Here is a 55,858-nt window from a genome sequence, read left to right as displayed (position 1 = left end):
CCGGCGCAGGGCGACCGCGGCGGCCTGCCGGGTGGGGGCGAGCAGCGCCGGGCGGGCGCGTTCGACCTGCACCGGTGCGTCCGGTCTGGCCGAGTTGACGTGCCGGTTCATGGCGTCGAGCGCGGTGACGTATCCGGTGGGAAGTTCCATGGTCAACTCCTCGGGACAGGTCCGGTGGAGGCCCGGACGACGAGCTCGGTGGGCAACAAGACATGGCCGGCCGCAGCGTCCGCTGGCGGTTCGAGCAGGAGTTCGGCGGCGATCCGGCCCTTCTCCTCGGCGGGCTGGCGGACCGTGGTGAGGCCGGCCGCGGCGGCCTCGGGGACGTCGTCGAAGCCGGTCACCGAGACGGTCGGACGATCATGGGCCGGCCGCGCGGCCAGGGCGTCCAGCACGCCGAGCGCGAGGACGTCGGAGCCGGCCAGCACGGCGGTCGGCGGTGCGGGCTTGTCGAACAGACCGGCGATGGCCGCGGCTGCCGCCGGGCGACTGTTGCCGGGGACGTTGACCAGAGTCAGCTCGGCCCAGCCGACGCCGACCTCGGCGAAGGCGTCGGCGAACCCGGTGAGCCGGCCGCGGGTGGTCGGATGCGGCACCTGGTCGACCCCGGCCAGGGTCAGCGGGCCGGACGGCGCGTCGGGCAGCACGGAGTCGGCGAGCAGCGCCACCCGACGGTGACCGAGGCCGGCGACGTGCACGCCGGCACTGTGCGCGGCGGCCCGCTCGTCGATGCCGACGAACCGTTCGTCGGCGCCGGCGTTGTCGCGGGGGGCCGTGCTGACGAACGGCAACCCGCGTTGGCGGATGACGTCCAACGCCCATTCCTCGTCGGCGACGCAGTAGACGCAGAACCCGTCGACCGCGGCGTTCTCCACCGCCCGTCGGGCGTCGGGCACGGCCGGCGGCAGCGGCACCAGCAGCATGCTCGTGCCGTGTCGCGCGGCGGCTCCGCCGATCCCGGCGAGGAAGCGGACCGCGAACGGGTCGGTGAAGGCGTACGACAGCTGGGAGGTGAACAGCACACCGATCGACCCGACGAAGCCCCGGCGCAGGGAACGCGCGGTGGGGTTGGGACCGGGGTAGCCGAGTTGCCGGGCGGCGTCCAGGATCCGCTCGCGCAGGGTGGCGGAGAGCTGGTCGGGGCGGCTGTAGGCGTTGGACACGGTGCTGCGGGAGACGCCGACGGCATCGGCCACGGCTTGCAGTGTTGGCTTCACCGGCACCTCTCTGTATCGATCCAGTCTGTATCGATACAGAGACTAGCTCGGCCCGTCGCCGTAGGTCAATACGTGAATCCAACCCGGAACTCGGCGACGCCTCGGAACACCGGCATCACCCGCCGTCGACGGCGGCCAACCGGGACGGCACAGCGAGCTGGCCGGCATGGCGGGCGGGGCACGTCAGCAGGCCCGTGCCGATCCGGCACTGTCACCCGACCGGATCAGGGCAGGCGGGCGACCCCGCCGTACATGCCCACCTCGGCGGTCGAGGGACGCGGCTGCCCGTCGCTCGGCACCCGCCACTCGGCGACCGACGTGATGCCCGGCTCGACCAGGTCGAGATCGCTGAAGAAGCGGCTGAACTCGGCACGGCTGCGCAGGTTGATCAGCCCGTGCGGGCCGCCACCGCGGGCCTTGGCCCTGAAGTCCGCGGCGACCGCAGCCGGAAGGTGGTCGTCGGTGCCGTGCGAGGCGACCAGGTAACTGCCGGCCGGCAGCACGTCGAGCAGCTGCCGCACCAGCGCGTACGGGTTGTCGTCGTCGGACAGGAAGTGCAGCACCGCCACAAGCATGAGCGCGACAGGCTGCGACAGGTCGATGGTGCGGCTCAACTCCGGGTGCGCGAGGATCCGCTGCGGGTCCCGCAGGTCGGCGTCGATGTAGGCGGTGGCACCCGCCGCCGAACTGCTCAACAGCGCGCGGGCGTGGGCCAGCACGATCGGGTCGTTGTCCACGTAGACCACCCGGGACTCCGGAGCGATGGCCTGGGCGACCTCGTGGGTGTTGTCGGCGGTCGGGATGCCGGTGCCGATGTCCAGGAACTGCCGGATCCCGGCCGTACCGGCCAGGTAGCCCACCGCACGTTGCAGGAAGCGACGGTTTTCCAGGGCGGCGATGCGGACGCTGGGGAAGGCGGCAGTTATCGCGTCGCCGGACTCCCGATCAGCCTGGAAGTTGTCCTTGCCGCCCAGCCAGTAGTTGTAGCGGCGGGCCGGGTGCGCCACCGAGGTGTCGATCCGGTCGCTCGGCGAGCCAGCCGTGGTGCCCGCAGCATCGGTGGTCAAGGCAGCTCCCGCAATGACATGTGTCCACTGTCGCCGTTCGTGGACCATGCTAGTGCCAGCGAGGCGGGGCCGTGGCCCTCACCCGACGATCACGCGGGATAGAGGTCGTCCAACAGCCGGCCGAGGATCTCCGCCGTACGCTCGGGTGGCTCGGCCTCGACACAGAGCCGCTCCATGGCCACCGCGTAGTAGTCCAGGTCGTCGCGCTTGTCGAGGTAGATCGCGCTGGTGAGCTGTTCGATGTAGACGATGTCGGGCAGCTCCTGGTCACCGAAGCGCAGGATGGTGAAGGCGCCCCCGGCGGCGGCGTGGCCCCCGGCGGCGAACGGGATGACCTGGAGCCGGATGGTCGGTGACTTGGTCGCCTCGATGAGTGCGGTGAGTTGGCCACGCATCACGTCCGGGCCACCGATCGGTCGACGCAACGCCGCCTCGTCCACCACGGCCCAGAGCTGCGGCGGACTCTCCCGGTACAGCAACTGCTGACGCTGCATCCGCAGGGCGACGCGTCGGTCGATCTCGCCCGGACCGGCAGTGCCGTGCCCGAGCAGCACCACCGCCCTGGCGTACTCCCGGGTCTGCAGCAGGCCGGGCACGAATTGCACCTCGTAGCTGCGGATCAGCGCGGCTGCGGCCTCCAGGCCGAGGTACGACTGGAACCAGCTCGGCAACACGTCACCGTAGCGGTGCCACCAGCCGGGACTGTTGGCGTCTCGGGCGAGCTTGAGCAGGGCGTCACGCTCGTGTTCCGCAGTGACGCCGTAGAGGGTGAGCAGGTCGGCGACGTCGCGCTCCTTGAAACCGACCCGGCCCAGCTCCATCCGGCTGATTTTGGATTCGGAGGAGCGGATCTCCCAGCCGGCGCCCTCGCGGGTCACCCCGCTGGACTCCCGCAGACGGCGCAACTGGGCGCCGAGCAGCATCCGGAGCACCGTCGGCCCGGTTGTCGGGCCACCCTCGGCGGGAACCATCGTCACGTGCGGACCTCCGGACACCTACCCGTGATGGTCGGGCACCCCGGCCCGACCGACGTGTAAGCATGCCATGAACCGACAGTGAGGTGTACTCCTCCGGACCGGTGATTCGGTCCCGTCGCCGGGACACTCCGACTGACGAACGGGTCAGTTGATGAGGTGGTCGAAGTCGCCGTCGCGGGCACCGAGCACGAAGGCGGTGATCTCGTCCACCGTGTAGATCAGTGCCGGCCCCTCCGGGTGCCGTGAGTTGCGGACCGCGATGCCCGCTCCTCCGGGCAGTTCGGCGAGTTCGACACAGTTGCCGCTGGGGTTGCTGCGGCGGCTCTTCTGCCAGCTCAACGGAGGCAACTGGTGGATCGGTACGCCATTGGGTGGCTGCTGCATGGAGACGTCTTTCTGCTCACGAGCCCGCCGGTGGCCGTGGGAGGAGCGGTGACGGCGAGGAGGGTGCCATATCGACATTGGACGGTCATGCACGTGCATCTGCTATTGCATCTGCACCGGACGGCGAGCATGATAACGCACGTGATCGGTGGCCATCCGTTCACTTTGAGTTACCCCCACAGGGGCAACCATCAGGCAAAACGTGGCCCCGACGCGGCACGCCACGTTGACCCAGGCTGGAGGCGGTCGAGGCGATGGGAGGGTTCGTGCCGGATCCGATGAGTGTCGCGTCCGGCATCTGTGCCGCCGGTGCACTGCTCTCCTCCTGGCAACTGCGCCGACGGGCGCTGCGCGCCGAGGCCGAGATCGGGCACCTGCACGCCGAGTTGGCCGCCGAGCGACACGCCGCGAGCCACGATCCGCTCACCGGGCTGCCCAATCGCCGCGCCTTCTACCGCCTGGCGGCCGCCCTGCTCACCGACGCCGCCGGCGAGCCGTTGATCGCCGTGGTGCTCGACCTGGACGACTTCAAGCAGATCAACGACCGGTACGGGCACGCCGCCGGCGACCAGGTGTTGATCAGTGTGGCGGAGCGGCTCGCCGGCTTCGCCGGGGACAACCTCGTCGCCCGTCTCGGCGGCGACGAGTTCGCCGGGCTGCTCTCCACCCCCACAGTGGACCGGCGCTGGATCGAGCACGCCACCCGTCGCCTCAGCGAGACCGTCGCCGCGCCGATCCGGCTGAGCGGATGCAGCGTCCGGGTCACCGCGTCCGTCGGGCTCGCCCCGGTGACCGGTCCGGCCCAGCTCACCGACGCGCTCAGCAGGGCCGACGCGGCCATGTACCAGGCGAAGAGCCTCGGCGGCGACCGGTCGCCCCGGCAACTTGTCGACATCGCCCGCCTGGTCGAGCGCTGACCGCGCACCCCGCCGGGGTTGGTCACGCGGGCGCCGCCACCACCGACGCCGTCGTCACGCCACGCACCCGCATCGGCACCAACCCCGATCACCGCAGGATCGGCGGGGCGGACCGATCGACACGGCCGCCGGTTCAGTTGGCGGGTGCGCCGAACCACCGGGACAGCTGGCCCAGCAGGCCCGCCTGGTCGTCACCGGCCCACGCCACGTGCCCATCCGGCCGCAGCAGCACACCGGGCACGTCCAGTTCCTCGCTCACGTCGACCACGTGGTCGACCCGGTCCTCCCAGCCGTCGACCGAGAGCCGGCCGGTCTGGTCGAGCAGCAGTCCCCGGCCGGCGTGCGTCAGCTCGTAGAGACGCCCCTGGGTCAGCCGCACATCCCGCAGGTGACGGCCGAGCAGCGGGTGACCGTCACCGAAGTCGTAGCGGACCCCGAGGGCGGTGACCTTCTCAATCAGGTGGCGGTTCACGTCCTCGAAGTCCATCAGCTCCGCCAGCAGCTTGCGGACCGCTTGCGGACCCGGGTCGGGTGACAGCAACTCCATCTGCGCGCGGGTGTTGTCAAGCACGTCGGCGGCGACCGGGTGCCGTTCGGTGTGGTAGCTGTCCAGCAGCCCGTCCGGCGCCCAGCCGTTGACCTCCGCGGCCAGTTTCCACCCGAGGTTGAACGCGTCCTGGATGCCGAGGTTGAGCCCCTGGCCACCGGTGGGCGGGTGGATGTGCGCCGCGTCGCCGGCCAGCAGCACCCGGCCGGTGCGGTAACGCTCGACCAGCCGGGTGGCGTCGCCGAACCGGGAGAGCCAGCGCGGTGAGTGCACGCCGAAGTCGGTGCCCGCGTACACCCGCAGTTGTTGCGCGAACTCGGCGAGGGTCGGCGGGACCAAACGGTCCTCGGCGACCCCGTCGGCGGGTACGACGACACGGTAGACGCCGTCCCCGAGCGGCCCGAGACCGAACCGGAAATGCGTCCTGCGGACCTCGGCGACCACGGCGGCGACCGTCTCCGGTGCTGCGGTCACCGCCATCTCGCCGAGCAGCGTGTCGACCCGGCTGGGCTCACCGGGGAAGTTGACGCCGAGCAGCCGGCGCACCGTGCTACGGCCGCCGTCGCAGCCGACGAGATAGCGGGTCCGCAACCGTGTGCCGTCGGCCAGCTCGACAGTCACCCCGTCGTCGTCCTGGCTGAGCCCGACCAGTTCGCAGCCGCGTCGGATCCGCACCCCCACGTCGCTCGCGTGCTCGTTGAGCAGACGGTCCGTGGTGGTCTGCGCGATGCCCAGGACGTACGCGTGTGCGCTGTCCAGTCCACCCGGCGACGGTTTGGCGATGCCGGCGAAGAAACCACCGACCGGGTGTTGCGTGCCGAGCGCGAGGAACCGCTCCAGCAGGCCGCGCTGGTCCAGCACCTCGATGCTGCGCGCGTGCAGGCCGAGCGCACGCACGTGCCTGGTCGGCTCCGCGTCCCTCTCCAGCACGAGCGTGTGCACCCCGTGCAGCCGGAGCTCGCTGCCCAGCAGCAGACCTGTCGGCCCACCGCCAGCAATGATCACGTCAATCATGAAATCCCCCGATTTTCCCAGGTTTGCGGCCCGGGAGGAGATTCTGCAGCACACCAGGGGTCTTGCGGCAAGACCCCTGGTGCGATATACGTTGGAAGAGGCAAGGGGCGGGTCTGCTCCTTGCCTTTGTCTGTTCGGTGCCCGCAGTGTCGGCGAGGGTCCAGGACGACCGGCGACACCCGACCGCGGATGATCACACCGCCCCGGGCGCGCTCGGCCGGGTCCCCGTCGGCAGCCGTGATGTTCGTTGCGCCGTCCCCCGGGTATGGGAAGGCGGTCGCCCTCATCGACGGCCGAAGGGAACCGACGTGGCAGGCATCAGCGCCCTCGTGCTCAACTGCACCCTCAAGCCGTCCCCGGCCCCGTCCAGCTCCGAGCAGCTCGGCCGGGAGGTGCTCGCCGAGTTGGCCGCGCAGGGCGTGACCGGCGAACTGGTCCGGGTGGTCGACCACGACGTGCGCTTCGGGGTGTCGACGGATGAGGGCAACGGCGACGGCTGGCCGGTGATCCGGGCCAAACTGCTGGCCGCCCAGGTGCTCGTCATCGCCACCCCGATCTGGCTCGGTCAGCCGTCGAGCGTCTGCAAGATGGTCCTCGAACGCCTCGACGCCGAACTCTCCGAGACCGACGCCGAGGGCCGCCTGCTCACCTACGGCAAGGTGGCCGGTGTCGCGGTGGTCGGTAACGAGGACGGCGCGCACCACACCATCGGCCAGGTGCAGCAGGCACTGAACGAGGTCGGGTTCACCCTCGCCGCCGCCGCCGCGACCTACTGGGTAGGCGAGGCACTGCACAAGGTGGACTACCGCGACGCCGGTCCCAAGCCCGACACCACCGGCCGCACCACGAAGGCCCTGGCACTCAACACCGCGCACCTGGCCCGGCTGCTCGCCGACCAGCCGTACCCACCGCCCGACGCGCGGAGCGCGGCGGTCGGCCCGAGCCACACGTCGACCTGATCACCACGGCCCGGCCCGCACCTGACCCCGACCGGCTGGCTGATCCGGCCACCCCGCCGGCCGACCCGGGCGGACCGCGGTCAGCGCCAGCCGTAGCCGGCGCGCAACGCCTGCCCGACCCGGTCGAAGCGGGGCCGGTCCAGCACGGCACCCTCGCGGCGGATGCTGTCCTCCCGCATGGTGAGGACCCGGTCCAGGCGGACCCAGCTCGGCCGGTTGTCCCGGTCCCACTCGCCCGGCCCGAGCGCGAACCAGTGCCGCTGCCCGTCCCGTTCGCTCTGACTGGACAGCATCAGCCCGAACAGCGTCCGGCTGTGCCGCCCGACGACAAGCACCGGCCGGTCCTTGCCCTGCCGGGGGTCGTCCTCGTAGGGCACCCAGGTCCAGACGATCTCGCCGGGGTCGGCCTGACCGTCCCGCTCCGGGGCGTAGGTCAGCTCCCGTCGCTGCAACGCGCTCACCTGGCGGCGGCGGGCGACCTGCGCGGGTGCCGGCCCGGTCCGCCGGGGCGACGGGATGACCGCGCCCACCCGGGAGATACGAGCCGCGACATTCCTCAACAGACCAGCCACGGCGGGCAGCCTACCCGCCGCCGTCCCGGCCGTCCGAGTGGGAGTTGCTGCGGCAGACTGGACCGATGATTGACATACCCGACGACCTGCCGATCCTGCAGCGGCGCGCGGTGCGGGTGGTGGTCACCGACGGCACCGACCGGGTGCTGCTGTTCCACACCCAGGACCCCGACCACCCCCGGTTGGGCACCTGGTGGGAGCTGCCGGGCGGCGGCATGGACTCCGGGGAGGGTTACCGCGACACGGCGGTGCGGGAGCTGCGGGAGGAGACCGGGATCGAGGTCACCGCAGACCAGGTGGGTGCCCCGACCTGGCGCCGGCGGGCGAGCTTCCTGCACCGGCAGGTGCGGCACGTGCAGGACGAGGTGATCGTCACGGTACGACTGGCAGGTCCCGGCCCGGACGTCGACGAGTCGCACCGGCTCGACTACGAGCGGGAGGACTACTTCGGCTTCCGCTGGTGGCCGCTGCCGGAGGTGGTGGCCAGCCGGGACCGCTTCTACCCTGGACAACTCCCCCGGTTGATCACGCCGTTCCTGGCCGGTGCGGAGATCGACGAGCCGTTCGAGTTGTGGTCGTGAGCCGGGCCGGCGGGCAGAGTGGGGGCATGACGACCGATCTGCACGGGCCGCTCTCCGCCTACGCCGCGCGTCTGCACGCCACGATCGGCGACGGGCACCACGTCGCCTCCCCGCTCGGCGCCTGGCTGCTGCTCGCGGTCTGCGCCGCCGCGGCCGACGCCGACCCGGCCGCCGAGGACCCGGCCGCCGAGGACCTGGCTCGCGCGCTGGGCACCGACCTGGGCAGCGCGGCGGAGGTCGCCCGAACGCTGCTTGACGCGCCGCATCCGCTTGTCGCGTCCGCCACCGCGCTCTGGCGCCGGGGGGAGCAGCGCGGCGGGCCGACCGGTTGGCGGGCCGCACTGCCGGCGACGACCGAGGTCGGCACGCTGCCCGACCAGGCCGGGTTGGACGCCTGGGCGCGCGAGCACACCGATGGCCTGATCGACACGTTCCCGCTGAAGGTCAGCCCGGATGTGGTCTTCGCCCTGGCCAGCGCGCTGGCCACCCGAATCTCCTGGGCGACCCCGTTCGACAGCGCCGACGCCCACGCGCTCGGTGTCGACAGCGCCTGGGCATCCCGGCTACGCCAGGTGTTGCGCAGCCCGAGCCACGGCCACCGGTGCGCCATCGTGTCCAGTCCGCGGGTGGGCGACGTGATCGTGCACGCCGCGCCGGCGCAGAGCAACGACGGGGCCGGGCTGGTCGTCCTCTCGGTGGCCGCCGCGCCGCAGGTGCCGGCCACCGAGGTGCTGTCCATCGCGTACGGTCTCAGCGCCGGTGCGGCCGACGGCACGCCTCCGGCCGGCAGCCGATCGCTGTTCGACCTGCCGCTCGGCGAGACCGCGCTGTGGACACTGAGCGAGGAACGGGTCCGGACCCGGGCCCGCGACGGTCGGGAGGAGCGGCACACCGCGGTGCTCCCCTGCTGGTCGGCCCGCAGCGGGCACGATCTGAGCGTTGCGGCGCTGGGCTTTCCGGCGGCCACCGCGGCGTTGGCGAGGGCGCTTGCCCAACCGGTGCAGGGCTTCGCGGCCCGCCAGACGGCGCTGGCCCGCTACGACAGGTACGGCTTCGAGGCAGCCGCAGTGACCGGGATGTTCGGCACGGTGAGCCTGCCGCCGGAGGGTGTGGCCCGCACCGCGGAGCTGCGCTTCGGTCACCCGTACGCGGTGGTGGCCGTCGCCACCGACGCCCGGCCGGACGGGACCACCGGGCCGTGGCACGGGGTGCCGGTCTTCTCCGCCTGGGTCACCGACCCACAGGAACTGTCCGAATCCGCGACGTGAGCCCCGCACTCCGCCGGCTGCACCGGCTGCCAGGACGGCGGTCCGGCGCACCGGGTGCCAGCGGCGGTCCGGCGCACCGGGTGCCAGACGGCGGTCCGGTGCGCCGGGCGGTCGTGGCCGGTCAGGGCAGGTGTCGCCCGGCTGCTGACCCGCCGTCCTCGCGCGGCAGTCGCGACACCAACTGTCGGAACTCGCGTACCGTCATCGCCGAGCGCAACGTGCCGAAGACCGCGCCGGTTCCGGCGCGGGCGGTCGCCGGGTCCACTCCGGCGCGCTCGCCCACCCGGCGCAGGAACTCCGCCGGGCCGGGGTCCGGCGGCGGAGCGACAGCGGCGGCGTCACCGACCTCCAGCCGCACCCCGGTGTTCAGCCCGTCCACGCCGTCATCCGGTCCGTCGGTTACGGCCGGTTCCAGTGTCGTTCCGACAGCCCCGGCGCGATTCGGCGCCGGGCCGGTGGGGTGGGTGGGCTCCGGTGCCGGGCCGCGCAGGTAGCCGTCGACCTCGTTCGGCAGGTGGCTGGCGAGGTCGTCGGACGCGCCGTCGGTCACCCGCTCGGCCAGCGTCCGGAGTACGGCGCGGGCGAGTGCGGCGGCCTGCTCGGGCGGCAGGCCGGAGCGGCGGGACACCGCGTCGACGAAGTACGGGAACCCGTCGCGGTCGGTCACGTCGGGGCGGTTACCCTCCGCCGGCCGCGACAAACTGCTCCGTCAGCGCAGCAGGTCCTCCGCCAGCAGGTGGTCGAAGATGAGGTGGTCGACAGGTGAGGTGCGGTGCCGGTCGGCGTAGCCGAGCCAGGCCATCTCGGCGATCTCGCTGGCCGGCCGCAACTGTCCCCGATACCCGGCCCGGTAGCAGGTCATCCGCACTGTGACACCGCCCGCGTGCCCGTGCGCCTGCGCGGTGAAGGTGCCCAGGTGCACCGCGTCGTGCACGTCCACCTCGACGCTCAGCTCCTCGGCGATCTCCCGACGCAGGGTCGCCAGGTCGGTCTCGCCCGGCTCACGTTTGCCGCCGGGCAGGTACCAGACGTCCTTGCCCGCCGACCGGGTGCTCAGCACCCGCCCGTCCTCGATGAGGATCCAGGCCACCTTGTCGATCTCGCGCACGCCACCCCTTCCGGTCGAAGACCGGGCACGCTACCAGCCGGTGGCCGTCGCGCGGTCACTCGGCCAGCAGGTCGAGCAGCAGCGCGGCCGTCCAGCTGAACGCCGGTGAGCCCAGCCCGGCGCCGGTGTCCGGGTGGAAGTACTCGTGGCAGCCGGCCCGCCCGACCAGGTCGATCATCGAGCGGCGCAGTCCGGCGGCCAACTCCGGGTGCCCGTGCGTGAGCAGCCCGCGCCGGACCAGCCAGCCGATGTTGAGCCAACTCGGCCCCCGCCAGTAGCGCAGCGGCTCGAAGTCGCCGGCGGTGCGGTCGTAGGTGGGCAACGGCCGGTCCATCCGCAGGGCCACCCCGAACCGCGCCGACCGGGCCTCGACGACGAGCGCGTCGGCCTGCCGGGCGGGCAGGTCGGGCAGGATCAGCGGCGTCAACCCGAGCACGGTACGGGCGCTGACCAGCCGGTCGGTGCGCAGGTCACGGGGCTGAAACGTTCCGGTGTCGTGGTCGTAGAGCCGTCGTAGCAGCGCCTCGGTGACCTGGGCCGCGCGGGCCCGGTGCGGCCCCGGATCGGCGCCGACGAGCACAGCGATCTCGGCGAGGGCGTGTTCGGCGGACCCGAACGCCGCGTTGAACAGCGGGCACTCCACCAGGAAGGGGTGCGTGTCGGCCAGTCGGCGGTCGGAGTAGCCGTGGTCCCGGTAGGCCGCGACGATCGCCAGGTAGCGCGCGTAGTCCAGGTCGGTGGGGCGGTGCGCGGCGTCGGCGTGCGCGGTGTCGTGCCGACGGTACGCGCGCATGACGGCCGCCTCCGCCGCGACCGCGGCCATCGGCTCGTCCCAGGCCGGGCTGTTGTCCAACCCGGACTCCCACGGGTGCACGATGCAGACCAGCCCGGCACCGGCCACGTCCCGCCGCGTCGCCAGGTAGCGCTGCTGGGCGACAAGCGCGGGATAGAGCCGGCGCAGCGCGGTCAGGCCGGCGCGATCAGGTGCCCGCTGGTACGCCAGCCACGCGGCGAGCGCGTGCACGGGTGGCTGGACCAGACCGGAGGTGTCCACGGCGGGCGTGCCGGCGACGCTCGCCGAGCGCCACAGCTCCGGGCCGGGGAAGTACGTGCCGACCCGCATCGCCGGGTTGAACACGATGTGCGGGACCCGCCCGTCGACCCACTGCGCCCGGAAGAGGCTCGTCAGCTCCCGCCAGGCGCGTTCGGGGCGGACCTGGGCCAACCCGATCGCGATGAACGCGGAGTCCCAGCTCCACTGGTGCGGGTAGAGGGTGCGCGAGGGCACTGTGTGGTCCCGCTCCCAGTTGGCGTCGAGCGTGTCGACAGCCAGCTGGCGCAGCCCGGCGATGTCGGCCGGCCCACCGGTGCGGGCGGGGTCGGCGTCGGCTGTCACGCCTCCGGCGGTCACGCCGCGGCCTCGCGGGGCAGCGCGTGCCGCAGGACCGTGGCGGCCTGTTGCAGGGCCCGGACCGGGTCGCCGCGCAGCCGGCACTCCAGGGCCAGCCAGCCCCGGTAGTCCAGCTCCAGCAGGGTCCGCAGCAGCGCGGGCCAGTCCAGGTGCCCGGCTCCGGGCTGGTACCTGTTCGAATCGCTCACCTGCACGTGCCCGAGGTACGGCGCGGCGGCCCGCAGCGCACGGTGCATGTCGTCCTCCTCGATGTTCATGTGGAAGGTGTCGGCGACCACCCGGACCGACGGCATCCCGACGGCGGCGCAGAGCGCCACCGCTTCGTCGAGGCGGTTGACCATGTGGTCCTCGTACCGGTTGAGGGGTTCGAGGAAGAGGGTGACCCCCTCGGCCCTGGCGTGCTCGCCCAGCTCGCCGAGGGCGTCGAGGAGGACCTGCCGGTCGCCGGCCGGCGGACGCGGCGGCTCGAACGGTGGTAGGCGGCGGGAGAACATCCCCCAGGCCGCCGGGGTCATCACCCCGACGCCGCCCAGCTCGGCGATGACCGAGAGCTGCGAGCGCAGGTTCCGCACGGCGTCGGCGGAGCGGGCCCTGTCGAAGTCGCCGATGAAGTGGTCCATCTCGACGCAGACGGTGGGCAGCACGGCCCCGGCGGCGCGGGCCCGGCGCAGCTCCGGCAGCCGGCGGGCGAGGGCGAGGTCACCGCGCCCGCGTAACTCGATGCCCTGGTAGCCGAGTGCGGTCGCGAGGGCGTACTTCTGGGTCAGGTCGGTGCCCGGCAGGAGTTGTTCCTGACAGGCGAGCGCGATGGTGGTCATTCAGAACCTCAGCACCACTTGGAGGACGTCACCGGCGCCGCGGTCGAGCAGCGCGAGGGCGTCGGCGACCGCGCTGGCGTCGACGATGTGGCTGACCAGCGGCAGCGGGTCGAGGCTGTGCTCAGCCACCAGATCCATGAAGGTCTGCGCCACCCGGTCTCCGGTCCACCGGCCGGCCATGCTCGGCGCGGGGGTGGGCCCGGAGACCTGGGCGGCCACCAGCTGGATGCGGTTGTGGTGGAACTCCTCGCCGAGGCCGAGCGCGTCGGCCTGGCCCTGGTAGAAGCCGGCGGCCACCACCCGGCCGGCGTGCGTGGTGGACCGGATCGCCTCGTGCAACGCCGGGTACGCCCCGGACAACTCCAGGCAGACGTCCGCGCCCCGGCCGTCGGTGGCCCGACGCAGCACGGCCGCGGCGGAGTCGGTGCGGGCGTCCACTGTGGCTCTGGCGCCGTAGTCGACGGCGTGCGCCAGCCGGCCGGGCACCGGGTCGACGGCCACCACCCGGGCGCCGGAGAGCACCGCGAGCCGGGTGGCGAGCAGCCCGATGACGCCCTGCCCGAAGACACCGACCCAGTCACCGAGGTGCAGGTCACCGGCGAGTACGGCGGTCAGCGCGATGGCACCGGGCCGGGCGAAGACGGCGGCGAGCGGGTCCAGCCCGGCGGGGAGCGGCCGGACCGCGCCGGCGGCGAGCACCGCCTCGGCCCGGTGACCCCAGATGCCCCACACCAGTTGCCCCGGGTGCCGGTCGGTGACCTCGGGGGCCACCTCGACGATCTCGCCGACCTCCTCGTAGCCGAAGCCGATGAGCGGGTAGGGAACCGGGGTCTGGCGGGGGACGAACATCCGGGCGGAGTCGTCCCAGTCCTTGCTGAGCCGGGGATTGCTGCCCCGGTAGAGGGTCAGCTCGGTGCCGGCGGAAATGCCCGAGTAGCAGGTGCGGACCCGGACCTGCCCGGGGCCGAGCGGATCTGGTGGACAGGGCTCGAGGCTGATCCGTCGAGGCCCGGCGAGAGAGACGACCCAGTTGCCCATGTGTCACATCCCGGTAGCACTGGGCTCCAGGATAGCAAAAAATCGCCATATGTCTTGCCATTGATCTATCGATGCTGTTGAATCCGGCATGTACCCTTCGAGAGGAGTGCCACCGATGTCAGTACCTCCGAGGCGGATACTCGCCACCACCCTGATCATGGCACTGGCAGCGTCCACCCTGCTGGCCTGCGGAGATGACGGATCCGACAGCAACAGCAAAAAGATCACCGTTTGGAGCCTGGAAGACGTCGCCGACCGGGTCACCGCCACCAAGGCGATCATCGCCGACTTCACCGCGAAGACCGGGATCCAGGTCGACCTCGTGACCGTCAACGAGGACCAGTTCCCCTCCCTGATCGCCGCCAACGCCGCCGCCGGCGACCTGCCCGACGTGGTGGGCTCGGTCTCCCTGGCCGGCATCCGCACGCTCGCCGGAAACGAGCTGCTGCACGCCTCGGCGAACGCGGAGGTCGTCGACAAGCTGGGCAAGCAGACGTTCTCCCCCCGGGCACTGGAGTTGACAGCCGACGACGGCAAGCAGCTCGCCGTGCCCAGCGACGGGTGGGGGCAGTTGCTCGTCTACCGCAAGGACCTGTTCGCCGCCGCCGGCCTGCCCGCCCCGGACACCTACGAGCGGATCACCGACGCCGCGGCGAAACTCAACACCGGCGGCGTCGCCGGGATCACCGCGGCGACCTCCGCCAGCGACGTGTTCACCCAGCAGACCTTCGAGCACCTGGCCCTGGCCAACGGCTGCCAGCTCACCGACGACGCCGGGAAGGTCACCCTCGACTCGCCCCAGTGCGTCGAGGCGATCCGCTTCTACGGCGACCTGATCCGGACTAGCTCGGTGAAGGGCGCCCAGGACGTGGACACCACCCGGGCCACCTACTTCGCCGGCAAGGCGGCCATGGTCATCTGGTCGCCCTTCATCCTCGACGAGCTGGCCGGGCTGCGCAACGACGCCAAACCGACCTGCCCGCAGTGCCAGGCCGACCCGACGTTCCTGGCCAAGAACAGCGGGTTCGTCACCGCGATCAAGGGCCCGAACGGCACCGAGCCGGCGCAGTACGGCGAGATCAGCTCCTGGGCGGTGCTCGACGGGGCGGTAGCCGACCCGGCGAAGTCCTTCGTGGAGTACATGCTCGGTGACGGCTACCCGCGGTGGTTCGGGATGTCCCCCGAGGGTCGCTTCCCGGTGCGCAAGGGCACCCCCGCCGAGCCCGAGGCATACCTGACCCAGTGGAACACCAGCCAGGCCGGCGTGGACGCGAAGAAGCCACTGGTCGACGTGTTCGGCGAGGAGGTGCTCGCCACCCTGCGCCGCAGCCCGGACACCTTCCAGCGGTGGGGGCTCACCCAGGGGCAGGGCAAGCTGGTCGGCGCGATGCTCGGTGAGCTACCGGTGCCCAAGGCGCTCAGCGACGTCTACTCCGGCAAGTCCGACGCCGCGGCCGCCGCCGGCCGGGCCAAGAAGGACGTCGAGGCCATCAAGGCGGGCGTCAATTGACCACCACCGCGCCCGACACCGGCCGCTCCCCCAGCCGGGAGCGGCCGGGACGGGCCGGCCGCCGTCGCCCCCTGACCCTGCGCCGGCGCGAGTCCCGGGCCGGGCTCGCGCTCGTCGCACCCACCCTGCTCGTCACCATCGCGGTCATCGGCATCCCGATCGTGTGGACCGTGGTGCTCGCCTTCCAGCGGGTCCGGCTCGCCACGTTGCGCAAGACCGGCCTGTTCGGCGATCTCACAATCGACAACTTCGACCGGGTGCTGCACACCCCCGGCTTCGCCGAGACGCTGTGGGTCACGCTGATCTACAGCATCGGCGGCACCGTCGGGTCGATAGCGCTCGGTCTGGTGGCCGCCCTGGTGGTCCGCCGACCGTTCCGGGGCCGCACGCTGGTCCGGGCGTCCATGCTGCTGCCGTACGTGGCGCCGGTGGTCGCGGTGACCTTCGTGTGGCAGGTGATGCTCGATCCGCAGCTCGGCATCGTCAACGCGTGGGGCCAACGCCTGCTGGGCTGGGACGCCCCGGTGCCGTTCCTGTCCCAGGAGTCGACAGCGCTGAGCACTGTCATCGCCTTCGAGGCGTGGCGGTACTTCCCGTTCGCGTTCCTGTTCCTGCTGGCCCGGCTCCAGGCGGTGCCCGGTGAGTTGGAGGAGGCCGCCCGGGTCGACGGCGCGACCCCCACCCAACGGTTCCGGCACATCCTGCTGCCGCAACTGCTGCCGGTGATCGCCCTGCTCGGCGTGCTGCGCTTCATCATGACATTCAACAAGTTCGACGACGTCTACCTGCTCACCGGTGGCGCCGCCGGCACCGAGGTGGTCAGCGTGCGGGTCTACGAGTTCCTTACCGCGCGCACCGACATCGGTGCCGCCTCCGCGCAGGCGGTGGTGCTGGCCGTGGTGCTCATCGTGTTCGTGGTGATCTATCTGCGCTTCTTCGGACGGAGGGTGAGCTGATGGACCGGGACGTGGTCGAGACGGTCAGCCTGCGCTGGCTGCGCCGCCTGGTGATCGCCGCGTTCCTGGTGGTCACCGTCTTCCCCTTCTACTACATGCTGGTGCTCTCGATGCGCCCCATCGAGCAGCTGCTGCTCGACCCCGGTGCGCTGCTCGTCGGCTTCGGCGAGCTGACCGTTGCGACGTACGCCGAGGTCCTGAAGGCCACCGACGACGGAGGCCAGGGGTTCCTCACCTTCATCCGCAACAGCGGCCTGGTGGCGGTCGCGGCGACCGTGCTCACCCTGGTGGTGGCGATCCCCGGCGCGTACGCGGTGGCCCGGTTGCGGTTCTTCGGGCGGCGGCAGGTCGACTTCCTGTTCCTGGCGGTCTACCTGTTTCCGTCGATCGTCATCGCGATCCCCCTGTTCGTGGTGTTCAGCCTGGCCGAGCTGCGCGGCTCGCTGTTCGGCCTGGTGCTCGTCTACATCTCGCAGACGCTGCCGGTGTCGGTCTACATGCTGCGCAACTACTTCGAGACGATTCCGGTGAGTCTGGAGGAGTCCGCCGCCATCGACGGCGCCGGTCGGCTCGGCATCATCCGCCGCGTCAGCCTGCCCCTCGCCATGCCATCGATCATGGCGGTGGCGCTCTACGACTTCATGATCGCCTGGAACGAGTTCCTCTTCGCCCTGCTGTTCCTGATCGACAAGCCCGACCGGTGGACGGTGTCGCTGGGGTTGTCACTGCTCTCCGACGGGGTGGAGGTGCCCAAAACGGTGCTGATGGCCGGGTCGGTAGTCCTCACCCTGCCCATCGTGATCCTCTTCTTCGCCAGCGAGCGGCTGCTCACCGAGGGGCTGACCAGCGGCGCGGAGAAGGGATGATCGTCTCCCCCGGGTCCGCGGCCGTATCCCCACCGCCCCGGTTACGGTGGCCACATGGCCAACCCGACCCGCTGGGCGACCGACACCGGCCCCGAGCACTCACAGTGGTACATCGACCGGTTCCGGAAACTCGCGGCCGAGGGCGCGGACCTGGCCGGCGAGGCCCGCCTGGTGGACGCGCTTGTCGCGCCCGGCTCGCGGATCCTCGACGCCGGCAGCGGCACCGGCCGGGTCGGTGCCGCGCTGGCCGAGCGCGGGCACACGGTGGTCGGGGTGGACGCCGATCCGGCGCTGGTGGCTGCCGCCCGCGCCGACTATCCGGGCCCGACGTGGCTGGTCGCCGACCTGGCCGAGCTGGACCTGCCGGCGATGGGTGAGGCGGAGCCGTTCGACGCGGCGGTGCTGGCCGGCAACGTCCTCGCCTTCGTCGCTGTCGGCACCGAACCGGAGGTGCTGCGCCGGGTCGCGCGGCACCTGCGGCCCGACGGGGTGCTCACCGTGGGCTTCGGCACCGAGCGTGGTTACCCGCTCACCGCGTTCGACGCCGACGCGGTGGCCGCCGGCCTGCGGGTGGAGCAGCGCTTCGCCACCTGGGACCTGCGCCCGTGGCGTGACGACGCGCCGTTCGCGGTGAGCATCCTGCGCCGCCCGGCCGACTGACTCCCGACCCGGCCCCGGTCGGGCGGCGGCGCCCTCAGTCCGGGGCGGCGACCGCGCGAGCGGCGGCCGGGTCCAGGGTGGCGCCGGCGGGCACCAGGCTGACCAGCCCGGCGGGCAGCCGCAGCGGGCGCACATCGCGGTAGCCGAGCATCGCAAGCACCTCCCGGTCCGCGAGCACGTAGCGTCGGCCCAGGTCGGTGATGACGGACACCGCGCCGCCGGACGCGCCGGGCGCCGCGGCGGCCTCGACCACCGCGCCACGGCCCGGCTCCACCACCACGTGGTCGGCCAGCACCGCGCCGCCGCCGGGCGCGGTGCGCGGCGCTGTCGACAGGTCCCGCAGCGCTACGCCCCAGCGCACCTCGCCAACCCCACCGTCGTCGGCCACGCGGGTGCAGAGAGCCCCCTCGTCGCTGGCGGCGAGCCGGGGCGGGGTCGGCGGTGGGGCGTTCGCGCCGCTCGGCGCGAGGTCGGGCACCGTGGGCAGCGCGGCGAAACGGCCCAACGTCATCGGCACCGGCTCACCCTGCCCGGTGCGCGCCAGCAGCAGGCCGGCCTGCAACTCGGTGATGCCGGCCAGGCCGGCGTCGACGGCCACCGCGTACTGCCGGCCGCCACCGGAGTTGCTCACCAGGTAGACAGTGCCGATCGCGGCGTCCGGCACCTGGCTGGCGGGCTGACCCAGCCCGGGCAGGTCCAGCGGGGCGAGGTCACTGCCGGCGGGCAGCGAATTGAGCAGGGCGGGCGCCACCGCCACCGCCTGCGCGCGGGTGGTGGCGAGCGCCGCCAGTACCCGGCTGGGATCGCGGACGAGGTAGCGCCGCTGATGCCAGACCAGGTGCAGCCCGCCGTCGGGGTGGCGCAGCAGCAACGCCTCGTCGCCGAGTGGTCGGCCGCCACCGGGCTCGGTGCCGATCAGCAGCGCGGAGCGGGGCGCCTCGCCCGCCGGGGCCGTCGAGCAGACGGTCCACCCCTCCGTGGCCAGCCGGCCGGGAGCGGGCAGCGAGTCCGGCGCGTCGGCGATGCCCAGCGGCAGCCCACGCGGCACGCCGTCGATCGTGCGGCGGGAGACCAGCACGGTCTTGGACCTGTCGGCGCCGACGATCAGCAGCGCCGAGGCGTAGTTGAGGACCGGGTGCAGCTTCTGTTCGCGATAGACGAACCGGGCGCCGGACTCCTTCTCCACGACCACCGCGCCCGGGTCGCGCCAGCCCTTGCCGCCACCGGCGAACAGGCCGTAGAGCGCGGAGCCGCCGAGCCCGATCGCCGCGACCAGGACGCTGGCCAGGCCGGCGCCCGCCAGCCGCCGAAACGGCGACTGGGCCGGGTCGGTCTCCCGCATGACCAGAGCGGCGACCGCCCGCTGGACGCTGAACTGGTAGGAGTGCAGCTGGTCCTGCCGCGACGGCATGAGGTCCCTTCCGGTGGATCGGCCGGGGCACAGGATATGCGCTGCGTCGATGTCTCGGGACCCTGCGTGTCCGGTGCGGGGCAACCGGTAGCATCCGGGGACGAATCCGGCGGCGAGAGGGCACCCGTGGGCGCGCGTTTCGAGGAGTTGGCCTGGCGGGAGACCCCGATCGGCGCGATCAGCCTGCGCCGACGCCGGGATCCGGCCCTCCAGGTCGAGGTGTACGAGGTCAAGCTCGACGACGAGTACCTGATGTCCAGCCTGTTCCCGGTCGCGGAGATCGAGCTGGCCCGGCTGGGCCTCGCCGAGGTGGCTGGTGACACGCTCGACGTGGTGGTCGGCGGTCTCGGGCTGGGCTACACCGCCTGCGCGGCGCTTGGCGACCCACGGGTTCGCTCGCTGCTTGTGGTGGAGGCGATCGAGGACGTGATCGACTGGCACCGTCGGGGTCTGCTGCCGTTCGCGGCGGGGCTCGCCGAGGATCCGCGGACCCGGTTCGCGCAGGCCGACTTCTTCGCGGCGGTGGCCGGTGCGACCGGCTTCGACGCCGACCTGCCCGGGCGGCGCTTCGACGCCGTGCTGCTCGACGTCGACCACTCCCCGCGCAACGTGCTGCATCCGAGCCACGCCGCGTTCTACGACGCGACCGGTCTACGCCGCCTGGCCGCCCACCTGCGCCCGGAGGGGGTGTTCGCGCTCTGGTCGGACGATCCGCCGGACGCCGGGTTCACCGACACGCTCAGCGAGGTGTTCGCGAGCGTACGGGCACACGTCGTGCCGTTCGCCAATCCGCTGACCGGCGGCGAATCGGCCAACACCGTCTACGTGGCGCGTACCGGCCCCTGACCTCACACGAGCGGGCGTCGGAACCCGAGCCGACCAATCGGCATGGTGTCGGCCGGACGGGGAACGTTGGAACGGGCCGCCGCACCAGGCGCGGCCGGTCACAGGAGGTCGAGATGCGTGCGCTGCTCTGGGTCGTCGGCGTCGTCGCCGGTGTGCTGATCCTGCTCGGGTTGGTCCTCGAAGCGGTCCGCTGGCTGGCCATCATCGGTGTGATCGCGCTGGTGATCGTGATCGTCTGGGCCTTCTTCAAGGGGCGGCAGGCGGTGCAGCACCAGAGCCGACGACGCTGACCGGTCAGAACCAGTCCGGCCGCATGTCGAGCGTGGTGCGGTCCCGGCTCTCCAGCAGGTCGAACTGCGGCCCGGTGCGGGGCAGCTCGACGGTGAAGAAGTAGCGGGCGGCCTGCCGCTTACCGGCGTGGAACGCCTCGCCGGTGCCCTCCGGCGGCAACGCCAGCACCTGCTCCAGCCACATCCACGCGATCACCACGTGCCCGACGGCCTCCAGGTAGGCGGTGGCGTTGGCCAGCGCGAGCTCCGGGTCACCGTCGGCCCAGAGCCGGGCGGTGACCGAGGTGATCCGGTCCACCGAGGCGGCCAGCCGGTCCGCCAGGTCGGCCGCCTCGCCGCCGGCCTTCCGGCCCCGCTCGACGGTGTCGCCGATCGTCGCGGTCAGCACGGCGAGACCGGCGCCGCCCTGCATGGTCATCTTGCGGCCCAGCAGGTCCAACGCCTGGATGCCGTGGGTGCCTTCGTGAATCGGGTTGAGCCGGTTGTCCCGGTAGTGCTGCTCCACGTCGTGATCGCGGGTGTACCCGGCGCCGCCGAGCACCTGGATCGCCAGGTCGTTGGCGGTCAGGCACCACTGCGACGGCCAACTCTTGGTGATCGGGGTGAGCACGTCCAGCAGCAGATGCGATCGCTCGCGGTCCGCCGCGACGGGGGCGGTCCGCTGCTCGTCGAGCAGCCGCGCGCAGTAGAGCACCAGCGCCAGCGCCCCCTCCACGTAGCTCTTCTGCGCCAGCAGCATCCGTCGTACGTCGGGGTGGTCGATGATCGGCACCTGCGGCGCGGCCGGGTCCTTCGCGCCGACCGGCCGCCCCTGCGGCCGTTCCCGGGCGTACGCCAGGCTCTTGAGATAGCCGGTGTAACCCAGCGCGGTGGCGCCGGCCCCGACCCCGATCCGGGCCTCGTTCATCATGTGGAACATCTGGGCCAGGCCCTGGTGCGGCGCACCGACCAGGTGGCCGACCGCACCGGCGCGACCGCCCGGGGTGTGCGCGCCGTCGCCGAAGTTGAGCAGGGCGTTGGTGGTGCCCCGGAAACCCATCTTGTGGTTGAGCCCGGCCAACACGACGTCATTGCGGTCACCGAGTGAACCGTCCCGGCCGACCAGCACCTTGGGCACGATGAACAGCGAGATGCCCTTCACGCCGGGCGGGGCGCCAGGGATCCGCGCCAGCACCAGGTGGACGATGTTCTCGACCAGCTCATGATCACCACCGGAGATCCACATCTTGGTGCCGAAGAGCCGGTACGTGCCGTCCGCCTGGGGCTCCGCCCGGGTGGTGATGTCGGCGAGTGAACTGCCGGCGTGCGGCTCGGACAGGCACATGGTGCCGAAGAACCGGCCGTCGAGCATCGGCCGGACGTAGGTGTCCACCTGCTCGACGCTGCCGTGCGCCAGCAGCAGGTTGGCGTTGCCCAGGGTGAGGAACGGGTACGCGGAGGTGGCCACGTTCGCCGCCTGGAACCAGGTGAAGCAGGCCGCCGCGACGGCGTGCGGCAGTTGCAGGCCGCCGACCGAGGCGTCCAGCCCGGCGGTGAGCAGGCCCGTCTCGGCGAAACTGTCGAGCGCCACCTGGACCTGCGGGATCAGCCGCACCCGCTGCCCGTCGAAGGTGGGCTCGGCGAGGTCGGCGGCCCGGTTGTGCGGGGCGAACTGCTCGGTGGCCACCCGTTCGGCGAGGTCCAGTGCGTCGTCGATCGTCTCCCGGGAGTGCTCCGCGTAGCGGGGACGCTCGACGAGTTGGGACACCCGCAGCCAGTCGTGTAGCAGGAAGTCGAGGTCGCGGCGGGAGAGCAGGGTGGACGGCACGGAAACTCCTCAGCGGGCTCGGGGTGGGAGTGTCCAGGACGACGGCCCACTGTCGCCCCGGCTCATCCTGACCGATCGTGGGGGCGGGCACCACAGGCGCGGGCGGCGTCGAGCGAGCGGAATGCGTCACACCGGTCGGCTGGGGGTCGCCACACCCGGAGATGTCCCGTCCGGGGTCCTCGGCCGGCTGCGCCCGAGATCCCGCCGCGCCGGCGACGCCGGACGGTTTCGTCCGGCCCGCGCCGGGGATACCGCGCCGGATGGCCGGATCCGTCGGCCGTCGGCGCGGACCGCAGGCACCGTCTGGCGGGTGAGGAGCGGGTCGATGTCCCCACTGTCCGGCGTGGAGGATCCCCGGTTGACCCCGGTGCTGCGCGAGGATCGGGTGTGCACGGGCGTGACGTCGCTGCGCGGGCGGCTCTTCCTGAGCTACCCGGCGGCGGACCGGCCGGGCGTACAGGTGGTCGAGGTGCTGCCGGACGGTCGCCGCGACCCGTATCCGGATCGCGCGTGGAATCGCGCCGATCGGTCGCCGGACAGCACCTTCGTGCACGTCAACAGCCTGCGCGCCGGCCCGGACGGCCGGTTGTGGATCGTCGACTCGGGTGCGCGGCAACTTGGCGACCGGCAGGTGCCCGGTGGCGCGCGGCTGATCGTGGTCGACCTGGACGCCGACCGCGTGGACCGGGTCTACCACCTTGCCGAGGCGGTGCACCCGACCAGCTATCTCGACGACGTGCGGTTCAACGGCCCGACGGCGTACCTCAGCGACGCGGGGGCGCCCGGTCTCGTCGTGCTGGACCTGGACTCGGGACGCTCCCGACGCGCGCTGGACGGGCATCCGAGCGCGGTGGGTGGGCCGCTGGTCGCCGACGGGCGGGTGGTGCGGGACGCGACAGGTGCCGAGGTACGCCTGCACATGGATCAACTGGAGGTGTCGCCGGACGGCCGGTGGCTCTACTACCAACCGGCCTCCGGCGGGATGTCCCGGATCGGCACCCGCTGGTTGGACGACCCGTCGGTGCCCGTCGAGGAGACGGCCGGGCGGGTCGAACCGTGGTGTGACACGCCCTGCACCGGGGGCACGGCGATCGACGCCGACGGGACCATCTACCTCAGCGACGTGGAACGACGACGCGTCCTCGCCCTCGCATCCGACGGCAGCGTGCGGACCCTCGTCGATGATCCCCGGCTGGTCTGGGTGGACGCGATGTGGCTCGATGCCGACGCCCGACTCTGGCTGCCTGCGGCACAGTTGCACCTGACCGCCGGGCTCAACGGCGGACAGTCGGCAGTGGACTATCCGGTGTGGATCTACCGGATGCCGGTCGATGTCGGGCCGCCCGCACGGGATCACAGCTGAGCGGTTTCCCGGCCCGGGGTCGGAGGGCGTACCAGGGCCGCCACCGGCACCCGCGGCTGGCGCCTGGCGCTCGGCCCGCCGCCGAAATATGCTGCCCCGCATGCACCGCAGCCGCGTCTACGCCCTGCTGATCGACACCCCCGAGGCGGAGGCCGCGCAGGCGGCCGAGTTCTGGTCGGCGGCGCTCGGCGTCGACACCCGCTCCGTTCCGGCCGAGCCGCAGTTCGTCGGCCTGCACGAGGCGCTGCCGGGGCTGGTGACGGCCGTGCAGGCGGTGGACGACGCGCCGCGCTATCACCTCGACATCGAGACCGACGACGTGGCGGCCGAGACCGCCCGGCTGCTCGACCTGGGTGCCATCGAGGTGTCGCGGTGGTTGGAGTGCCGGATCCTGCGGGCCCCCGGTGGGCATCTGCTGTGTGTGCTGCCGGTGGCGAGCCCACCGGAGCTTTTCGCGGCGCAGGCCCGCACCTGGCCCTGAGCCGCCGGCTGTCACAGGGCGGCGCTACGGTCCCGACCATGGCTGATTTCGTGTTGGTTGCCGGGGCGTGGCTGGGGTCGTGGGCATGGGACGAGGTGGTGCCGCCGTTGCGGGCGGCCGGGCACGGCACCTACCCGCTGACCCTCTCCGGCCTCGCCGAGCGACAGGGCGTGGCCGCCGGCCAGCAGACCCACGTACGGGACATCGTCGACGAGATCGAGCACCGGGACCTGCGCGACGTGGTGCTGGTCGGGCACAGCTACTCCGGCATTCCGGTGGGTCAGGCCGCCGAGCGGATCGGCGACCGGCTGACCCGGGTGGTCTTCGTCGACGCGGAGGTGCCTGTCGACGGCGGGTCGTTCGCGTCCGGTTGGTGGCAGGGTCAGCCGGCGTTCGACGCGCTGCTCGCCGGCAACGGCGGCTCCTGGGCGCCGCTGGGTGTGGCTGACCTCGCTGGTCAGGGGCTCAGCGACGAGCAGGCGACCCGGCTGGCCGAGGGCTCCACCGCGCACCCGGGCGCCACGCTCACCGAGCCGGCCGTGCTGACCCGCCCGCTGGGCGAGCTGCCGACGACGTACCTCAAATGCCTGCTCGACGGGCCGGAGCCCAACGACACGGTGGCTGAGCTGCTGACCAGTGACCGCTGGCGGCTGGTCACGATGGCGACAGGTCACTGGCCGATGTTCTCCCAACCCACCGAGCTGGCGCAGATACTGCTGGCGGAGGCCGCCTGACCTGCCCGACCCGGGCCCGTTGCGGCGGCGTGCGGCCGGAGCGGGCCCAGCTCGACGTGGGGCGTCAGGCAGGTCGGGCCGTGGGGTCGTCGAGGGTCCTGATGTGACGCACCGGCGACGCGACCAGCCAGAGCACGGCGAGCACACCACCCAGGCCGGCGACGACAAGGGTGGGCCGCAGCCCGATGGTGGTGCCCAACGCGCCACCGACAAGCGCGCCGAGCGGCCGGATGCCGTAGTTGACGGCGCTGTACGCACCGGCGCGGCGTCCCCGCGCGTCGTCGGGTGTCACGGCGGCCAGGAGGGCGTTGAGGTTGACGTCCATCAGCATCACCCCGACGCTGGAGACCAACTCGATGGCCGCCAGGGCTGCCACCTTCGTCGCGGTCGGCCCGGACACCAGAGCGGTCAGTGCCAGCGGCGCGGGAAAGAGCACCGCGCCGATCATCGCGGTACGCCCCAGTCCGATGGCGCGCGAGATCCGTGGGGCGAGCGCCGCCCCCGCGAGCCCGCCGACCGCCCCGAATCCGATGGAGAGGCCTATCGCGCCAGCCGACAGGTCGAGTTCGCGGCTGGCGTAGAGCACCAGCAGGGCGCTCGCGATGAAGGTGAAGAAGTTGACGGTGCTGGTGCAACCGAGGGCGGCCCGCAGCACCGGGTGCCGCAGCACCAGCACGAGCCCCTCGCGGACCAGGTCGAGGGTGGACGTGCGGCGCGGCGGCGGCGGTGGCTCGGTCACCGGGATGCGGCTGAGCAGCAGCGCGGAGCCGAGGAAGGAGACCGCGTCGACGACGATCGCTACCGGCGCGCTCAGCGCCTGGACCAGCCCACCACCGACGGCCGGACCGGCGATGAACGAGAGCGAGCGGCTCATGCTCAGCTTGCTGTTCGCGTCCACGTACGCCGATCGCGGCACCAGGGCCACGAAGAACGCCTGGCGTGCCATGGCGAACAGTACGGCCCCGGCCCCGGTGAGCAGTGCCACCAGGTAGAGCTGGGTGAGGGTGAGCGCGCCGAGCAGGTAGAACACCGGCAGGCTGAGCAGCACCCCGGCGCGGATCAGGTCCGCGATGATCAGGAGTCGCCGTTTGTGGGTGCGCTGGTCCACCCAGGCGCCCAGGAACAGTCCCAACAGGTTGGGCAGCCAGATCAACGCGGTCAGGACGCTCACCTGCAGTGGCGTCGCGGCGAGCAGGCTGACGGCGATCAGCGGCAGGGCCAGTTCGCTGATCCGATCACCGAAATCGGAGATCGTCTGACCGATCCAGAAGGTGCGGAACCGCCGGTCGCGATGCAGGGCCGGCGGGGGCACGGTGCCGGTGGCGTTCACGGTGCCGGCGCCGCTCACGACGTGGCCGGGTCGTCGCCGGGCTCGGCCGGGGCGTCGTCGCTCGGCTCGGGCAGGAGATAGCGCAGCATCCGGACGATCCGCGCGCCGTCCGGCGCGGGGCCCTCCTTGCGTCGCACGTACGGAGCGATCAGCTCCTCGATCGACTCCTCGAGCTGTCGCAGCTCGTCGGCTGTTGCCACGAACCGGGTGTCGGCCATGCCGGCCAGCGCCCGCCACTCGGAGTCCAGCCGGGGTTCCTCGCGCAGCAGCCACTGCTGGGGCGCGTCGGCGTTGCGGGCGAACATCTCGCCGCGCAGCTGTTGGCTGGCCGTCTGCCCTTCGACACTGTCGGGCACTGTGAAGCGGAAGCCCCGGGCGACCGCCTGCCACCAACGTTCCCGTTTGCTGGTGGCGCCATCCCAGTCGCTGACCAGGCCGAACGTCGCGAGATGGCGCAGGTGCCAGCTGACCACCGACGGAGTGGCGCCGACGTGCGGCGACAGCCCGGTCGCGGTGGCCGGGCCGTGCCGCTGAAGGTGTTCGAGGATCGCCAGCCGCACCGGATGGGCGAGCGCCCGCAACGCCTGCGGCTCGGTGATCTCGAAATCCCCGTACGGATTCTTGAGAGACATCTTTCGAAAGTAGTCTCTCAGATAAAGTCCGGCAACCCCGGTCCGTACCGGATCGCGTGCCGGTCAGGCGATGCCCAACCGCGCCAACGGTTCGACAAGCTCCCGCTCCTCGTAGCTCAGGTGCGACAGCAGGGCGTCGGTCAGCAGATCCACCGCCGCCCGCAACTCCGCGAGACCGTCCGGAGACCCGACGTACGCGACAAGAGCTCGGTCGACGCCCTCCAACACGTCGTGGATGACGTGGTGCTCCTGCTCCAGCCGGTCGACGACCGGTCCGAGTCGCGGGTCACGCGCCCGCAACCGGGGAAAGAACGACTGGTCCTCGATGGTGTGGTGGGTGGTGACGATCCGGCAGTACGACTCGCAGTAGACGCCGAGCGTCCAGCGGTTCTGTCGCATGGTCATGGTGTTGATGTGGGACCGGGCCGCACCGGAGTCGATCTCGCCGGCCGCCACCTGCTCGATCAGATCGTGAATCTGGGCCAACTCGGCACGCAGGCCGTCGTGGATCTGCACCAGGTGCGCCCCGGTGGCCTGCTCGTGCGGCGTGTAGGTGCGGTCCGGGTCGGGCGCGGGCCCGCTCGGTCGGGTCGACTCGTCCCAGACCTGCTGCTCACTGCGCCGTACGCCGTCGTCCGGGGTCGGCACCACGGCGAACGCACCCCCGGTCACTGTCGCCCGGCTCGGTCGCGCCGCCGACTCCGGCGCACGCACCGCACGCTCCGGCTCCGGCGCACGGCCCTCGCGCTCCGGCGCGTGCTCCAGTTTCGGCGCGGCACCGCGATCACGCTCGGCCGCGACCAGCTCGCGAACCGCCGGAGCCACCTCGCCGGCGAACCGGCGCAGGTCGTCGGGATCGTCGCTGCCGAGGATGAAGGTGCTCACCCCCTCCCCCAGCGCCAGCTCGGCCAGTTCCCGCGCCCACTGCGCGGCAGGCCCGTTCAGGGACCCGCTTGCGGCGGCCGAGAACCGCCCCGAGATGTTGAGCAGCCGCCGCACGTCCTGCGGTGACCTGCCGGCCTCCCGCGCGGCGTCGTCGATTGTCGCGTTACCCCTGGCCAGGTCACCCGGCTGGAGATAGCCGAGCGACGGCAGCCAACCATCGGCCCGGCGACCGGTGAGCTGGAGCATCCGGGGCTTGTACGCGCCCAACCAGATCGGCACCGCGTGGGCCGGTGCCGGCCCGCGCTTGGCGCCGCGCACCCGGTAGAACTCACCATCGACGCGCACGCCGCCCCGCGTCTCGGCGTCCCAGAGCTGGCGGATGACCTCGATGGCCTCCTCCAACGCGCGTACGCCCTGGCCCGGGGTCAGGCGTCGGCCGCCCATCGCCTCGATGGCCTCCCAGAACGCTCCCGCGCCGAGGCCGAGAGCGACCCGGCCGCCGCTGAGCAGGTCCAGGCTTGCCACGCTGCGGGCGAGCACCGCCGGTGGCCGCAGTGGCAGGTTCGTCACGTTCGCCGCCACCTGCACGCGGCTGGTCCGGGCCGCGACGAAGCTGAGCAGGGTCCAGGTGTCGAGGAACGCGGGCTGGTACGGGTGGTCCTGGAAGGTGACCAGGTCCAGCCCGACCTGCTCGGTCAGGACGGCCAGGCCGACAGTGGCGGCCGGGTTGTCACCGCTGGGGGTGACGAACGAGCCGAAGACCAGGTCATGGCCGTAGTCGCTCATGGGCGAGCCTCCCGATTCACGCGACGCCTCGAACGATGCGCCATGACCACGACCTTATGTCATACAGAACATCTTCTGCCAACAAGGTCTTCGTCACTGCGCTATTGTCGGGGGATGACGGGTGCCCCACACCGGCCGGACCGGCCCGATCCGCTCGACGACGACCTGGGCTGGATGCTCGGGATCGTCTTCCGTGGCTACGTCCGGGCGGCCGAGCACGCGCTCACCGACTTTCCCGGTGGCCCACGCGGCTACCAGGTGCTCACCGCAGCGATCAACGGGCCAGCCCGAAACCAGGGTGCGATAGCGGAGGAGCTCGGCATCGACCGCACCGTGCTCACGTATCTGATCGACGACCTGGAACGGCCCGGGTTCGTCGCCCGGCGGGCGGACCCGGCAGACCGGCGCAACCGGCTCGTCGACGTCACCGACGTCGGCCGCACCGCCTGGGAGCAACGGCGTCTGGCGCTGCGGCGCGTCGAGTCGCACCTGTTGGGCGCGCTCACGCCGACCGAGTCGGCGACGCTGCGGGCACTGCTGCAGCGGGTCGCCTGCTCCGCCCAGGCGATGGACCCGTTGCGCGACCTCTGCGAGGTGGTGTCGCAGGTGCAACCCGCGCCGGCGCCGGACCAGACCGGCCCACCGGCCGGGCGCGGCGGCCGGAGCGCCGCTGCCCGGGGCCGTCGCCGCAGCACCGACTGACCGCCGCGCGGTGGCCAGCGCCGTAGGGCGACGTGTCCGGTTCGGACCAGCCGCGACGCCGGCCCGCCGGACGAAAACGCGACGCGGGCCCGCCCGGCTCCCCCGACGTGGTACGTCGAGCGCAGCCGGACGGGCCCGCCGTGCCGCTGCCGGATGGGGTCAGCGCACCTGCACGAACACCGGGTTCGAGTAGAACCACAGGTCGTCCCACGGGCTCTCCAGCCCGTCGGCGAGCGGCTCGGCCTCGTCGGTGCTGGTGCCGCGCACCCGCGCGTAGGTGTCGGCCTCGACGTTGCGCAGCGTGTGCCGGATGACGTAGTCCTCGCCCTGTCGACGCCAGTCGCGCGGGCCGAACCGGGCCACCACCTTGGTGGTGGGGTTGGTGTCGGCGTCCAGGTTGGCGCTCGGGCCGGTGATCTGACCGACGATCAGGTCGACCCGACGGACCTCGGGGCGGTCCCCGTGCGCGTTCACGCCGCCCAACGGACGGAACGTGATCTCGATCTCGACATCGGTACGGCTGCGGCGGCTGACCGTGATGGTCTCGCCCACCTCGGCGGTCTTGCCCTGGGACCTGGCGGTGACGTCGAGGCTGCGGATCAGGTCACCGGTGGTGACCCAGATCCGGCCGTTGCGCAGGCCGTCCATGATGTCGCCGTAGTCCTGGCGGGCGTGCACGTAGGTCTTGCTGTACTCGCCCGGCCAGAAGTCGGAGCCGCCGCGGGTCCAGTGCACGTGCGAGTCCGAGGTCGCGGTGATCCACCAGCGCCGACCCTCACCGAGGAGCGAGTCCCAGAGTCCGCCGACCCGGGCGGTCATCTGGTCGAACCCACCGTAGGTCGGGTGGTTGCCGTACCCGCCGCGCTTGCCGCCGTTGAGCGGGCCCGCCTGGTGGCCGGGTGCGCCCTCGAAGCCGATGTAGACGTCCGGCGCCGCGTTGTTGCCGTTGCGGAACTCGCGCGGGGTGTCCTGGCCGTAGACGCCGAGACCGGGCGCCGACCGGGACGCGTGGTGGGCGATCACCAGTGGCTTGTGCGGCATGCCCCGGGCGACCTTGAGGAACTCCACCATCTTGGCCTCGGTGTCCCGCGCCGGCTCGGTGGGGAACGCGTCGTACTTCGCGAACCGGCTCTCCAGCTCGAAGAGCTGCTTCGCCTCGTCGTCGTGGCGCGGGATCATCAGCGTGTGGTGGTCCAGCGAGGGCGCGTCGAACTCCATCCCCCAGAACTGGAGCACCTCGGGCACCAACTTGCGGGACCGCAGCAGGTCGGGGTACGCCTGCTCGATGTTCACCTTGGAGTGCGTCGGTCCACCGTGGTCGGTGCACATCGCCCAGGTCAGGCCGAAGTTCTTCGCCATGATGGCGTTGGTGACGATCGGGTAGACCGCGTCCGCGCCCTTGTGGAAGACGATCGGGCTCTTCGTGGTGTCGAACTCGCCGCTGTACTCGGAGTGGACGTGGTGGTCACCAGCACGCCACGCCCGGTTCTTGGAGTTGCCCCGGTCGCCCGTCTCGCCAGCCGGCCGACGGTCCTCGTCGGCCCAGGCCGCACTGGCGCCGACGAGCGGGCTGGCCGCTGCCAGCGTCGCGCCGACGCCCGCGTACTTGACCAGCTTGCGCCGGGACAGCTGTGCGTGTTCGGTCTCTTCGGGTTGCTTGTCTCGCACTGCGGGCCTCTCCTCGATCAAGCGAATGCTCTTTCGATCAAGAAGCCTCGGAGAGGGTGGTGAACACCCGTCGTACGGTGTGCGTGCCTGCCATGAACACCTCGCCCTGAGCTGCCGAAACCGCCGGCCGCGCGCAGCAGCGGGTCACGTCGCGACCGCGCCGGGTGCCCGACTGCCCGAACTCCCCCGGCACTGCTGAGCAACGGTTCGGCGGTCCCGTAGTCGACGAGCCGGGCGGTGCTCGGTGGTCGGTCGATCCAGCCGGACCGGCGGATCACCACCGATCTGAGATGCCGATTGTTGTCCGCCCGCCCAGCGCTCGCGGTGGACCTCCGATGCGGACGGTCGCCGCCGGACGGCTGCCGGTCAGATGCGGGCGCGGGGCAGCCAACCGAGGAATCGAAGCCGGACCCGGGGCAGCGGCACGGTGGGCAGATCCTGGGCGGCGGCGACCAGGCAGGAGCCCAGATAGACAGCGAGGGCGGTACGCGCTCCGCCGAACTCGGCGAGCAACTGGCTCTGTTTCGTGGCGCAGGGCCACTCGCGACCGCAGCCGGTGCAGGTCCAGCTCGGTGGGTTGGGGAGGTGCTCCGGCAGCTTCGCGCGACGGTACCGGCCGACGACGCTGTTGTCCGCGCGCACGTCGCGTCGACGCGGTATCGGGCGTCCGTTGCGGGAGGCGGTCGGGCGGGCGCCCGGTAGGTAACGCCCGACGGTGCCGAGCAGCACGCCCACCCGGATCAGGGCGTCCGGCCCGACGTGGTGGGCCAGCAGCGCGGTCATCAGGTAGTGCCCCAGCAGGTCGAACGCCTCGCGGCTGAGCCCAAGGTCACGGCAGAGGTCGACGAAGTCCGGTGTGGTCAGCGGCACACGGTTGTCAAGTGCGCGGCGCAGCACCTCGCGCAGATCGGTGCCGAGTCGTTGCACCGCGTCGCTCTCACCCAGCCCCAGGCTGTCCTCGTCCACCACCCGGGCCAGCGCCTCCGCCACGGCCAGTCGAACGACGCGGTCAGGATCAGTACTGTCCAAGGCGCACCCCTCTCGTAGGCCGATCATCCGGCGGCGGCCCGATCGCCCCGCAGCGCCGGAGAAATCATGAACAAGATTTCGCTGCCGCCCACGACCATGGCTAGGACAGCGGACGCAGAACCCGCCGGCCGGTTAGCCGGAAAGCGAAGTCGACTGCCGACACGCTGCGTTGATTGGCATGAGCGCCGACAGCGATTGTCGTATGGTGACATTCCCATCAACGAATATTGCACACTGAAGCCTCCGCACCAGCCAGTCCCGTCAGCACGCCCCATCGACAGGTCGCTGCCGTCCCGCTCGCGACGTTCCACCTCACTGCACCGCCGGCCATTGCCGTGCCGAGCCACCGCGGAACACCTCAGCACGTCGCGACCTGGCCGCCGGCACCAGTTCACCCTCCCGGCGGCTCCTCCACCGGACGGAGACAGCGGATGACGTCATCACCAGTGCAGACCCGACACTTCGACAGCCGTGACCCAGTGGCCATCCACGAGTTCCTGTCCACGACGTACGACCCGAAACTGCGCCTGGACAGCAGGAAGAGATTCCGACTGGCCCATCACCGTGTCGACGCCGGCCCCTTCGCCATCGCGACCACCCGGCAGACCGGGCACCTCGACATCAGCGCCACCGAGCTTCGCGGGCTGGTCCTCGGGTGCACCCGCACCGCCCGCGTCGATCGCGGCTGCGCCGGATCCGCCAACCGGTTCAACCCCGGCGAGGTCTTCCTCGTCACCAAGCCGGAGGAGCCCTGCACCGTACGCTGGCATCCTGGCGAGGTGGAGCTCTGCGTGCTGGATCTGGCGGTGCTGGAGCAGGTGGCCACCACCGCGCCGGCCCGACGACCCGGTCGGATCCGATTCACCGACCTGGGTCCCGCCGACGAGGCGCTCGCCCGGCAGTGGCGCAGCACCATCAGTTTCGTCAGCGACGTCGTGCTGAACAACCCGACCGCCAGCGCGCAACCGCTGGTGATCGGCAACGCCGCGCGAATGCTCGCCGCGGCGGCGCTCACCGTCTTCCCGAACACAGCGTTCACCGAACCGACCGTCGCCGACCGACACGACGCCAGCACCGCCACGCTGCGACGGGCGATCAGCTTCATGGAGGACCACGCCGACCGGGACATCAGCGCGGCCGACATCGCCGCCGCGGCCGGTGTCTCGTTGCGGGCGGTGCAGTTGGCCTTCCGCCGTCATCGCGGCACCACCCCGATGGCGTTCCTGCGTCGGATCCGGCTCGCTCGGGCACACCACGACCTGCTGCGCGCCGACCCGCGCCAGGAGACCGTCTCGGCGATCGCCAGCCGGTGGGGGTTCGCCAGCCACAGCAGGTTCACCGCCCGCTATCACGCCAGCTATGGCGTGCCGCCCCGGGAGACGCTGCATGCCTGAGGCGCGCAGGGGCCGGCCGGCCCCAAGGCGGGACCACGTCGACAGGTCCCGGCCACAACCGCGAACCTAGAGCAGCCATCCGCGTCGTGGGTCGGCTGCCGCTGCCGGTACGTCGATCAGGTCAGCCCGTCCCGGTGGACTCCGGGGGCAGCAGACCACGCAGCAGACCACGCAGGGTCCGCTCGACGAGGTCACCCCGAGGTGCCGGCCCGGGAGGCCTACCGAACGCCGCGACCAGGTGCGGGTACGCCGTGAGGTCGATCCCGTCGAAGCTGAGCACCCCGACGGCGGCCTCGCGACGGGCGAAGAGGCTCACCACGCCGGTCATCATCGCGATCGCCTCGAACTTGGCCGCGACGGGACTGCGAACCGGCTCCAGGATCCGCAGACAGTTGTCGAACCAGGCGAGACTCTCGGGGCCGGCCCCGGACGGCCGGTGGATCACGTCGAGCAACCACGGGTGGGTGCCGAACAGCGCCAACTGCCGGCGGCCCAGCAGCACCATCGTGTCCAACCAGTCGCCGCGCGCCTGCGGGTACGGCCGCAACTCCCCCACCGCCCGGTCGGTCATCAGGTCGAGCAGGTCGTCGCGGGAGGACAGGTACCGGTAGAGCGAACCGGCTCCGGTGCCGAGTGCGCCGGCCACCGCGCGCATCGACACCGCGGCCAGCCCTTCGGCGTCGGCCAGGGCGATGGCGGCCCCGACGATGGCGTCCCGACTGTGTGCCGGCGTGGGGCCGCGGGTGCCGCGTTCGGGCCTGCTCCAGATCGACTGCCGGTCGGGGCCGGCACCGGCGGGTGCGTCACTCACCGATCTACTGTAAACTGCAAACGTCGTTCGCAGTTGTTGTCGGCGGCGGAAAGGGTGGGCCACGCATGGAGCAGGTCAGGGCACGAGACGGCGCGACGATCGTGCTGCACTCGACGGGGACGGGGCCGGGGATCGTCGTGGTGCACGGCGGCGGCACGACGATCGACGTCTACCGGCGGCTGGCCCGGGCGCTCGCCGACCGGTTCACCGTGCACCTCTACAACCGACGGGGGCGCGCCGACGCGCCACCGAGGTCGATGCCCTACACGGTGGACCAGGAGGTCGACGACCTCGCCGCGGTGCTGGAGCACACCGGCGCCGGCAACGTCATCGGCCACAGCAGCGGAGGCTTCCTGGCGCTCGAAGCCGCACTCCGACTGCCGATCGACCGGCTCGCCCTCTACGACGCCGCGATCTCGATCGACGGCAGCTTCCCGTCGGCGTGGTTGCCGTCCGCGCGGACGGCGGCGCAGGCCGGTGACACCGCCCGGGCTCTCGCCATCACGACCGCCGGGATCAACCCGCACATGGCGGCGGGACGACTCCCGTTCGGCGTCCGGACCGCGATCATCCGCGCCTTCCTGCGTACCCCGATCGGGCGGACCATGGGCGAGCTGCTACCGAGCACGTTGGACGAGACCGCCCTGATCCTGGCGCACGACGGCCCGGCCACCCGGTGGGCCGGCGTGACCGCCGAGGTGCTGCTGGCCTGCGGCGCAGACGGCCCGCCGCACTACGTGGACCAGAACGCCGCGCTCGCCCGCGCCCTGCCGCGCGCCCGGACGCTCACGGTGGCGCGCAGCGGCCACGACGCCATCAACCGGGCACACCCGAGGATCACCGACCCGCTCGCCGACTTCTTCGCCGCGCCGGTGACACCGGAGCGGACGAGCCACTCCTGACCGGCCGCGTGGCCCGCCCACCTTCATTGATCTTGGCTAGGGTGGTGGGCATGCCCGCACACCCTCCGCACCGCCACCACGACGGCCGGCGGTGTGCCCCCGCCACAGCCCTCGCGCGCCCGATCGAGCCGGCCGACTGGTGAGCGCGGCGCCCGTGCCCGCCCAGCGTGGTGTGCCGGCCACACCCCCGCCGCACCGTTCCGGATGGGTCGCCCGCTGCGCCCGACTCTCCCGATCACGCCCCTTCGAGATCGCCATCGTCGTGGTCATCCTCGCCAACGGCATCGTGCTCGGCCTGGAGACGTACGACGACCTCAGCCCGGCGGGCGCGGCACTGCACTGGCTGGAGGTGTGCTTCCGCGTCGTCTTCGTCGTCGAGATCGGCATCCGACTGGCGGCCTACGGCACGCGTCCGCAGGACTTCTTCCGGCACGGCTGGAACGTCTTCGACTTCGTGGTGATCGCAGCGATCTTCATACCGAGCCTGCACGGTGACCCGGCGCTGCTCCGCGTCGTACGGGTCGCCCGCATGGTCCGGTTGGTCCGGTTCTCGCCGGGCCTACGGACCATCGTCTCCGCGTTGTGGCGCAGCCTGCCGGGCGTCACCGGTTTTCTTGCCCTGGCCGTGGTGACGCTCTACGTGTACGGCATGGCCGGCTGGCTGATCTTCGGCAACAGGTATCCGGCGGAGTACGGCGACATCGGCCGGTCGCTGCTCACCCTGTTCGTGTTGCTGTCGTTGGAGACGCTGCCGGACCTCATCGAGCAGGGCATGGCCATCTCGCCGTGGACGCTGCTGTACTACGTCAGCTACGTGGTCATCACCGTCAACCTGCTGCTCAACATCCTCATCGCGGTCATCGTCAACTCGATGGAGGAGGCACGCCGATTGGAGATGACCGAGCGGCTGGCTCCCGACTACGACGAGGACGGCGACGGCGTGCCGGACGAGGTGGACCGCATCGCGCTCACCCAGCGGCTGGACGACCTGCGGGCGGTCATCGCCGAGTTGGAGCGGGAGCTACGCATCGACCGGGACGACGGGCACGGCCGGTCCCACCGGGGCGACACCCGCACCAGACGGTGACGCTCGCGCCAGGCGTTCACGGCGGCCCCACCCGGGCTTCGGGGTGAGCGATCCCCGGGCGGGCCGTGGCCCGCCCGGGGTCGAAATGTGGCGGCTCAGCGACCGTTTGTCACTGACCGAGCAGGGTCCGGATCTGCTGCGCGTAGCCGGCCACCGTGAAGTCGGGGCCGACGGAGTCCACCAGGATCAGGTCGTTGATGGTGTGGTTGACGCGCAGCGGCAGGAGCGCCTGGTACTCGGCGGACTCGTACCAGGCCTTCGCGGTCTGCGCGTCCGGGAACTCGATCAGGACGGCCGAACCCTCCCAGGAACCCTCGATGACCTGCACCGGGGCGTCCAGGACGAGCCACTTGCCGCCGTACGCCCTGGTGGTGGCCTCCACCTGCTCCAGGTAACGCAGGGACTCCTCGGTCGGCACTCCACCGGGGATACGCAGGTGGTTGATCAGGTACGTGCTCATGTCTCACTCCTGTGGGGTGATGGTTGCCCGGTCGAATGCGTACGACCGGTCGTCTTATATTGGGTAGGTGCTGCGCCAAATGGACAACACGCATGGTTACCGGTGGGAGCTGGCGCGGATCAGGTCAGAATCCGGGTCCTGGTGATCGCCAAGAACTCCCTGACGGCCGCCGGGTCACCTGACGCCTTCGCCCGCGCCGCCGCACCCTCGTAGCTGGACACGACGAAGCCGGCGAGATCCCGGGCTGGTTCGGCTCCATGCAGCTCACCGGCTGCACGCGCCTGCTCGATCGCCGTGGCGAGGGCGGCGACCCAGCGACCGAAGCCGGCGTCGACAGCGTCGCGCAGAACACCGCTGTGGGCCGGGATCTCGGTGGCGAAGTTGCCGAGCAGGCAGCCGCGATCACCCATGGTGTCACTCAGGCCGGTGATGTAGTGGAGATGGTTGGTGATCCGCTCAAGCGGGGTGCCGCCCTGCTTCTCGTCGAGCATCTCCAGCCTCATCGCCGTGGAGTATCTCGCCACCGAGTCGAGGGCGAGGTCCTCCTTGCTGGCGAAGTGGTTGTAGAAGGTGCCCTTTGGTGCTCCGGCGGCGGCGACGATGTCCTGCACGCTCGTGCCGTTGTAGCCGCGCAGGTGAAACAGGTCCAGCGCGGCGTCGGACAGCCGTTGCCGCGTCCCGGCGGAGGCCTGCGACTTCGGTCGTGGCATAGCGGCGCTCCTTCCGGTCGGGCTTCGGCTGGCTGACACCCAAACAATATGACCAGTCGTCTCGGAATGCCAATCCTGTGACCACAGTCATCCCGCAGTACGGTGGAGCGGCCATGAACCGGGATTTCAGCGCGATTCGCCAGGAGCTGCTGCGGCTGCGCGAGCAGACCGAGGCGCAGGCCACCGCCCTGAACGGCGACCTGCGGAGCCTCTTCGAGGCGTCCCGGTCGTCAAACGCCGACGACGAGCACGACCCAGAGGGCAGCACTATCGCCTTCGAACGTGCCCAGCTCAGCGCCGTCCTGGACGCGGCCCGCCGACGCCTGGCCGAGCTGGACGTCGCGCTGCGGCGGGTCGACGACGGCAGCTACGGCGTGTGCGAACGCTGTGGCGGCCCGATTCCCGCCGAACGCCTCGCCGCCCGCCCGTCGGCCCGAACGTGTGTGGCCTGCGCCAGCCGACGGTGACGGTGGAGGTGCTCGTCCACGGGCCTGGTGTCGCACCAAGCTGCATCAGCTCGGGCAGCAGCCACCGGCGGACACGGCGTCGAGGGGGATCAGGCTGATCGGCGCGGACAGCAATCCACCGGAGAGACCGGTGGAGAGGCCGCGCCCGGCCGACCCGGAGGCCGGCGCCGGGCCGCAGCAGTCGTCGCCGCTCGCCGAGTCGACGGGGTTGCTGGTGCACACGCCGGTCTCCGGCAGGTCGAGGTGGACGTCGCGGGCGGCAGCCCAATCCCCGGCGAGGGCGGCGACCACGGAGCGGACCTGCTCGTAGCCGGTGGCCAGCAGAAACGTCGGCGCCCGGCCGTAGGACTTCATGCCGACGGCGTAGTAGCCGCTCTCCGGGTGGGCGAGCTCGTCCACCCCGTGCGGTGGCACGGTGCCGCAGGAGTGCTCGTTGGGGTCGATAAGGGGGGCCAGGGCACGGGTGGCGCCCAGGACCGGGTCCAGGTCGAGGCGCAACTCAGCGGCGATCGAGTGGTCCGGCCGGAAGCCGGTGGCGGCGGCGACGCGGTCGACGGTGATCGACTCATCGGCACCGTCGGCGGCCCGCACGACGACGCGCACCCGGCCGGCGGTCGGGGTGAGCGCATGCACGGAGAACCCGGTGAGCAGCCGGATGCGCCCGGCCTCGACGTGCGCGCGCAGCCGCGAACCGAGCGCCCCGCGCGCCGGGAGCGCGTCCGCCACCCCACCACCGTAGGTGCGTGCCGCGGAGGCGCTCCGGATCGCCCAGGTCACCTCGGTACCGGGCTCGACGGCGGACAACTCCGCCAGCGACAGCAGGGTGTTCGCTGCCGAGTGACCGGCGCCCACGACAAGGGTGTGCCGGCCGACGAACCGGTCGCGGTCGGCACCGAGCACATCCGGCAGGGCGTGCTCCAGGTACGCGGTCACGTCGGCCTCACCCCGCGCCGGCAGGCCGGACGCGCCGAGGACGTTGGGCGTACCCCAGGTGCCGGAGGCGTCGATGACGGCGCGGGCGAGCAGTTCGTCACCGCCGGCGAGGCGGAGCAGGAACGGCGTGGTGTCGCGTCCGGCGGTACGGGTCCGGTCGAGGCCGAGACGGCTGATCGCCTCGACGCGTGCCCCGTACCTGATGTGTGGGGCGAGCTGTGGCAACTCCGCGAGGGGCTGGAGGTAGTCGGCGACCAACTCCGCGCCGGTCGGCAGGGCCTCCGGCTCCGGGGCGGCCCAACCGGCCTCGTCGAGGAGTCGACGGGCGGCCGGGTCGATGTCGTACCGCCACGGCGAGAAGACGCGCACGTGCCCCCACTGTCGGACGGCGGCACCCGGGGCGTCGCCGGCTTCGAGGACGACGAAGGTCAGGCCACGCTCGTGCAGGTGCGCGGCGGCGGCGAGGCCGATCGGGCCGGCGCCGATGACGACGACGGGAAGGCGGTCCAGGGTGCTCATCCGTTGACTCCTCGCTGTGGTGGCCGGCCTGGCCGGCCGTCAGGTGATGGTGGGGCTGCGACGTTCCAACAGGACGACGTCACGCCAGCGGTCGTGGTGGCGACCAACCCGTTCGCGTACGCCGATCACGCGGAACCCGGCCCGGCGGTGCAGCGCCAAGCTGGCGGTGTTCTCCGGGAAGATCCCGGACTGGATGGTCCAGATGCCGGCGGCCTCGGTGGAGGTGATCAACGCGTCCAGCAGATGCCGGGCGACGCCACGACCCCGGGCGGCCGGGTCCACGTAGACGGAGTGTTCGACCACACCGGCGTAGACGGCGCGGGTCGAGGTCGGCGAGACGGCGACCCAGCCGAGGACCGCGTCGTCGCCGTTGACGGCCACCAGGCGGTGCGCGCGCAGGCGCGCGGCGTCGAAGGCCGCCCAGGTCGGCGCGGTGATCTCGAAGCTGGCGTTGCCGTCGTCGAGACCGGCCTGGTAGATCGCCAGAACCTGATCGGCGTCGGCGTCGGTCATGGGTCGTACGGTGCTGTCGGCCATCGGCAGGTTTCCCTCCGCATGAGATCGGGCGCCTGTCTCGACGTCCGTCAAAACAGACAGTCGCACGCTGATTAGACAGATGTCAACCTAGAGCAATGTCGAAGCAAGCACCACCGGCCCACCGTCCTCGATGTCATCGGACGATGGGCCGTGGTGACACCTGCCCGGTCTCCCCCCGCCCCGTGCAACCGCCGTCAACGCGCTCCCGCGTAGACGGCGCGGTCGCCGAGCTCCTCCTCGATGCGGATCAGCTGGTTGTACTTGGCCGTGCGGTCCGAGCGCGACAGCGAGCCGGTCTTGATCTGGCCGCAGCCGACGCCCACCGCCAGGTCGGCGATAGTGGTGTCCTCGGTCTCGCCGGAGCGGTGCGACATCACCACCCGGTAGCCCGCCTTGTGGGCGGCGTCCACCGTCGCGAGGGTCTCGGTGAGCGTGCCGATCTGGTTGACCTTCACCAGGATCGCGTTGGCGTACCCGCCCTCGATCCCGTCGCGCAGCCGGTCGACGTCGGTGCAGAAGACGTCGTCGCCGACCAGCTGCACCCGCTCCCCCGCCAGCGCTGTCAGCCGCTTCCAGCCGGCGATGTCGTCCTCGGCCATCGGGTCCTCGACCGAGCTGATCGGGTACCGGGAGACCAGGTCGAGCAGGTACTCGACGTGCTCCTCGACGCTGCGCTGGCGCCCCTCGCCGACGTAGTCGTACACCCCGCCCCGGAAGAACTCGGAGCTGGCCGGGTCGAGACAGATCGTCACGTCGGCGCCGGGCTCGTAGCCGGCGTCCTCGATGGCACGCAGGACGAAGCGCAGCGCCTCGTCGGCGTCCGTGACGTTCGGCGCGAAGCCGCCCTCGTCACCGACGTTGGTGCTGTGCCCGGCCGCGGCCAGGGACGTCCGGAGGGTGTGGAAGACCTCCGACCCCATCCGGACCGCCTCGGCGAACGTCCGCGCCCCGACCGGAGCGATCATGAATTCCTGGAAGTCCAGCGGGTTGTCGGCGTGCGCGCCGCCGTTGATGATGTTCATCATCGGCACCGGCAGCAGGCGGGCCCCCACCCCACCGACGTAGCGGAAGAGCGGCTGCCGGTGGGCCAACGCCGCTGCCTTGGCCGTCGCCAGGGACACCGCGAGGATCGCGTTGGCGCCCAGCCGACCCTTGTCCTTCGAACCGTCGAGGGCGATCATCGTCTCGTCGACAAGCGCCTGGTCCTCCGCGTCGAGCCCGATCACCGCGTCGGCGATCGCACCGTTCACCGCGGCGACCGCCGTCGTGACGCCCTTGCCGTGGAAGCGCGTCGGGTCCCCGTCACGCAACTCGACGGCCTCGTTGGCGCCCGTCGACGCACCGGACGGTACGGCCGCCCGCCCGGTCGATCCGTCGGTGAGGACCACGTCGGCCTCCACCGTCGGGTTGCCCCGGCTGTCGAGGATCTGCCGCGCCCGCACCCGATTGATTGCCGTCATCACACACTCCCTGGTCACACTGCCTTTTCGCAGCCAGACTGGCAGGAAACGGCGGTCCTGGCACCGCGACGATGGACACGTTGACCCGTACCCCGGGGTGCGGGTTTAGGGTCGCGGGATGCGGGTGGGTGAGCTGGCACGACGGACCGGGACCACGGTCCGGGCACTGCGGTACTACGAGTCGGCCGGGTTGGTGGTGCCCCGACGGTTGGGTAACGGCTATCGCGAGTACGACCCGATCGCGGTGCGGTTGGTGGCGCAGATCCGCGAGTTGATGGCGCTCGGCCTCACCGTCGAGGAGACCCGCCCGTTCGTCGAGTCGATCGCCGGTGGTGCGGACGACACCGACGTGTGCGCGGCGGCGGTGGCCACGTACCGCAGCACCATCACCAACCTGCAGGAACGGATCGGCCGGCTGACCGCCCAACGGGACGCGCTCGACGCGCGCCTCGACGCCGCCGCGACCCAGGTCGTCCCCGGCGGCGCGCCGGTCGGCATCGACCCGGCCGCCCTGGTCGGGATCAGCCTGCCGGACCTGTCCTTCTACGGCACCGACGGCCGCCCGGTCGATCTCGGCGCGCTCGGCCCCGGGCGCAGCGTCATCTTCGTCTACCCCCTGACCGGGCGGCCGGGGGTCGACCTGCCCAACGGCCTACTGGAGGTCCACGGTGCCCGGGGCAGCACCGAGCAGGCCGCCTGGTTCCGCGACCACCACGCGGAACTCCGCGCGGCCGGCGCGGCCCGGGTGTACGGCCTGTCCGCGCAGTCGACCGGCTACCAGCGGGAACTCGTACACCGGCTGCGGCTGCCCTACCCGCTGATCCCGGACCCGCGGCTGACCCTGGCCAGCGCGCTGGGCCTGCCGACCCGCACCGCGGGGGACATGACGCTCTACGAGCGGTTGACCCTGATCATCGCCGACGGCGAGGTGGAGCACGTCTTCCACCCGATCCCGGACCCGGCGTCGCACCCCCTGCACGTGATGCGGTGGCTCACCAAGCGACGCCAGGACCCGGGATCGGTAGCCGCCTAGAAGTCGTCGTCGAAGGCGACGGTGCCGGCCACCCCGACCTGGTACGCCGACACCCGGCGCTCGAAGAAGTTGGACAGCTCCTGCACGTCCTGCAACTCCATGAACGCGAACGGGTTGCTCGACCCGTAGTGCGGGGCGATACCGAGCTGGGCCAGGCGGCGGTCGGCGACGTGCTGGAGGTACTCCCGCATGTCGGCAAGCGTCAGACCGGGCACCCCCTGGCCCACCAGGTCCTCGGCGAACTGCACCTCACACTCGACGGCCTCGGCGAGCATCTGCCGCACCTGGTCGGCGAGATCGTCGTCGAACAGGTCCGGTTCCTCGGCGCGGACGGTGTCGACGACGTCGAACGCGAACGCCATGTGCATCGACTCGTCGCGGAACACCCAGTTGGTGCCGGAGGCCAGGCCGTGCAGCAGGCCACGGGAGCGCAGGAAGTAGACGTAGGCGAACGCGCCGTAGAAGAACAGCCCCTCGATGCAGGCGGCGAAGCAGATCAGGTTGAGCAGGAACGTGCGCCGGTCCTCCCTGGTCCGCAGCTGCCGCAGGTCGTTGAGCGAGTCGATCCAGCGGAAACAGAACTCGGCCTTGCGACGGATCGAGGGAATGTTCTCGATGGCGGCGAAGGCCTCGAAGCGCTCGGTCTCGTCCGGCACGTACGTGTCGAGCAGGTTCAGGTAGAACTGGACGTGCACGGCCTCCTCGAACAGTTGCCGGGACAGGTAGAGGCGACCCTCGGGGCTGTTGACGTGCTGGTAGAGGTTGAGCACCAGGTTGTTGGCGACGATGGTGTCGCCGGTGGCGAAGAACGCCACCAGGCGGCTGACCAGGTGCCGCTCGGCCGGCGACAGCCGGTCCAGGTCGGCGAGGTCGGCGTGCAGGTCGACCTCCTCGACCGTCCAGGTGTTGCGGATGGCGTCGCGGAACCTGTCGAAGAAGTGCGGGTAGCGCATCGGGCGGAGGGTGAGGTCCATCCCGGGGTCGAGCAGCATGTGCGTGGTCCTCGTGTCGGAGACGGCGGTGTCGGTGGTGGGGTCGGCGACTGTCACTGGCAGGCCTCGCACGACTCGGGGTTCTCCAGCGAGCAGGCAAGCGCATCCGCGTCGGCCGCCACCGGGGCGACGAGCGCGACGGTGGCCTGCTGGATCCGGGTGGCCGGGCGCGAGCGCAGGTAGTAGGTGGACTTCAGCCCGGCCTTCCAGGCGTACAGGTACATCGAGGAGAGCTTGCCGATGGTCGGCGCGGCCAGGAACAGGTTCAGCGACTGGGACTGGTCGATGAACGGGGCGCGGGCGGCGGCCAGGTCGATCAGGGCACGCTGCGGCAGCTCCCAGGCCGTGCGGAACAGCTCCCGGACGGCGGCCGGCAGCTCGGCGATGTCCTGCACCGAGCCCTCGGCCCGCTTGATCGCCGACCGCACCCGGTCGGTCCACAGACCGCGGGCCTTCAGCTCGCGGACCAGGGCGGTGTTGACCTGGAGGAACTCCCCCGACAGCGTCTCGCGCTTGAACAGGTTCGACACCTGCGGCTCGATGCATTCGTAGCACCCGGCGATCGAGGCGATGGTCGCGGTCGGGGCGACGGCCACCAGCAGCGAGTTACGCAGGCCGTGCGCCGCGACCCGCTCGCGCAGCGCGTCCCACCGTGCGGTCTGCGTACCCTCGACACCCCACAGGTCCGGTTGCAGGTCGCCCCGCGCGGCCCGGGTCTGCCCGTACGCCGGGTGCGCGCCGAACTGCCGTGCCAGGTCGGCGGAGGTCTCCAGCGCCGTCAGGTACAACTCCTCGCTGATCCGGGTGGACAACTCCCGCGCGGCCGGCGAGTCGAACGGCAGCCGCAGCGCGAAGAAGACGTCCTGCAGGCCCATCAGCCCGAGCCCGACCGGCCGCCAGCGGGGGTTGCTTGCCGCCGCCTGCGCGGTTGGGTAGTAGTTGATGTCGATGACCCGGTCGAGGAAGGTGACGGCGGTCCGCACCGTGGCGCGCAGCCGCTCCCAGTCGATGCCGTCGTCGGTGAGGTGGGCGGCGAGGTTCACCGAGCCGAGGTTGCACACTGCCGTCTCGGCGTCACTGGACACCTCGATGATCTCCGTGCAGAGGTTGGACAGGTGCACCACGTTGCCGTCCTCGGCGGTCTGGTTGCACAGCCGGTTCGCGGCGTCCTTGAAGGTCATCCACCCGTTGCCGGTCTGGGCGAGGGTGCGCATCATCTTCCCGTACAGCTCCCGTGCCGGGACCTGCCGCACGTAACGGCCCGCCGCCTCGGCCTCCCGGTACGCGGCGTCGAACCGCTCCCCCCACAGGTCGGGCAGTTCGGGCACCTCGTGCGGGTCGAACAGCGACCACAGCTCGTCGGCCTCGACCCGGCGCATGAACTCGTCCGGGATCCAGTTGGCCAGGTTGAGGTTGTGGGTGCGCCGGGCGTCCTCGCCGGTGTTGTCCCGCAGCTGCAGGAACTCCTCGATGTCCGGGTGCCACGGCTCCAGGTAGACGCAGGCCGCGCCCTTGCGCCGGCCACCCTGGTTGACGGCGGCGACGCTCGCGTCAAGCGTGCGCAGCCACGGCACGATCCCGTTGGACTGCCCGTTGGTGCCGCGGATCAGCGCGCCCCGGGACCGGACCCGGGAGTACGCGATCCCGATGCCGCCGGCGAACTTGGACAGGTTGGCGACCTGGGCGTACCGCGCGTAGATCGAGTCCAGCTCGTCGCGCGGCGAGTCGACCAGGTAACAGGAGGACATCTGGGTGTGCCGGGTGCCGGAGTTGAACAGGGTCGGCGAGCTGGGCAGGTACGCCAGGCTGGAGATGAGCCGGTAGAAGCCGATCGCCTCGTCCGGCGTCCGGGACAGGCCGCAGGCCACCCGCAGCAGCCAGTACTGCGGGGTCTCCAGCACCAGCCGGCTGGTGGGGTGCCGCAGCAGGTACCTGTCGTACACGGTGCGCAGGCCGAAGTACTCGAACCGTCGGTCGCCGTCCGGATCGACGGCGGCGTCGAGGATCGGGGCGTGTGCGGCGACGAACGCGGCGGTGTCGTCGCCGATCAGGCCCTCGGCGTGGCCGACCCGGATCGCCGCGCTGAACGAGGCGATGCCCTGCCGACGTACCTCCTTGTCGACGTAGGCGGACAGCAGCCGGGCGGCGAGGCGGGAGTACTGCGGTTCCGCACCGATCATCTCGGCTGCGGTCTGGATGGAGAGCCGGTCCAGCTCGGCAGTCGTCGCGCCGTCGTACAGGCCGCTGATCGTGCGGGTGGCGACGCGCATCGGGTCGACGTCGGCCAGGTCGTCGGCCCACCGCTCGACCGCCCGGACGATCTTGTTCACGTCCACGGATTCGGTGCCGCCGTCGCGCTTGCGGACCTGCATGGTCGTGCGCCGCACTGCCGCGTCGCCGCCTGCCGGGGCTACCTCGGTGACTGTCACCACTCACTCCTCGCGAGTTCGAGACCTGATGGCCCTCGAACGCGTGGAGACGGACACCGGCGGACGCCACGCCGGCGCGGCGTGGGTCAGGTGGCGTCAGCCGTCCCACGCGGCCTCGGACCGCCGCCCACCCGGGTGCGGGTACGCGGCGCGCTGGCAGGTCTTCGGACTCGTGGGCACTACCGGGTTGGCCGGTCTCCTACTGACCGTCGCTTCCCAGGCCACTTCGTGGCCCAGTGCTCATGACGGCTGTCGTTCCCACTCACCGCTGCGGGACAGTCCCGGATTCGCACCGGGTTCCCTCTTGCCTCGACCGCTCGGGAGAGCGGCCGAACCAGCTGCGCTCGACACCATATATAGGGACGCTGCCGTTGTCACACCCCACATGTCGGTCCCGGGCGTGTCGATGGCGATGCCCGTGATGGTCGTCACCGGCACCGAGGCGCCGGGTCGGCCCGGCTCGACGCGGGGCCGGCGAACGCCGCGCGGCAGGCGACACCGGAGCAGATGCCGACATGCGGAAAGGTGTGATGTATTAGGTCTTTGAATGTAAGGAACCCTACCCATACCCGGTCGTCAATGTGAGTTTCCAGAGTGGACATCCAATCTTCTGGGTTACTTGGCGCGACCCGCTCCAACACCCCATCGGACCGGGAGTGCCTCAGCAGGCCGCGAGTGGAGCAGCAGCCGCGGCGTGGTGCGCGCGCCCACCAGCGCGACGAATACCGCCAGCAGCGCCCTGAGGGCTGGCGGACCAGGCAGGGCGGCCAAGACGACGACGACACATCGATGAATCCGTAGCACGAAAAACATTAGATGTCTTCGATTCCTGGGTGATCGACGTCGTTGACGCGTCGGTTTGACCCTCCGTATACTCCCAGAGATCATCAGATCTTTAGCCTAGCCGGGCGAGGAGCGCATGCCGCAGATCACCGCCGTCACCGTCGAGGACGTCCGCTTCCCCACCTCCCTGACCGCTGACGGCTCCGACGCCATGAACAAGGACGGCGACTACTCGGCGGCCTATGTCGTCCTGCACACCGACGGCGTCGACAGCACCGGTGCGCCACTCGCGGGCCACGGCCTGACCTTCACCATCGGCCGGGGCAACGACATCGTCGTCGCGGCGGCCGTCCACCAGGCACAGCGCCTCGTCGGCGTGGACGTCGCCACGATGGCGGCCGACATGGGAGCGGTCTACCGCCTGCTCACCTCCGACTCCCAACTGCGCTGGCTCGGCCCGGAAAAGGGCGTCGTGCACCTGTCGCTGGCCGCCGTGCTGAACGCGTCGTGGGACCTGGTCGCCCGGCTCGCCGCCAAGCCACTGTGGCGGCTGCTCGTCGACATGTCCCCCGAGCAGCTCGTCGACATCGCGGACCTGCGCTATCTGTCCGACGCGCTGACCCGGGACGAGGCGCTTGCCATCCTGCGCGCCAAGGAGAGCACAAAGGCGGCCCGGCTCGCCGAGCTGAACCGGACCGGCTACCCCGCCTACACCACCTCGGCGGGCTGGCTCGGCTACGGCGACGACAAGCTGCGCCGGCTGTGCCAGGAGGCGGTGGACACCGGCTACGGCTACGTCAAGCTGAAGGTGGGCGCCAACCTCGACGACGACATCCGCCGGTGCGGCATCGCCCGGGAGATCCTCGGTCCGGACCGCCACCTGATGATCGACGCCAACCAGGTGTGGGACGTCGGTCAGGCGATCGAGTGGGTCAAGGCCCTCGCGCAGTTCGAACCACTGTGGATCGAGGAGCCCACCAGCCCTGACGACATCCTCGGGCACGCCGCCGTCCGCCGCGCCGTCGCTCCGATCGGAGTCGCCACCGGCGAACACTGCCACAACCGGGTGATGTTCAAGCAGTTGTTCCAGGCCGAGGCCATCGACTTCTGCCAGCTTGACACCGGCAGGTTGGCCAGCATCAACGAGATCGTCGCCGTGCTGCTGCTCGCCGCGAAGTTCGAGATCCCGGTGTGCCCCCACGCCGGCGGCGTCGGGCTGTGCGAGATGGTCCAGCACGTGTCGGTGCTCGACTATGTCGCGATCTCGGGAGATCTCACCGACCGGGTCACCGAGTTCGTCGACCACCTGCACGAGCACTTCACCGACCCGTGCATCATCGAGGACACCGGCTCGGGCAGCGGTTACGTCCTGCCCCGCGCGCCCGGCTACTCCACCCGGATGCGCCCCGAGTCGGTCGAGCTCTACCGATTTCCCGACGGCCACTACTGGGCGGCGACAGACCCGACTACGGTGTCACCTTCGGAGCCGTATGTGATCGCGGGTGGGACGGCCACCCCCGCCGGCCGCTAGGGGGTTGTCATGTCGCGCACCGACGAGGTGGTGAACGGCATCAAGCGGATGATCCTCGAAGGGCACTTCAAGCCCGGGGATCGACTGCCCATCGAGAAGGACCTCGCCGAGTCGCTCGGCGTCTCACGCGGCTCGCTACGCGAGGGGATGTCGGCGCTGTCGATCCTCGGCATCGTCAACATCCGGCAGGGTGACGGCACCTATGTCACAAACCTCGACGCGCCGCAGCTGCTGGCCCCGATGGGCTTCGTCGTCGACTTCCAGGGCCAGGGCGACCCGCGGCACGTCCACATCGTCCGGCGGCTGCTGGAGTGCGAGGCCGCCCGCCTGGCGGCGACCAGGATCACCGACGAGGCCCTCGCCCAGGCGGCGGATCTCCTCGACGAGGCCGGTCTGATCGCCGGTCAGTCGCCGCAGGAGCACGAACGGATCATGGAGATCGACATCGCGTTCCACCGGATCATCGCGGTGCACGCGGACAATCCGGTGCTCGTGGGTCTGATCGAGGCGTTCGCCGGGCGCACCCTGCGCGGGCGGCTCTGGCGCAGCCTGCACGAGGAGGGCGCGGACCGGCGTACCCACGACGAGCACGTCGCGATCCTGAAGGCCCTGCAGGCCCGGGACCCGGAGCGCGCCCGGATCCGGATGGCCAACCACCTGATCGGGGTCGAGGAAGCGCTGCACGGACAGCCCGACGACGGTGACGCCACCATCGAGCCGGCGCGGTTCTGAGCGCCCACCCCGGCGTACGACGACCCGCTTCGCACCCGCGCACGGCCCGACGGCCCGGGGCGCGCCCGATCCTGTGATCGCGCGCGCCCCGGTCGACGAATTCAGCGTTCGTCCCGCTCTCCGCTGGTGCTGCCGGTCATCGCGGCGACCAGGTCGTCGGTGGTGACCTCGTCCGCGCGCAGCCGGGCCGCCCGACGGCCGAGGCGCAGCACCTCGACCCGGTCGGCGATCTCGAGCACCTGCGGCATGTTGTGGCTCACCAACACCACTGACATGCCGGCGTCGCGGGCCCGCCGGACAACGTCGAGCACCCGCCCGGTCTGAACGACACCGAGCGCCGCGGTCGGCTCGTCGAGGATGACCACGTTCGTCGCCCAGATGATCGCGCGGGCCACCGCGACGCACTGTCGCTGCCCACCGGACAGCATCGCGATCGGGGTGGTGACCCGGGGGATCCGCACACCCAGTTCGTCGAGGGCCGCGGCGGCACCCTGCCGCATGGCGCGCTTGTCGAGCAGTCCCAGCCGGCCGAGCGGCCCGGAGCGCAGGATCTCCCGACCGAGGTACAGGTTGGCGGCCACGCTGAGATCGTCAGCGACGGCGAGATCCTGGTAGACGGTCTCCACCCCCGCACGCCGGGCGTCGACCGGCGTGGAGAACTGGACGGGACGACCGTCCACCCGGATCTCACCCTCGTCCGGCGCGTGCACGCCGGACAGCGTCTTGATCAGTGTGCTCTTGCCGGCGCCGTTGTCGCCGATCAGCGCGACGACCTCACCTCGGTGGACCGTGAAGTCGGCGCCGCGCAACGCCTCGACGTGCCCGAAGCGCTTGACGATGCCACGGGCTTCGAGGACGGGCGGTTCCTCGCCGGTCGGTCGTTTGTCGCTGTCGGCGGTAGCCGTCGGGGTCGCGCCCATCACTGCACCGGAGGGTTGGCGCAACTCGGCTCGAGCACCGCCTTGATCTCCGCGGAGTCGATGTTCTTCTTGGTGACGAACGTGACGCCGGTGTCGGCCGACGCCAGCGGCGCCTTGTCCCGCAGGTGCTTGACCATCTTGTCGACGCCGAAGTAGCCCATCTTGAACGGGTTCTGTACGACGAGCGCGGAGATCTGCCCGCTGCGCACCCCGGCGATCTCGTCCGGGGCGGCGTCCCACCCGATGATGACCACCTTGCCGGACTTCCCGGCCGCCTGGATGGCCTGCGCCGCGCCGAGCACGCTCGGCTCGTTGGCCGCGAAGACACCCTTCAGGTTGGGGTTGGCGGTGAGGATGTTCTCGGTGACCCGTCGGGCCTCGTTGACGTCGCTCTTGCTCGGCTGTTGGCCGACCAGCTTCAGGTTGGGATACTGGGCGAGGCCGGCCTTGAAGCCGTCGACCCGCTCGGTGTTGGTCTGCGATCCGGGCTGGAACTCGACAAGCGCCACCTCGTGGTTGCCGGGGCCGAGTTCGGTGGCGAGCAACTTCGCCGCCTCGGTGGCCGACGCCTTGTTGTCGGTGGCGAAGAGCGGTACGCTCGACGGCTGCGGGCTGGTGCCCGAGTCGATCATCGCGACCGGGATCTTCGCGGCGAGCGCCTGGTCGGTCGCGGGGGCGAGGGCGCTGGAGTCGGTCGCCGCGTACACGATGCCGTCGACCTTCTTGGTGACGAAGTTCTGGATCAGGTTGACCTGGCCCTCGACATCGGTCTCGGTGGTCACCCCGTCCCACTGGACGGTGACGTCGCCCGCGCGCTGGGCGGCGCACTCCGCGCCCGCCTTCACGGTGTTCCAGTAGTCGGCACCGACGGCCTTCGGCACGACGGCGAGCTTCAACGGGCCGCTCGCCTCCTTCGTCGCGCCGCCGTCGCCGTCGCGGACCTCGACCCCGCCGCAGGCGCTGAGCAGCGCGGTCGCCGCGGCCGCAGCCAGAACGGCCCGTACACCCAGGATCGACCGTCGGGTCCGCCGGCTGGTGGTGGTGTGCGCCATGGTGTGTGTCCTTCCTCGTTCGGAGTCTCGGAATGGCATGTCAACCCCGTGATTCCAGCCGCCGGCGGCGGTACTGGTCGAAGTAGACGGCGGCCCAGATGATCAGGCCGACGATCACCTGCTGGTAGTGGATGCTGATGTCGAGCAGGACAGCGCCGTTGCGCACCAGGGCGATGAGGAACGCGCCGATGATGGTGCCGACGATCCGGCCCTGACCGCCGAAGAGACTGGCGCCGCCGATGACCGCGGCAGCGATGACGTCGAGTTCCAGGGAGATGCCGTAGTTCGGCTGGCCGGAGTTGACCCGGGAGGCGGCGATCATGCCGCCCAGCCCGACCAGTACGCCCGCCAGCACGTACACCCCGGTCAGGTGGCGCCCCACCCGGATGCCCGAGCGGCGGGCCGCCTCCAGGTTGGAGCCCATCGCGTAGGTGTACTGGCCGAAGCGGGTCTGGGAGAGCAGGAAGGCGACCCCGACCGCGACCAGGACGGTGATCACCACGGCGAACGGAATGCCGAGGATCTCCCCGTTGCCGAGCAGCTGGAAGGATCGGGGCAGGCCGTAGACGCCGACCGCGCCGGTGATGATGAAGACGAGACCACGGCCCACGGACATCGTGCCCAGTGTCGCGATGAACGGCGGGATCCGGGCCACTGTCACCAGCAACCCGTTCAGCAGACCGGCCAGCGCGCCGACGCCGATCGCGACCACGGTCGCCGCCCAGAGGGAGAAACCGAGGTCGCGGACGACCATCGCGCCCGCGACACCGGCGAGCGCGGCGACCGACCCCACTGACAGGTCGATGCCCTTGGTGATGATGACCATCGTCTGCGCCGTGGCGATGATGGCGATCACCGCGGTCTGCGCTCCGATGTTGAAGAGGTTGTCCGTTGTCAGGAAGTAGGGACTGGCGAAGGTCAACGCGACGAACAGGACGACGAGCGCGGTCGCGGCGGTCAACTCGGAGACGGCGTGGGAGATCCGTTCGCGGAACCAGTCGCTGAGTTCGCCGCGCTGCGTGCCGGCGGTTGCCTCGACTGTACTCATCGTCGGATCTGACCTCCCCAAGCGTGGTGCCGGCGCGGAACGGGGGAATCCCCGGCGAGCCGGCAACCTCTGAGCCACCGCACCTCTTCGGCGGGGTGTGCGGGCTCGTGCCCGCACACCCGTCGAGATAGGTCGGATGTTTCCCACGATCAGGCGTTACCTTGCCACGCATTGACTCATGTTGCCAAGGTCTTACGGGGATGTTGTCGTCGTTACCCGGCAGGACCGTGGCATACGTCTGATCAAACTGGCACAACCTGCGGCCGATCGGTAGACCCGACCCGAGGTGCGGTAGGTCAGGCGGCCGGCCGTCGCGGTGTCACGCCGGGTCCAGCCGGTACGCCCGGCGGGCCGTGCGCCGCCAGATCGCCGCCCGCTCGTCCTCGCCCAGCGGGTCCAGCAGCTCGGTGAGGGCCTCGACCCAGCGCGCGTACGAGGAGGCGAGCAGGCACACCGGCCAGTCCGAGCCGAACATCAGCCGGTCCGGACCGAACGCGTCGAGGGCGTGCTCGACGGCGGGCCGAAGGTCCGCGGTCGTCCACGACGGCCCGTCCACCTCGGTCACCAGGCCGGAGAGCTTCGCCGTCGTGTTGGGCTCGACGGCGAGCGCCCGCAGGTCGCGCGGCCAGGCGCCGAGGCCGCCGGAGCCAAGCGCGGGCTTGCCCAGGTGGTCCAACACGAACCGCATCTCGGGCAGGTCGCGGACGAGCCGCGTGGCGGCGGGCAACTGGTGGTCGCGTACCAGCAGGTCGAAGGCGAGGCCCGCGGCGCCCACCGCGGCGATGCCGCGCCGGATGTCCGGGCGGTCGAGGTACGCCGGGTCCGGCTCGGACTGGACGAGGTCGCGGATGCCCACCAGCCGCTCCCCGCCGCGCGCAGCCCGGAGTCGGTCGAGGCGGTCAGCGACGTTGTCGGCGGCGAGGTCGACCCAGCCGACGACCCCGGCGATCAGGGGGTCGTCGGCAGCGATGCCCAGCAGCTCGGGCGTCTCCGTCCGGACCGGAACGGACTGCACCACGACGGTCTGGGTGACCCCGGCGGCCCGGGCCGCCGGGGCGAGATCGAGCGGGGTGAAGTCGTTGTCGATCGCCGCCATGGTGTGCGGATCGATCCAGGGCTGCGGGTGCCGTGCCCGGACCCAGAGATGATGGTGCGCGTCAACGACGCCCTGGCCCGGCGCAGCCTCGGTGGTCGTCATCGGACATGTCCTGGCGTGCTCACGTACACTTCCCACCCCGCCCAGTCATTGGTCAGACGTCCGGGTCGACTCGGTACCGTCGGTACCGCCCGGCAGTTTGACCATGTTAGCGGTAACAGAATGCCCTTGGGGTCGTCGACGACACGCCGCAGCACAACCAAGCATCATATCTTTAGAATTCAGACTTGTCGATACTAGCGCTGACCGTGGGCTGCGGCCCGGTCCGAGCGGCCGGGTTGACCGCCCGCGGCGGCCCCGCTACCGTCGACCCACTATCTGCGGCGACGCGAGGGAAGCCGGTGTGAATCCGGCGCGGTCGCGCCACTGTGAGCGGTCCCGGTCTGACCGGGCCGCGAGCCAGGACGCTCGGTCGTCCGCAGCCTTTGCGATGGGGACGCGTCATCCCCGGGAAGGTTCGTGCTGCCATGTCTGCTTCCACGTCCAGCCAGCCGTTGGTGCATCCTGCTGGCAACGCCCGTCTGCTGTGGACCGTCCTGGCCACAGTTGTGCTGCTCGGCGTGCTGACGTACCTCGTCGCCTTCGATCAGGGTGCGGTCTCGCGAAGCGGGATGTACCTGCACGAGCTGATGCACGACGGTCGGCACCTGCTCGGTGTCCCGTGCCACTGAGGTCCGCCACCGCTCCCCCGTTCGTCACCGTCCTCGTCCGTGGGCTCCTCGCCGGCCTACTCGCCGGCCTGCTCGCCGGGGCGTTCGCCTACGTCGCCGGTGAACCGCACGTCGAGGCGGCCATCTCGATCGAGGAGGCGGCGACGCACGCCGAGCCCTCGGCCGGCGGGCACGATCACGACGACGCCCTGGTCGGTCGGACCGGTCAGCGCGGTGGCCTGTTCCTGGCCACCAGCCTGTTCGGCGCCGCGATGGGTGGCCTGCTGGCCACGGCGTACGTCCTGCTGTCGCGGCGGAGGCGCAGCTACGACGACGGCCGCTGGGCCCTGCTGCTGGCCGGCGCGGCGCTGCTCGGCGCGGTGATCGTGCCGTTCCTGAAGTATCCGGCGAACCCACCAGCCGTCGGCGACCCGGCGACCATCAACCAGCGCACCGTCACCTACCTGCTGATGGTGCTGCTCGGTCTGGTGGCGGTGTGGGCCGGCACCCTCGGTTACCGGGCGGTCGGGGCCACGGCGCCGCTGTGGCAGCGCGCGGCCGCTGCCGCCGGCGGGTTCCTGCTGGTCACCGTGGTGTCCTATGTGGTGATGCCGTCGTTCCAGGAGGTCCCGGCGGACTTCCCGGCGGCCCTGCTGTGGGACTTCCGGCTGGCCTCGCTCGGCACGCAGGTGGTTCTCTGGACCGGCATCGGCCTGCTGTTCGCGGCCCTGATGCACAGCGACCTGCGCCGCCGGAGCGCCACCGCGCTGCCGAGCAGGTGACGGTCACCAGCCTGCGGCTGGTCGCCCACGGTCACACCGTCGCCCTGCGTCGGGCCCGCTTCGGCGGACCCGACGACGGTCTGGACGCGGGTGGCCTGGGTGCCGTTCGTGCCCAGGCCGACGGAGATCCAAGCCGGCGTGGGCACCTCGGCGTGCACGACACCTGCCTGTCCAGCCCGGCGGCCGCGGCCCGGCAGACCGCCGAAACCTTCGGCCTCGTGCCGACAATCGAGACGGCGTTGGCGGATTGCGACTACGGCGAATGGTCCGGACGGTCGCTTGAGGAGGTCGCCGGCACGCACCCACAGGCACTGCGGGAATGGCTTGCCGCGCCGGACTCAGCGCCGCACGGTGGTGAATCCGTGACGGCCGTGCGGGATCGGGTCGGGGGCTGGCTGGACGAGCAGCGCGGCGCGGGTCGACGCATCATCGCGGTCGCCCACCCGCTGGTGATCCGGGTCGCGGTCGTGCACGCCCTCGGTCTGCCGATGGCGACGTACCGGCATCTTGACGTGGAACCGTTGGCGGTCGTCCGGCTCACCAGTCCGGGCACGCGCTGGCAGTTGCGACTGGGCGCGCAGCTGCCAGCTTGAGGTCACGCCGAACGGCGCGGGCCGCGCCCACCAGGAGTGGACACGGCCCGTGCGGGTCAGCCGACCGCTCAGTGGTGCCGGTGGGAAAGGTGCAGTTCGACTGGCTCGGGCGGAAGGTCGTCGACGCCGACGGCGACGGCCTGTTCGTGGCGGCGACGCGCCGAGGGCAGGGCGAGTGCCGCGAAGACGGCCAGGACCGCGACGCCCCCGCACACCCAGTAGCCGGCGGTGAACGCCGTGTCGGTGGGCAGGCCCTGAGGGGTGCTGTTCGATGTGATGACGGCCGCCACGACCGCCGCGCCGATGCTGCTGCCGATGGTCCGCGCGATGGTGTTGACGCCGCTCGCCTCGCCGGTCTGTCCGGCCGGGACGCTCTCGATGATGGCGTTGGACATCGCCGCGAACGCCAGGCCGATGCCGGCGCCGGTGAGCACCCCGGAGAGCAGAACCTGCCAGGTGGCGCCGTGCGCGAGCGCCGGCAGCACGAACGCGACGACGACCGCGACAGTGCCGAGGAACATCGGAACCTTGGGACCGTAGCGTCGGTCCAGCAGACCCGCGAGGGGACCGAAAACCACCATCATCAGGACGGTGGGCAGCAGGAACAGCCCCGCCTGGGACACCGTCTTGCCGAACCCGTACCCGGTGACCGCGGGGAGTTGAAGCAGGGTCGGTACGAGCACGAACGTTCCGAACATCGCGAAGCCGAGGATGAGGGCGACGAGGTCGGTGGCCCAGACACCGCGAATCCGCATCAGGCGCATGTCGATGAGCGGCTCGCGTACCCGAAGCTCGACCCGAACGAACACGATCATCGCGACCACACCGAGCACGAACAGGCCGATGGTCTTCGGCTCGGTCCAGCCCCAGCCCTGCCCCTTGCTCACGGCCAGCAGCAGCGAGACCAGCGACACGGAGAGGATGGCCGCGCCGAGCATGTCGAGCCGCCCGGGCGTGCGAACCCGCGATTCGGGCATCCCGAAGATGGCGCCGAGCAACGCGACGACGACGAGGACCAGCGGCAGCCAGAACAACCAGTGCCA

At 71.3% G+C, this 55,858-nt stretch carries 56 protein-coding genes and 2 riboswitches (2 of these 58 only partly in view); of the genes, 24 read left to right on the top strand and 32 right to left on the bottom strand.

Going from position 1 to position 55,858, the window contains the following annotated elements:
• The 5 genes from AB0B86_RS26645 to AB0B86_RS26625 form a co-directional block, all read right to left on the bottom strand.
• Window positions 1–150: the 5' portion of a hypothetical protein gene (locus AB0B86_RS26645; RefSeq protein WP_357411357.1), read on the bottom strand. The gene continues 54 nt to the left of window position 1, outside the view; only the first 150 of its 204 coding nucleotides appear in the window; the start codon lies at window positions 148–150; its stop codon lies beyond the left edge, outside the window.
• 2 nt (window positions 151–152) lie between these two features.
• Window positions 153–1,196, bottom strand: coding sequence for a LacI family DNA-binding transcriptional regulator (locus AB0B86_RS26640; RefSeq protein ID WP_357411359.1), 1,044 nt, complete (start codon window positions 1,194–1,196; stop codon window positions 153–155).
• A gap of 245 nt (window positions 1,197–1,441) precedes the next feature.
• Window positions 1,442–2,284 carry an SAM-dependent methyltransferase gene (locus AB0B86_RS26635; RefSeq protein WP_357411361.1) on the bottom strand — a complete coding sequence of 281 codons (843 nt, stop codon included), beginning with the start codon at window positions 2,282–2,284 and terminating at the stop codon, window positions 1,442–1,444.
• Between the two features lie 89 nt (window positions 2,285–2,373).
• Window positions 2,374–3,261 carry a helix-turn-helix transcriptional regulator gene (locus tag AB0B86_RS26630; RefSeq protein ID WP_357411363.1) on the bottom strand — a complete coding sequence of 296 codons (888 nt, stop codon included), beginning with the start codon at window positions 3,259–3,261 and terminating at the stop codon, window positions 2,374–2,376.
• 144 nt (window positions 3,262–3,405) lie between these two features.
• A complete protein-coding gene (locus AB0B86_RS26625) occupies window positions 3,406–3,645 on the bottom strand; it encodes a DUF397 domain-containing protein (protein ID WP_030490204.1) in 240 nt (79 codons plus the stop codon).
• 266 nt (window positions 3,646–3,911) lie between these two features.
• On the opposite strand from AB0B86_RS26625, the gene AB0B86_RS26620 reads away from it, so the two are divergent.
• Window positions 3,912–4,562: a GGDEF domain-containing protein gene (locus tag AB0B86_RS26620; protein ID WP_357411366.1), complete on the top strand. Its 651-nt coding sequence runs from the start codon at window positions 3,912–3,914 to the stop codon at window positions 4,560–4,562.
• A 133-nt stretch (window positions 4,563–4,695) separates the two neighbouring features.
• Here AB0B86_RS26620 and rox read toward each other — a convergent pair whose 3' ends face one another.
• Window positions 4,696–6,123 carry a rifampin monooxygenase gene (rox, locus tag AB0B86_RS26615; protein WP_357411368.1) on the bottom strand — a complete coding sequence of 476 codons (1,428 nt, stop codon included), beginning with the start codon at window positions 6,121–6,123 and terminating at the stop codon, window positions 4,696–4,698.
• Between the two features lie 308 nt (window positions 6,124–6,431).
• Here rox and AB0B86_RS26610 point away from each other — a divergent pair, with 308 nt between their 5' ends.
• The gene (locus AB0B86_RS26610) at window positions 6,432–7,082 is read left to right on the top strand and encodes an NAD(P)H-dependent oxidoreductase (RefSeq protein WP_357411370.1); all 651 of its coding nucleotides are present in this window, start codon (window positions 6,432–6,434) and stop codon (window positions 7,080–7,082) included.
• An 80-nt stretch (window positions 7,083–7,162) separates the two neighbouring features.
• Here the strand turns inward: AB0B86_RS26610 and AB0B86_RS26605 are convergent, their stop codons facing one another.
• Window positions 7,163–7,654, bottom strand: a complete 492-nt coding sequence (locus AB0B86_RS26605; protein ID WP_030336385.1) for a type II toxin-antitoxin system PemK/MazF family toxin — start codon at window positions 7,652–7,654, stop codon at window positions 7,163–7,165.
• 65 nt (window positions 7,655–7,719) lie between these two features.
• Here AB0B86_RS26605 and AB0B86_RS26600 point away from each other — a divergent pair, with 65 nt between their 5' ends.
• Window positions 7,720–8,235 carry an NUDIX domain-containing protein gene (locus AB0B86_RS26600; protein WP_357411372.1) on the top strand — a complete coding sequence of 172 codons (516 nt, stop codon included), beginning with the start codon at window positions 7,720–7,722 and terminating at the stop codon, window positions 8,233–8,235.
• Between the two features lie 26 nt (window positions 8,236–8,261).
• Window positions 8,262–9,503: a hypothetical protein gene (locus tag AB0B86_RS26595; RefSeq protein ID WP_357420048.1), complete on the top strand. Its 1,242-nt coding sequence runs from the start codon at window positions 8,262–8,264 to the stop codon at window positions 9,501–9,503.
• 121 nt (window positions 9,504–9,624) lie between these two features.
• Here the strand turns inward: AB0B86_RS26595 and AB0B86_RS26590 are convergent, their stop codons facing one another.
• Genes AB0B86_RS26590 through AB0B86_RS26570 form a run of 5 tightly spaced genes read right to left on the bottom strand, consistent with a single transcriptional unit; the run spans window position 9,625 to window position 13,878 of the window.
• Window positions 9,625–10,170, bottom strand: a complete 546-nt coding sequence (locus AB0B86_RS26590; protein ID WP_357420047.1) for a DUF2267 domain-containing protein — start codon at window positions 10,168–10,170, stop codon at window positions 9,625–9,627.
• Between the two features lie 42 nt (window positions 10,171–10,212).
• Window positions 10,213–10,611, bottom strand: a complete 399-nt coding sequence (locus tag AB0B86_RS26585; protein ID WP_357411378.1) for an NUDIX domain-containing protein — start codon at window positions 10,609–10,611, stop codon at window positions 10,213–10,215.
• 55 nt (window positions 10,612–10,666) lie between these two features.
• A complete protein-coding gene (locus AB0B86_RS26580) occupies window positions 10,667–11,962 on the bottom strand; it encodes a hypothetical protein (RefSeq protein ID WP_357420051.1) in 1,296 nt (431 codons plus the stop codon).
• 56 nt (window positions 11,963–12,018) lie between these two features.
• Window positions 12,019–12,840 carry a sugar phosphate isomerase/epimerase family protein gene (locus AB0B86_RS26575; RefSeq protein WP_357411382.1) on the bottom strand — a complete coding sequence of 274 codons (822 nt, stop codon included), beginning with the start codon at window positions 12,838–12,840 and terminating at the stop codon, window positions 12,019–12,021.
• On the bottom strand, window positions 12,841–13,878 hold the full coding sequence (locus AB0B86_RS26570) for a zinc-binding dehydrogenase (RefSeq protein ID WP_357411384.1): 1,038 nt from the start codon (window positions 13,876–13,878) through the stop codon (window positions 12,841–12,843).
• Window positions 13,879–13,993: 115 nt separating this feature from the next.
• Here AB0B86_RS26570 and AB0B86_RS26565 point away from each other — a divergent pair, with 115 nt between their 5' ends.
• The 4 genes from AB0B86_RS26565 to AB0B86_RS26550 are packed head-to-tail and all read left to right on the top strand — an operon-like array spanning window position 13,994 to window position 17,870.
• On the top strand, window positions 13,994–15,388 hold the full coding sequence (locus AB0B86_RS26565) for an extracellular solute-binding protein (protein ID WP_357411387.1): 1,395 nt from the start codon (window positions 13,994–13,996) through the stop codon (window positions 15,386–15,388).
• Entirely contained in the window at window positions 15,385–16,344 is a 960-nt protein-coding gene (locus AB0B86_RS26560; protein ID WP_357411389.1) for a sugar ABC transporter permease, read from the top strand. Before AB0B86_RS26565 ends, AB0B86_RS26560 begins: the two co-directional genes overlap by 4 nt.
• Window positions 16,344–17,210, top strand: a complete 867-nt coding sequence (locus tag AB0B86_RS26555) for a carbohydrate ABC transporter permease (protein WP_357411391.1) — start codon at window positions 16,344–16,346, stop codon at window positions 17,208–17,210. Before AB0B86_RS26560 ends, AB0B86_RS26555 begins: the two co-directional genes overlap by 1 nt.
• 54 nt (window positions 17,211–17,264) lie before the next feature.
• Entirely contained in the window at window positions 17,265–17,870 is a 606-nt protein-coding gene (locus AB0B86_RS26550; RefSeq protein WP_357411394.1) for a class I SAM-dependent methyltransferase, read from the top strand.
• Window positions 17,871–17,904: 34 nt separating this feature from the next.
• Here AB0B86_RS26550 and eccB read toward each other — a convergent pair whose 3' ends face one another.
• Complete coding sequence (gene eccB / locus AB0B86_RS26545; RefSeq protein ID WP_357411396.1) at window positions 17,905–19,281, bottom strand: type VII secretion protein EccB; 1,377 nt, start codon at window positions 19,279–19,281, stop codon at window positions 17,905–17,907.
• Window positions 19,282–19,407: 126 nt separating this feature from the next.
• Between eccB and AB0B86_RS26540 the strand changes: the two genes are divergently transcribed.
• The gene (locus AB0B86_RS26540) at window positions 19,408–20,127 is read left to right on the top strand and encodes a spermidine synthase (protein ID WP_357411398.1); all 720 of its coding nucleotides are present in this window, start codon (window positions 19,408–19,410) and stop codon (window positions 20,125–20,127) included.
• Between the two features lie 113 nt (window positions 20,128–20,240).
• Window positions 20,241–20,417, top strand: a complete 177-nt coding sequence (locus AB0B86_RS26535) for a hypothetical protein (protein ID WP_357411400.1) — start codon at window positions 20,241–20,243, stop codon at window positions 20,415–20,417.
• Window positions 20,418–20,421: 4 nt separating this feature from the next.
• Here the strand turns inward: AB0B86_RS26535 and AB0B86_RS26530 are convergent, their stop codons facing one another.
• On the bottom strand, window positions 20,422–22,224 hold the full coding sequence (locus AB0B86_RS26530) for an acyl-CoA dehydrogenase (RefSeq protein ID WP_357411402.1): 1,803 nt from the start codon (window positions 22,222–22,224) through the stop codon (window positions 20,422–20,424).
• Between the two features lie 325 nt (window positions 22,225–22,549).
• Here AB0B86_RS26530 and AB0B86_RS26525 point away from each other — a divergent pair, with 325 nt between their 5' ends.
• The 3 genes from AB0B86_RS26525 (at window position 22,550) to AB0B86_RS26515 (ending at window position 24,802) form a co-directional block, all read left to right on the top strand.
• A complete protein-coding gene (locus AB0B86_RS26525) occupies window positions 22,550–23,587 on the top strand; it encodes an L-dopachrome tautomerase-related protein (protein WP_357420046.1) in 1,038 nt (345 codons plus the stop codon).
• A 100-nt stretch (window positions 23,588–23,687) separates the two neighbouring features.
• Window positions 23,688–24,068: a VOC family protein gene (locus AB0B86_RS26520; RefSeq protein WP_357411406.1), complete on the top strand. Its 381-nt coding sequence runs from the start codon at window positions 23,688–23,690 to the stop codon at window positions 24,066–24,068.
• A gap of 38 nt (window positions 24,069–24,106) precedes the next feature.
• The gene (locus tag AB0B86_RS26515) at window positions 24,107–24,802 is read left to right on the top strand and encodes an alpha/beta hydrolase (RefSeq protein WP_357411408.1); all 696 of its coding nucleotides are present in this window, start codon (window positions 24,107–24,109) and stop codon (window positions 24,800–24,802) included.
• 64 nt (window positions 24,803–24,866) lie between these two features.
• On the opposite strand, the gene AB0B86_RS26510 is transcribed toward AB0B86_RS26515, so the two are convergent.
• The 3 genes from AB0B86_RS26510 to AB0B86_RS26500 form a co-directional block, all read right to left on the bottom strand.
• On the bottom strand, window positions 24,867–26,150 hold the full coding sequence (locus AB0B86_RS26510) for an MFS transporter (protein WP_357411410.1): 1,284 nt from the start codon (window positions 26,148–26,150) through the stop codon (window positions 24,867–24,869).
• Complete coding sequence (locus tag AB0B86_RS26505; RefSeq protein ID WP_357411412.1) at window positions 26,147–26,764, bottom strand: helix-turn-helix domain-containing protein; 618 nt, start codon at window positions 26,762–26,764, stop codon at window positions 26,147–26,149. Before AB0B86_RS26505 ends, AB0B86_RS26510 begins: the two co-directional genes overlap by 4 nt.
• A gap of 63 nt (window positions 26,765–26,827) precedes the next feature.
• A complete protein-coding gene (locus AB0B86_RS26500; protein ID WP_357420045.1) occupies window positions 26,828–28,435 on the bottom strand; it encodes an LLM class flavin-dependent oxidoreductase in 1,608 nt (535 codons plus the stop codon).
• 114 nt (window positions 28,436–28,549) lie between these two features.
• Between AB0B86_RS26500 and AB0B86_RS26495 the strand changes: the two genes are divergently transcribed.
• Entirely contained in the window at window positions 28,550–29,137 is a 588-nt protein-coding gene (locus AB0B86_RS26495) for a MarR family winged helix-turn-helix transcriptional regulator (RefSeq protein WP_357411417.1), read from the top strand.
• A gap of 159 nt (window positions 29,138–29,296) precedes the next feature.
• Here AB0B86_RS26495 and AB0B86_RS26490 read toward each other — a convergent pair whose 3' ends face one another.
• Window positions 29,297–30,805, bottom strand: a complete 1,509-nt coding sequence (locus AB0B86_RS26490; RefSeq protein ID WP_357420044.1) for a phosphoesterase — start codon at window positions 30,803–30,805, stop codon at window positions 29,297–29,299.
• Between the two features lie 366 nt (window positions 30,806–31,171).
• Window positions 31,172–31,834: a hypothetical protein gene (locus AB0B86_RS26485; RefSeq protein WP_357411421.1), complete on the bottom strand. Its 663-nt coding sequence runs from the start codon at window positions 31,832–31,834 to the stop codon at window positions 31,172–31,174.
• A gap of 431 nt (window positions 31,835–32,265) precedes the next feature.
• Here AB0B86_RS26485 and AB0B86_RS26480 point away from each other — a divergent pair, with 431 nt between their 5' ends.
• Window positions 32,266–33,228: an AraC family transcriptional regulator gene (locus AB0B86_RS26480; RefSeq protein WP_357411423.1), complete on the top strand. Its 963-nt coding sequence runs from the start codon at window positions 32,266–32,268 to the stop codon at window positions 33,226–33,228.
• A gap of 121 nt (window positions 33,229–33,349) precedes the next feature.
• On the opposite strand, the gene AB0B86_RS26475 is transcribed toward AB0B86_RS26480, so the two are convergent.
• The gene (locus AB0B86_RS26475; protein ID WP_357420043.1) at window positions 33,350–34,039 is read right to left on the bottom strand and encodes a helix-turn-helix domain-containing protein; all 690 of its coding nucleotides are present in this window, start codon (window positions 34,037–34,039) and stop codon (window positions 33,350–33,352) included.
• A gap of 65 nt (window positions 34,040–34,104) precedes the next feature.
• Here AB0B86_RS26475 and AB0B86_RS26470 point away from each other — a divergent pair, with 65 nt between their 5' ends.
• Together AB0B86_RS26470 and AB0B86_RS26465 are read left to right on the top strand one after the other, a co-directional pair.
• A complete protein-coding gene (locus AB0B86_RS26470) occupies window positions 34,105–34,941 on the top strand; it encodes an alpha/beta hydrolase (protein WP_357420042.1) in 837 nt (278 codons plus the stop codon).
• Between the two features lie 139 nt (window positions 34,942–35,080).
• Complete coding sequence (locus tag AB0B86_RS26465) at window positions 35,081–36,028, top strand: ion transporter (protein ID WP_357411430.1); 948 nt, start codon at window positions 35,081–35,083, stop codon at window positions 36,026–36,028.
• A gap of 109 nt (window positions 36,029–36,137) precedes the next feature.
• On the opposite strand, the gene AB0B86_RS26460 is transcribed toward AB0B86_RS26465, so the two are convergent.
• Window positions 36,138–36,488 (bottom strand): DUF1330 domain-containing protein, encoded by a 351-nt coding sequence (locus AB0B86_RS26460; RefSeq protein ID WP_357411432.1) that lies wholly within the window; start codon window positions 36,486–36,488, stop codon window positions 36,138–36,140.
• 119 nt (window positions 36,489–36,607) lie between these two features.
• Window positions 36,608–37,198: a TetR/AcrR family transcriptional regulator gene (locus tag AB0B86_RS26455; protein ID WP_357411434.1), complete on the bottom strand. Its 591-nt coding sequence runs from the start codon at window positions 37,196–37,198 to the stop codon at window positions 36,608–36,610.
• A gap of 113 nt (window positions 37,199–37,311) precedes the next feature.
• On the opposite strand from AB0B86_RS26455, the gene AB0B86_RS26450 reads away from it, so the two are divergent.
• Window positions 37,312–37,665 (top strand): TraR/DksA C4-type zinc finger protein, encoded by a 354-nt coding sequence (locus AB0B86_RS26450; RefSeq protein WP_357420041.1) that lies wholly within the window; start codon window positions 37,312–37,314, stop codon window positions 37,663–37,665.
• 45 nt (window positions 37,666–37,710) lie between these two features.
• Here the strand turns inward: AB0B86_RS26450 and AB0B86_RS26445 are convergent, their stop codons facing one another.
• From AB0B86_RS26445 to eno, 3 genes are all read right to left on the bottom strand, one after another.
• Window positions 37,711–39,117: an FAD-dependent oxidoreductase gene (locus AB0B86_RS26445; protein WP_357411438.1), complete on the bottom strand. Its 1,407-nt coding sequence runs from the start codon at window positions 39,115–39,117 to the stop codon at window positions 37,711–37,713.
• Between the two features lie 39 nt (window positions 39,118–39,156).
• The gene (locus AB0B86_RS26440; protein WP_357411440.1) at window positions 39,157–39,654 is read right to left on the bottom strand and encodes an N-acetyltransferase family protein; all 498 of its coding nucleotides are present in this window, start codon (window positions 39,652–39,654) and stop codon (window positions 39,157–39,159) included.
• Between the two features lie 194 nt (window positions 39,655–39,848).
• Complete coding sequence (gene eno / locus AB0B86_RS26435) at window positions 39,849–41,114, bottom strand: phosphopyruvate hydratase (RefSeq protein ID WP_357411442.1); 1,266 nt, start codon at window positions 41,112–41,114, stop codon at window positions 39,849–39,851.
• Window positions 41,115–41,232: 118 nt separating this feature from the next.
• On the opposite strand from eno, the gene AB0B86_RS26430 reads away from it, so the two are divergent.
• On the top strand, window positions 41,233–42,147 hold the full coding sequence (locus AB0B86_RS26430) for a MerR family transcriptional regulator (RefSeq protein ID WP_357420040.1): 915 nt from the start codon (window positions 41,233–41,235) through the stop codon (window positions 42,145–42,147).
• Here AB0B86_RS26430 and AB0B86_RS26425 read toward each other — a convergent pair.
• Both AB0B86_RS26425 and AB0B86_RS26420 read right to left on the bottom strand, forming a co-directional pair.
• A complete protein-coding gene (locus AB0B86_RS26425) occupies window positions 42,144–43,139 on the bottom strand; it encodes a ribonucleotide-diphosphate reductase subunit beta (protein ID WP_357411475.1) in 996 nt (331 codons plus the stop codon). The genes AB0B86_RS26430 and AB0B86_RS26425 overlap by 4 nt on opposite strands.
• Window positions 43,140–43,192: 53 nt before the next feature.
• Window positions 43,193–45,511, bottom strand: a complete 2,319-nt coding sequence (locus AB0B86_RS26420; RefSeq protein ID WP_357411478.1) for a ribonucleoside-diphosphate reductase subunit alpha — start codon at window positions 45,509–45,511, stop codon at window positions 43,193–43,195.
• 194 nt (window positions 45,512–45,705) lie between these two features.
• A riboswitch (cobalamin riboswitch) is annotated at window positions 45,706–45,922 on the bottom strand.
• Between the two features lie 565 nt (window positions 45,923–46,487).
• On the opposite strand from AB0B86_RS26420, the gene AB0B86_RS26415 reads away from it, so the two are divergent.
• Window positions 46,488–47,882 (top strand): enolase C-terminal domain-like protein, encoded by a 1,395-nt coding sequence (locus AB0B86_RS26415; RefSeq protein WP_357420039.1) that lies wholly within the window; start codon window positions 46,488–46,490, stop codon window positions 47,880–47,882.
• Between the two features lie 9 nt (window positions 47,883–47,891).
• The gene (locus AB0B86_RS26410) at window positions 47,892–48,614 is read left to right on the top strand and encodes a FadR/GntR family transcriptional regulator (RefSeq protein ID WP_357411448.1); all 723 of its coding nucleotides are present in this window, start codon (window positions 47,892–47,894) and stop codon (window positions 48,612–48,614) included.
• Between the two features lie 101 nt (window positions 48,615–48,715).
• Here AB0B86_RS26410 and AB0B86_RS26405 read toward each other — a convergent pair whose 3' ends face one another.
• From AB0B86_RS26405 to AB0B86_RS26390, 4 genes are all read right to left on the bottom strand, one after another.
• A complete protein-coding gene (locus tag AB0B86_RS26405) occupies window positions 48,716–49,534 on the bottom strand; it encodes an ATP-binding cassette domain-containing protein (RefSeq protein ID WP_357411450.1) in 819 nt (272 codons plus the stop codon).
• Window positions 49,534–50,586 (bottom strand): ABC transporter substrate-binding protein, encoded by a 1,053-nt coding sequence (locus AB0B86_RS26400; RefSeq protein ID WP_357420038.1) that lies wholly within the window; start codon window positions 50,584–50,586, stop codon window positions 49,534–49,536. The genes AB0B86_RS26405 and AB0B86_RS26400 overlap by 1 nt, the downstream gene beginning before the upstream one ends.
• Window positions 50,587–50,626: 40 nt before the next feature.
• A complete protein-coding gene (locus AB0B86_RS26395; RefSeq protein WP_357411454.1) occupies window positions 50,627–51,634 on the bottom strand; it encodes an ABC transporter permease in 1,008 nt (335 codons plus the stop codon).
• 319 nt (window positions 51,635–51,953) lie between these two features.
• Complete coding sequence (locus AB0B86_RS26390) at window positions 51,954–52,832, bottom strand: amidohydrolase family protein (protein WP_357420037.1); 879 nt, start codon at window positions 52,830–52,832, stop codon at window positions 51,954–51,956.
• Between the two features lie 291 nt (window positions 52,833–53,123).
• A riboswitch (cobalamin riboswitch) is annotated at window positions 53,124–53,198 on the top strand.
• 59 nt (window positions 53,199–53,257) lie between these two features.
• Here AB0B86_RS26390 and AB0B86_RS26385 point away from each other — a divergent pair.
• From AB0B86_RS26385 to AB0B86_RS26375, 3 genes are read left to right on the top strand one after another with little or no spacing between them, the layout of a single operon-like run.
• Entirely contained in the window at window positions 53,258–53,461 is a 204-nt protein-coding gene (locus AB0B86_RS26385; RefSeq protein WP_357420036.1) for a CbtB domain-containing protein, read from the top strand.
• Window positions 53,452–54,222: a CbtA family protein gene (locus AB0B86_RS26380; protein ID WP_357420035.1), complete on the top strand. Its 771-nt coding sequence runs from the start codon at window positions 53,452–53,454 to the stop codon at window positions 54,220–54,222. The genes AB0B86_RS26385 and AB0B86_RS26380 overlap by 10 nt, the downstream gene beginning before the upstream one ends.
• Window positions 54,219–54,815, top strand: a complete 597-nt coding sequence (locus AB0B86_RS26375) for a histidine phosphatase family protein (protein ID WP_357420034.1) — start codon at window positions 54,219–54,221, stop codon at window positions 54,813–54,815. Before AB0B86_RS26380 ends, AB0B86_RS26375 begins: the two co-directional genes overlap by 4 nt.
• A gap of 68 nt (window positions 54,816–54,883) precedes the next feature.
• On the opposite strand, the gene AB0B86_RS26370 is transcribed toward AB0B86_RS26375, so the two are convergent.
• A protein-coding gene (locus AB0B86_RS26370) for an MFS transporter (RefSeq protein WP_357420033.1) crosses the window boundary here: on the bottom strand, window positions 54,884–55,858 show its 3' portion. It continues 528 nt past the right edge of the window; only the last 975 of its 1,503 coding nucleotides appear in the window; its start codon lies off the right edge, out of view — the gene reads right to left on this strand; it ends in the stop codon at window positions 54,884–54,886.

It is taken from the genome of Micromonospora sp. NPDC049047, assembly GCF_040649135.1.
In the GTDB taxonomy this organism is placed as follows: domain Bacteria; phylum Actinomycetota; class Actinomycetes; order Mycobacteriales; family Micromonosporaceae; genus Micromonospora.
The sequence above is the reverse complement of the archived record's forward strand: the minus strand, read 5'-3'. Positions and strand labels throughout refer to the sequence as shown.

Coding starts and splice junctions, on each gene's coding strand:
- AB0B86_RS26390 (WP_357420037.1), bottom strand. CDS start 52,832: ATGACGACCACCGAGGCTGCGCCGGGCCAGGGCGTCGTTGACGCGCAC.
- AB0B86_RS26500 (WP_357420045.1), bottom strand. CDS start 28,435: ATGAGCGACTACGGCCATGACCTGGTCTTCGGCTCGTTCGTCACCCCC.
- AB0B86_RS26570 (WP_357411384.1), bottom strand. CDS start 13,878: ATGGGCAACTGGGTCGTCTCTCTCGCCGGGCCTCGACGGATCAGCCTC.
- AB0B86_RS26425 (WP_357411475.1), bottom strand. CDS start 43,139: ATGCTGCTCGACCCCGGGATGGACCTCACCCTCCGCCCGATGCGCTAC.
- AB0B86_RS26520 (WP_357411406.1), top strand. CDS start 23,688: ATGCACCGCAGCCGCGTCTACGCCCTGCTGATCGACACCCCCGAGGCG.
- AB0B86_RS26455 (WP_357411434.1), bottom strand. CDS start 37,198: ATGCCACGACCGAAGTCGCAGGCCTCCGCCGGGACGCGGCAACGGCTG.
- AB0B86_RS26505 (WP_357411412.1), bottom strand. CDS start 26,764: ATGTCTCTCAAGAATCCGTACGGGGATTTCGAGATCACCGAGCCGCAG.
- AB0B86_RS26450 (WP_357420041.1), top strand. CDS start 37,312: ATGAACCGGGATTTCAGCGCGATTCGCCAGGAGCTGCTGCGGCTGCGC.
- eccB (WP_357411396.1), bottom strand. CDS start 19,281: ATGCCGTCGCGGCAGGACCAGCTGCACTCCTACCAGTTCAGCGTCCAG.
- AB0B86_RS26535 (WP_357411400.1), top strand. CDS start 20,241: ATGCGTGCGCTGCTCTGGGTCGTCGGCGTCGTCGCCGGTGTGCTGATC.
- AB0B86_RS26565 (WP_357411387.1), top strand. CDS start 13,994: ATGTCAGTACCTCCGAGGCGGATACTCGCCACCACCCTGATCATGGCA.
- AB0B86_RS26525 (WP_357420046.1), top strand. CDS start 22,550: ATGTCCCCACTGTCCGGCGTGGAGGATCCCCGGTTGACCCCGGTGCTG.
- eno (WP_357411442.1), bottom strand. CDS start 41,114: ATGACGGCAATCAATCGGGTGCGGGCGCGGCAGATCCTCGACAGCCGG.
- rox (WP_357411368.1), bottom strand. CDS start 6,123: ATGATTGACGTGATCATTGCTGGCGGTGGGCCGACAGGTCTGCTGCTG.
- AB0B86_RS26405 (WP_357411450.1), bottom strand. CDS start 49,534: ATGGGCGCGACCCCGACGGCTACCGCCGACAGCGACAAACGACCGACC.
- AB0B86_RS26550 (WP_357411394.1), top strand. CDS start 17,265: ATGGCCAACCCGACCCGCTGGGCGACCGACACCGGCCCCGAGCACTCA.
- AB0B86_RS26395 (WP_357411454.1), bottom strand. CDS start 51,634: ATGAGTACAGTCGAGGCAACCGCCGGCACGCAGCGCGGCGAACTCAGC.
- AB0B86_RS26575 (WP_357411382.1), bottom strand. CDS start 12,840: ATGACCACCATCGCGCTCGCCTGTCAGGAACAACTCCTGCCGGGCACC.
- AB0B86_RS26515 (WP_357411408.1), top strand. CDS start 24,107: ATGGCTGATTTCGTGTTGGTTGCCGGGGCGTGGCTGGGGTCGTGGGCA.
- AB0B86_RS26410 (WP_357411448.1), top strand. CDS start 47,892: ATGTCGCGCACCGACGAGGTGGTGAACGGCATCAAGCGGATGATCCTC.
- AB0B86_RS26400 (WP_357420038.1), bottom strand. CDS start 50,586: ATGGCGCACACCACCACCAGCCGGCGGACCCGACGGTCGATCCTGGGT.
- AB0B86_RS26480 (WP_357411423.1), top strand. CDS start 32,266: ATGACGTCATCACCAGTGCAGACCCGACACTTCGACAGCCGTGACCCA.
- AB0B86_RS26460 (WP_357411432.1), bottom strand. CDS start 36,488: ATGAGCACGTACCTGATCAACCACCTGCGTATCCCCGGTGGAGTGCCG.
- AB0B86_RS26470 (WP_357420042.1), top strand. CDS start 34,105: ATGGAGCAGGTCAGGGCACGAGACGGCGCGACGATCGTGCTGCACTCG.
- AB0B86_RS26440 (WP_357411440.1), bottom strand. CDS start 39,654: ATGGCCGACAGCACCGTACGACCCATGACCGACGCCGACGCCGATCAG.
- AB0B86_RS26625 (WP_030490204.1), bottom strand. CDS start 3,645: ATGCAGCAGCCACCCAATGGCGTACCGATCCACCAGTTGCCTCCGTTG.
- AB0B86_RS26495 (WP_357411417.1), top strand. CDS start 28,550: ATGACGGGTGCCCCACACCGGCCGGACCGGCCCGATCCGCTCGACGAC.
- AB0B86_RS26445 (WP_357411438.1), bottom strand. CDS start 39,117: ATGAGCACCCTGGACCGCCTTCCCGTCGTCGTCATCGGCGCCGGCCCG.
- AB0B86_RS26595 (WP_357420048.1), top strand. CDS start 8,262: ATGACGACCGATCTGCACGGGCCGCTCTCCGCCTACGCCGCGCGTCTG.
- AB0B86_RS26385 (WP_357420036.1), top strand. CDS start 53,258: ATGTCTGCTTCCACGTCCAGCCAGCCGTTGGTGCATCCTGCTGGCAAC.
- AB0B86_RS26415 (WP_357420039.1), top strand. CDS start 46,488: ATGCCGCAGATCACCGCCGTCACCGTCGAGGACGTCCGCTTCCCCACC.
- AB0B86_RS26430 (WP_357420040.1), top strand. CDS start 41,233: ATGCGGGTGGGTGAGCTGGCACGACGGACCGGGACCACGGTCCGGGCA.
- AB0B86_RS26555 (WP_357411391.1), top strand. CDS start 16,344: ATGGACCGGGACGTGGTCGAGACGGTCAGCCTGCGCTGGCTGCGCCGC.
- AB0B86_RS26420 (WP_357411478.1), bottom strand. CDS start 45,511: ATGCAGGTCCGCAAGCGCGACGGCGGCACCGAATCCGTGGACGTGAAC.
- AB0B86_RS26600 (WP_357411372.1), top strand. CDS start 7,720: ATGATTGACATACCCGACGACCTGCCGATCCTGCAGCGGCGCGCGGTG.